The 57,671-nt window shown below is 39.3% G+C and carries 48 protein-coding genes, 1 pseudogene and 1 riboswitch (2 of these 50 only partly in view); of the genes and pseudogenes, 48 read left to right on the top strand and 1 reads right to left on the bottom strand.

What is annotated here, in order from left to right; all coding sequences use genetic code 11:
* From H9659_RS01480 to H9659_RS01375, 22 genes and pseudogenes are all read left to right on the top strand, one after another.
* On the top strand, window positions 1–4,312 hold the 3' portion of the coding sequence (locus tag H9659_RS01480; protein WP_191688136.1) for a DNRLRE domain-containing protein. It extends 602 nt beyond the left edge of the window; the window shows 4,312 of its 4,914 coding nt (coding positions 603–4,914); its start codon lies beyond the left edge, outside the window; the stop codon is at window positions 4,310–4,312.
* Between the two features lie 1,819 nt (window positions 4,313–6,131).
* Entirely contained in the window at window positions 6,132–6,518 is a 387-nt protein-coding gene (locus H9659_RS01475; RefSeq protein WP_156137870.1) for a hypothetical protein, read from the top strand.
* A 1,188-nt stretch (window positions 6,519–7,706) separates the two neighbouring features.
* The gene (locus H9659_RS01470) at window positions 7,707–8,015 is read left to right on the top strand and encodes a hypothetical protein (protein ID WP_039041561.1); all 309 of its coding nucleotides are present in this window, start codon (window positions 7,707–7,709) and stop codon (window positions 8,013–8,015) included.
* 642 nt (window positions 8,016–8,657) lie between these two features.
* Window positions 8,658–13,556: a DNRLRE domain-containing protein gene (locus H9659_RS01465; RefSeq protein WP_039041560.1), complete on the top strand. Its 4,899-nt coding sequence runs from the start codon at window positions 8,658–8,660 to the stop codon at window positions 13,554–13,556.
* Between the two features lie 234 nt (window positions 13,557–13,790).
* Window positions 13,791–14,183 (top strand): hypothetical protein, encoded by a 393-nt coding sequence (locus H9659_RS01460; RefSeq protein ID WP_039041559.1) that lies wholly within the window; start codon window positions 13,791–13,793, stop codon window positions 14,181–14,183.
* Between the two features lie 125 nt (window positions 14,184–14,308).
* Window positions 14,309–14,446: pseudogene (locus H9659_RS15710) on the top strand (JAB domain-containing protein); the annotation flags it as partial.
* Entirely contained in the window at window positions 14,446–14,691 is a 246-nt protein-coding gene (locus H9659_RS01450; RefSeq protein WP_039041558.1) for a hypothetical protein, read from the top strand. The pseudogene H9659_RS15710 and the gene H9659_RS01450, both read left to right, overlap by 1 nt.
* Before the next feature lie 896 nt (window positions 14,692–15,587).
* Complete coding sequence (locus tag H9659_RS01445; RefSeq protein ID WP_191688135.1) at window positions 15,588–17,816, top strand: hypothetical protein; 2,229 nt, start codon at window positions 15,588–15,590, stop codon at window positions 17,814–17,816.
* A gap of 1,050 nt (window positions 17,817–18,866) precedes the next feature.
* Window positions 18,867–19,817, top strand: a complete 951-nt coding sequence (locus tag H9659_RS01440; RefSeq protein WP_191688134.1) for a hypothetical protein — start codon at window positions 18,867–18,869, stop codon at window positions 19,815–19,817.
* Window positions 19,818–20,437: 620 nt separating this feature from the next.
* Window positions 20,438–21,331, top strand: a complete 894-nt coding sequence (locus H9659_RS01435; RefSeq protein ID WP_191688133.1) for a tyrosine-type recombinase/integrase — start codon at window positions 20,438–20,440, stop codon at window positions 21,329–21,331.
* A gap of 4 nt (window positions 21,332–21,335) precedes the next feature.
* Window positions 21,336–22,166 (top strand): tyrosine-type recombinase/integrase, encoded by an 831-nt coding sequence (locus tag H9659_RS01430; RefSeq protein ID WP_191688132.1) that lies wholly within the window; start codon window positions 21,336–21,338, stop codon window positions 22,164–22,166.
* A gap of 15 nt (window positions 22,167–22,181) precedes the next feature.
* Window positions 22,182–23,060 carry a tyrosine-type recombinase/integrase gene (locus tag H9659_RS01425; RefSeq protein WP_191688131.1) on the top strand — a complete coding sequence of 293 codons (879 nt, stop codon included), beginning with the start codon at window positions 22,182–22,184 and terminating at the stop codon, window positions 23,058–23,060.
* A gap of 19 nt (window positions 23,061–23,079) precedes the next feature.
* Window positions 23,080–23,910: a tyrosine-type recombinase/integrase gene (locus H9659_RS01420; protein WP_191688130.1), complete on the top strand. Its 831-nt coding sequence runs from the start codon at window positions 23,080–23,082 to the stop codon at window positions 23,908–23,910.
* A 534-nt stretch (window positions 23,911–24,444) separates the two neighbouring features.
* Entirely contained in the window at window positions 24,445–25,797 is a 1,353-nt protein-coding gene (locus tag H9659_RS01415; protein ID WP_191688129.1) for an IS1182 family transposase, read from the top strand.
* 138 nt (window positions 25,798–25,935) lie between these two features.
* A complete protein-coding gene (locus H9659_RS01410) occupies window positions 25,936–26,364 on the top strand; it encodes a hypothetical protein (RefSeq protein ID WP_191688128.1) in 429 nt (142 codons plus the stop codon).
* Between the two features lie 120 nt (window positions 26,365–26,484).
* A complete protein-coding gene (locus H9659_RS01405) occupies window positions 26,485–26,970 on the top strand; it encodes a hypothetical protein (RefSeq protein WP_191688127.1) in 486 nt (161 codons plus the stop codon).
* A gap of 388 nt (window positions 26,971–27,358) precedes the next feature.
* Window positions 27,359–28,510, top strand: coding sequence for a competence protein CoiA family protein (locus H9659_RS01400; protein WP_191688126.1), 1,152 nt, complete (start codon window positions 27,359–27,361; stop codon window positions 28,508–28,510).
* 542 nt (window positions 28,511–29,052) lie between these two features.
* A complete protein-coding gene (locus tag H9659_RS01395) occupies window positions 29,053–29,772 on the top strand; it encodes a response regulator transcription factor (protein ID WP_191688125.1) in 720 nt (239 codons plus the stop codon).
* Window positions 29,769–31,532: an ATP-binding protein gene (locus H9659_RS01390; protein WP_191688124.1), complete on the top strand. Its 1,764-nt coding sequence runs from the start codon at window positions 29,769–29,771 to the stop codon at window positions 31,530–31,532. The genes H9659_RS01395 and H9659_RS01390 overlap by 4 nt, the downstream gene beginning before the upstream one ends.
* Before the next feature lie 59 nt (window positions 31,533–31,591).
* The gene (locus tag H9659_RS01385; RefSeq protein ID WP_191688123.1) at window positions 31,592–32,143 is read left to right on the top strand and encodes a sigma-70 family RNA polymerase sigma factor; all 552 of its coding nucleotides are present in this window, start codon (window positions 31,592–31,594) and stop codon (window positions 32,141–32,143) included.
* On the top strand, window positions 32,121–33,326 hold the full coding sequence (locus tag H9659_RS01380) for a hypothetical protein (RefSeq protein WP_191688122.1): 1,206 nt from the start codon (window positions 32,121–32,123) through the stop codon (window positions 33,324–33,326). The genes H9659_RS01385 and H9659_RS01380 overlap by 23 nt, the downstream gene beginning before the upstream one ends.
* Window positions 33,327–33,398: 72 nt before the next feature.
* Window positions 33,399–33,531, top strand: a riboswitch (FMN riboswitch).
* Between the two features lie 196 nt (window positions 33,532–33,727).
* Window positions 33,728–34,309 (top strand): ECF transporter S component, encoded by a 582-nt coding sequence (locus tag H9659_RS01375; RefSeq protein WP_191688121.1) that lies wholly within the window; start codon window positions 33,728–33,730, stop codon window positions 34,307–34,309.
* A gap of 46 nt (window positions 34,310–34,355) precedes the next feature.
* Here the strand turns inward: H9659_RS01375 and H9659_RS01370 are convergent, their stop codons facing one another.
* Window positions 34,356–34,613 (bottom strand): ferredoxin, encoded by a 258-nt coding sequence (locus H9659_RS01370; protein WP_191688120.1) that lies wholly within the window; start codon window positions 34,611–34,613, stop codon window positions 34,356–34,358.
* Between the two features lie 107 nt (window positions 34,614–34,720).
* On the opposite strand from H9659_RS01370, the gene H9659_RS01365 reads away from it, so the two are divergent.
* The 26 genes from H9659_RS01365 to aroC all read left to right on the top strand — a co-directional run.
* On the top strand, window positions 34,721–35,767 hold the full coding sequence (locus tag H9659_RS01365; protein ID WP_191688119.1) for a helix-turn-helix domain-containing protein: 1,047 nt from the start codon (window positions 34,721–34,723) through the stop codon (window positions 35,765–35,767).
* The gene (locus tag H9659_RS01360; protein ID WP_191688118.1) at window positions 35,767–37,203 is read left to right on the top strand and encodes a RecQ family ATP-dependent DNA helicase; all 1,437 of its coding nucleotides are present in this window, start codon (window positions 35,767–35,769) and stop codon (window positions 37,201–37,203) included. The genes H9659_RS01365 and H9659_RS01360 overlap by 1 nt, the downstream gene beginning before the upstream one ends.
* A 79-nt stretch (window positions 37,204–37,282) precedes the next feature.
* The gene (locus H9659_RS01355) at window positions 37,283–38,002 is read left to right on the top strand and encodes a LysM peptidoglycan-binding domain-containing protein (RefSeq protein WP_191688117.1); all 720 of its coding nucleotides are present in this window, start codon (window positions 37,283–37,285) and stop codon (window positions 38,000–38,002) included.
* 61 nt (window positions 38,003–38,063) lie between these two features.
* Entirely contained in the window at window positions 38,064–38,870 is an 807-nt protein-coding gene (locus tag H9659_RS01350) for a metallophosphoesterase (RefSeq protein ID WP_191688116.1), read from the top strand.
* Window positions 38,863–39,849, top strand: coding sequence for a YpdA family putative bacillithiol disulfide reductase (locus H9659_RS01345; protein WP_191688115.1), 987 nt, complete (start codon window positions 38,863–38,865; stop codon window positions 39,847–39,849). Before H9659_RS01350 ends, H9659_RS01345 begins: the two co-directional genes overlap by 8 nt.
* Window positions 39,850–39,896: 47 nt before the next feature.
* Window positions 39,897–40,568 (top strand): glutamic-type intramembrane protease PrsW, encoded by a 672-nt coding sequence (prsW, locus tag H9659_RS01340; RefSeq protein ID WP_191688114.1) that lies wholly within the window; start codon window positions 39,897–39,899, stop codon window positions 40,566–40,568.
* Between the two features lie 116 nt (window positions 40,569–40,684).
* Window positions 40,685–41,473 (top strand): spore cortex-lytic enzyme, encoded by a 789-nt coding sequence (gene sleB, locus H9659_RS01335; RefSeq protein WP_191688113.1) that lies wholly within the window; start codon window positions 40,685–40,687, stop codon window positions 41,471–41,473.
* A 63-nt stretch (window positions 41,474–41,536) separates the two neighbouring features.
* Window positions 41,537–42,823 carry a PepSY1/2 domain-containing protein gene (locus tag H9659_RS01330; RefSeq protein ID WP_191688112.1) on the top strand — a complete coding sequence of 429 codons (1,287 nt, stop codon included), beginning with the start codon at window positions 41,537–41,539 and terminating at the stop codon, window positions 42,821–42,823.
* Window positions 42,824–42,892: 69 nt separating this feature from the next.
* The gene (locus H9659_RS01325) at window positions 42,893–43,528 is read left to right on the top strand and encodes a flagellar brake protein (RefSeq protein ID WP_191688111.1); all 636 of its coding nucleotides are present in this window, start codon (window positions 42,893–42,895) and stop codon (window positions 43,526–43,528) included.
* A 78-nt stretch (window positions 43,529–43,606) separates the two neighbouring features.
* On the top strand, window positions 43,607–44,284 hold the full coding sequence (cmk, locus tag H9659_RS01320; protein WP_191688110.1) for a (d)CMP kinase: 678 nt from the start codon (window positions 43,607–43,609) through the stop codon (window positions 44,282–44,284).
* Window positions 44,281–44,862, top strand: coding sequence for a lysophospholipid acyltransferase family protein (locus H9659_RS01315; RefSeq protein ID WP_191688109.1), 582 nt, complete (start codon window positions 44,281–44,283; stop codon window positions 44,860–44,862). The genes cmk and H9659_RS01315 overlap by 4 nt, the downstream gene beginning before the upstream one ends.
* 78 nt (window positions 44,863–44,940) lie before the next feature.
* Entirely contained in the window at window positions 44,941–46,080 is a 1,140-nt protein-coding gene (rpsA, locus tag H9659_RS01310) for a 30S ribosomal protein S1 (protein ID WP_191688108.1), read from the top strand.
* Window positions 46,081–46,192: 112 nt separating this feature from the next.
* A complete protein-coding gene (der, locus tag H9659_RS01305) occupies window positions 46,193–47,503 on the top strand; it encodes a ribosome biogenesis GTPase Der (protein WP_191688107.1) in 1,311 nt (436 codons plus the stop codon).
* Between the two features lie 27 nt (window positions 47,504–47,530).
* Complete coding sequence (locus tag H9659_RS01300; RefSeq protein ID WP_191688106.1) at window positions 47,531–48,547, top strand: NAD(P)H-dependent glycerol-3-phosphate dehydrogenase; 1,017 nt, start codon at window positions 47,531–47,533, stop codon at window positions 48,545–48,547.
* A gap of 72 nt (window positions 48,548–48,619) precedes the next feature.
* Entirely contained in the window at window positions 48,620–48,805 is a 186-nt protein-coding gene (locus H9659_RS01295; protein ID WP_225217614.1) for a DUF2768 domain-containing protein, read from the top strand.
* A 4-nt stretch (window positions 48,806–48,809) separates the two neighbouring features.
* Entirely contained in the window at window positions 48,810–49,529 is a 720-nt protein-coding gene (locus H9659_RS01290) for a hypothetical protein (protein WP_191688104.1), read from the top strand.
* A gap of 81 nt (window positions 49,530–49,610) precedes the next feature.
* Window positions 49,611–51,089 (top strand): stage IV sporulation protein A, encoded by a 1,479-nt coding sequence (gene spoIVA / locus H9659_RS01285; RefSeq protein ID WP_191688103.1) that lies wholly within the window; start codon window positions 49,611–49,613, stop codon window positions 51,087–51,089.
* Between the two features lie 154 nt (window positions 51,090–51,243).
* Window positions 51,244–51,516: an HU family DNA-binding protein gene (locus tag H9659_RS01280; RefSeq protein ID WP_191688102.1), complete on the top strand. Its 273-nt coding sequence runs from the start codon at window positions 51,244–51,246 to the stop codon at window positions 51,514–51,516.
* A gap of 158 nt (window positions 51,517–51,674) precedes the next feature.
* Window positions 51,675–52,238, top strand: a complete 564-nt coding sequence (gene folE / locus H9659_RS01275; RefSeq protein ID WP_191688101.1) for a GTP cyclohydrolase I FolE — start codon at window positions 51,675–51,677, stop codon at window positions 52,236–52,238.
* A gap of 73 nt (window positions 52,239–52,311) precedes the next feature.
* Entirely contained in the window at window positions 52,312–52,533 is a 222-nt protein-coding gene (mtrB, locus tag H9659_RS01270) for a trp RNA-binding attenuation protein MtrB (RefSeq protein ID WP_025784889.1), read from the top strand.
* A 51-nt stretch (window positions 52,534–52,584) separates the two neighbouring features.
* Window positions 52,585–53,301: a heptaprenyl diphosphate synthase component 1 gene (locus H9659_RS01265; protein ID WP_191688100.1), complete on the top strand. Its 717-nt coding sequence runs from the start codon at window positions 52,585–52,587 to the stop codon at window positions 53,299–53,301.
* Between the two features lie 22 nt (window positions 53,302–53,323).
* On the top strand, window positions 53,324–54,019 hold the full coding sequence (locus tag H9659_RS01260) for a demethylmenaquinone methyltransferase (RefSeq protein ID WP_191688099.1): 696 nt from the start codon (window positions 53,324–53,326) through the stop codon (window positions 54,017–54,019).
* 26 nt (window positions 54,020–54,045) lie between these two features.
* Window positions 54,046–55,020 carry a polyprenyl synthetase family protein gene (locus H9659_RS01255; protein WP_191688098.1) on the top strand — a complete coding sequence of 325 codons (975 nt, stop codon included), beginning with the start codon at window positions 54,046–54,048 and terminating at the stop codon, window positions 55,018–55,020.
* Window positions 55,021–55,119: 99 nt separating this feature from the next.
* Complete coding sequence (ndk, locus tag H9659_RS01250) at window positions 55,120–55,566, top strand: nucleoside-diphosphate kinase (protein WP_025784884.1); 447 nt, start codon at window positions 55,120–55,122, stop codon at window positions 55,564–55,566.
* A 74-nt stretch (window positions 55,567–55,640) separates the two neighbouring features.
* A complete protein-coding gene (locus tag H9659_RS01245) occupies window positions 55,641–56,411 on the top strand; it encodes a CheR family methyltransferase (protein WP_191688097.1) in 771 nt (256 codons plus the stop codon).
* 114 nt (window positions 56,412–56,525) lie between these two features.
* Window positions 56,526–57,671 carry the 5' portion of a chorismate synthase gene (aroC, locus tag H9659_RS01240; protein WP_191688096.1) on the top strand. The gene runs 36 nt beyond the window's last position, so only the first 1,146 of its 1,182 coding nucleotides appear in the window; the start codon lies at window positions 56,526–56,528; its stop codon lies beyond the right edge, outside the window.

The following is a 57,671-nucleotide window of genomic DNA, read 5'->3' as shown; positions in this document are numbered from 1 at the left end:
TACAGGTGGATTCCCTGACAAATTCATATACAAAATGAATTTAGAAGGCCTGGATGCAGTAAAAGAAAATGATATGATCTTTTTAATCGACCCACAGACCAAAGAAAAATTATATTATGTTGATGCTCCATATATGTACGATTCATATGTTCCCGAAGGATTTACGGTCACTGAAGGGTTTACCTCTACACCAGAGGAAGCAGTGTCATACGATATCAAACTAGATATTGAAAAAGAAAACGGTGAAATATATTTACAAATAATACCTAATAAAGAATGGTTAGAAAATGAAGATCGAATTTATCCCATCACAATAGACCCTACTATTGTAAGACTTCAATCGAAACCATATGCAATTGATACTAATATACGTAGTGCTTTGCCGACCACAACTGGCGGAAATGATTTAGAATTGGGTACTGGGAAATCCTCTAATAATGTTATTCGTAGTTTAATGAAGTTTGATGTTTCATCAATTCCAACAGCATCTATTATTCTTTCTTCAAGTCTAAACCTTTGGTATACATCAACTAATAATAACGCACCGATTGATGTTGGCATGTACAAAGTAAAAAAAGAATGGGCTGAAGATGAAGCATCATGGACGTATGCAAAACGTATTCCTTCTACACCGTGGGCTTCTAGTGGAGGTGACTATGTTACAAGTAACAAATTATCTACTGTAACAGGGATTGGTGCTCCTAATACAATCGATAGTGATATGAAAAAGTGGGATATTCCAATTCATGTTGTGCAAGAATGGTTAACTTATCCTTCTCTTAATTATGGTGTGCTTTTAAAAAGCGAGAATGAAACATTGGGGTATTATAAGAAGTATGCAAGTAGTGAGCAAGTAATCGCCGCTAAATATAAACCAATGCTGACTGTAACATATAAAACGAATGCTCGTTTAGGTTTAGAGGATTATTGGTTGTATGATTCTCACCCATTAGTGGGCGGTACTAGTTATACAAATTTAACGACGAGTAATAACGTTATTCAATATGAAGATTTTACTGTTCTGGGTCGAGCAGATTCTGGCTTAACTTTTAGAAGAACATATAATAGTAAAAGCTTGGAAAAATCAGCTTTAGGATATGGGTGGAGTTTTACTGGGAATGAAAAAATTCATTTAAACATCAAAAATACGGCTAACATTTTAAATTATCAAGATGAAGATGGTACAAATCATGAGTTTATTTATAATGGATCCACTGCCACTTATAACCCACCAGCAGGCAGGTATGAGACAATAAAAAAATCCGGTTCTGATATATATACAATGTATGATACTAATGGAAATCAAACCATATTTAAAGTACTTGAGACCTCTAGTGATACTGATGTAAAAGTTGCTTATATTCAGACACAGATTGATAGAAATAATAATAAAGTCCATTATGAATATAATGGAAAAAATCAGTTGCGATATATTAAAACTGATTTAGGAAAAGAACTCAACAAATTTATTGAACTAAAGTACGACAGCAAGGATCTTCTATACGAAGTTAATTACGATAATGACAAAGTAATAACTTTCACTTATACGGCAAATGACTTGTTAGAATATGTAGATGTATTAAAAAATAGAATTGGTGAAACAACAAGGACTACTTTTAAGTACAAAGATCAATTACTTGCAACAATAATTGATCCAAACACTAGAAAAACAGATTACACATATAAAAATGGCGATATAGTTAAAGTTCAGGAACCTCAAACGGACAACGAAATCCATTCAGCAGATCGTCCAGGAACGAGCTATACATTAAATAGAGCTGAAAAAAAAGCAACTGTAACGGATGCTGAAGAAAACACAACTACTTACTATTCAAATGATAATTATGTCGTAGAGAAATCGATTAATTCTTCAGGTGAAAAAGAAGAAGTTACATTAGATGCAAATTACAATTTATTATTTAGATATGGGTATGATAAGAATAACAATAAAGTCGTCAAAGAATCGAATAAATATGATTCTTTGGGGAACTTACTAGAAACTGTAGATGCTGAAGGTAACAAAAATAGCTATATCTATACAACATTCAATAATATAAGTAGAGAAACAGATTCCAATGGAAAGGTCACTAATTATAAGTATGATGCAAAAGGAAATGTAATAAAGGCTGAAATTGATGACAATAATGCTGCAAATCAAAAACTAACTACCATCTATGAATATGATGCTAATGGAGATTTGTCAAAAGTTGTGAATCCGGATAATACCGCAGAAAAGTTTGAAAACTATTATGCTGATGGTATAAAAACTGAACAGCTAATTGATGCTCATAACAATATCAGCACTTCAAAAAGAGATTTCAACGGAAATCTACTTGAATTTTCAGATGGGAATAGACAAAAAACAAAATTCACCTATAACTTAGGAGATGAATTAGAGTTAGTAACGGATGCTAATGAAAATGATACAAAGTATCAATATGATAAAAATGGTAACCTACAATCTGTTAGGAATGTGAAAAATTACACTACTGAATATGGTTATAATGGAAAAAATCTCTTAGAGTTTGAAAAAAATGCAATAAATCAAAGAAGAGAATATAAGTATGATGGTAATGGTAATTTGGTTAATACTTTATTGCCAAATGGTTCTAATGTTACAAATCAATATGATGAGTCACAAAGATTGCAGGCTCTATTAATTAATGATCAAGTGAAATGGCGATATGATTATAAAGATAATCACACAGATATATATGAAGGAGATGCTATATTAAAATCTATCGATTATTACGATAACGGTTTGGTACAATCAATTAGAGAAGGAATTGATTATACCAATTATAAGTATCTTGGAGATAATTATATTTCGGAGATACAATATAATGTTTCTGGAAAATGGAATACATTAAATTACATCCCAGATGATGTGTATAGAACAAAAGAGATTAAAAAAAACGGCACATCATTTGTTAATTTTGGTTATACTCCGGATGGTTTTTTAGAATCCACTAATTTTAATAACGATCCAATTGACAATAGCCATAATAGCTCTATAACTAGAGAATATAATAAGACTCGTTTAGATAAAGAAATCCTTAAATCTAATTATTCAACTGTTCTTGAAAACTTCACCTATCAATATGATGCTAATAATCAAATAAAGAGAATTGTAACTAATTCGGGTGAAACTCTTTATAATTATGATCCATTGAATCAATTAAAAAGTGAACAATTAGAAGATGGAACCCTGATATCATATGAATATGATTCTGTAGGTAATCGGGTAGCGAAGACAATTGTTTCCTTAGGCGTAAACGAAATGACTGAATACAAATATAATTCTGCTAATCAATTAACAAAAGTAGGAAATCAAGATTATACGCATGATCTAAATGGGAATTTAATAGCAGATGGAAAGTACACATATACATTTGATGATTTAAACCAACTTAAAGAAATTAAAGAAGGTTCAACAATCATTGCAACGTATGGCTATGATGAACAAGGAAGACGGAATTATACGAATGATCGTAATGGAAAAACTCATTATTATTACGAAGGAAACAACGTTGTTTATGAGAGAGATGCTCAATTTAATATCCTAAAAGAATATACCTATGATGATAACGATGTTCCGTTAACCATGACTTATCAGGGCAAAGATTATTATTATTTGACTAACTATAGAGGTGATGTTCTTGGTTTAGTTGATGATAATGGTAGTGTAGTGGCCGAGTACAGTTATGATGCATGGGGGAATATACTTTCACAAAGTGGGGCAATGGCAACGATAAATCCTTACCGATACGCAGGATACCAATATGATGATGGTACAAAACTTTATTATTTAATGGCAAGATACTATAATCCTGATAATGGTGTATTTTTATCGCGTGATCCAGTGAGAGGGGATTTGAGCGAACCTATTACTTTAAATGGTTATAATTATTCTAATAATAATCCAGTAATGAATGTTGACCCAGATGGAACATGGGCAATTAGAACAGATATATTGGCAAATATTATTGACTCATTAATAATACTAATCCCTGCTGGATTCGCAGTAAGAGGATATATGAAAGCCTTAAAGTTAGCTCCAAGATCATACAGGGTTCAAGGAGTGAAAATGGTTGGAACGGCTGTGGTGCAAACTGAAAAGAGATTAAGTAGAATGGGCATAAAGTTTAAAATAGGAACTGTTGTAGTATTAGGTGTTCAGGCAGTATTAATGACCTGGATGGATACTTCATTTGGAAAATTATTAGTTAAGGGATTATCGAGATTTTTCGTCACATATAAAAAGAAAATAAATGGGAAAACTTACACATATATACAGAATAAAAGAAAATAATAAATGAGGATGCATATGAACAATATGACTTTCGGATTCGATTTTTTGTTGTTAATCTCTAGCGTTTGGTTAGCGCTGTTTTACTTTATACATTTTAATCCAATAATATATTTTGTAATACAAATAATTATAATGACAGGTTTTATAAGATTCGCCAAGACTACGGGCTACAAAATATTGACAGTATTATTACAAATACTTCAAGTTATATTCGTTATAACTATAATTAAAGAGATAATTATTCTCTTCATATAGAAAACAATATGTCTATATGTCTCGAATAACCTGGAAATAAGAAGTCAGAGTGCAAATTATTTTTGCTCTCTGGCTTTTTACATTAAAACCTTGACTAATAGGAAATCAAAGTTATGAAACAATACCCTTTCAAAAAGCTGAAAGATATAGATAACTAAAAAAATTATATAATAGTGTGTAAGCAAAAATTCTCATATCAATATCCAAATGAAGAAAATTTAAATTTATTTATAGAAAAGATGATAGACGTATCTAAATAAACTTGTTTATAAAGTGAAAATTTTGATTTTAATTAAGAATCTTTTTTTACAAGAAAAAGAAGAGGGGGCGGTTGCCTCCTCTTTTAATGTACAGTACTCAAGTTTGATATTGGTAGTTTGACTTCGATTAAATAAGTTTAAATTTATTAAATAGGTGTACATTTGGTATACAAACAAGCACTATCTACTGATGCATAACGTTTCGCATATGTCATCCGACGCAAATAGGTTCCGTTATAACAAGTTTAAATCAAACGATAAACACGTAAAAACCTTTTAAAATAGTGGTTTACTAATTTTTTGTTTATTTAGAAATTTGATAAAAAAGACAAAAATAAAATAATTAAACACATACACTAAACAAATACTACGTATTCACTTTGTTGGTCCAGAAGAGAATTTATTATTCCTTTTCAAAATTACCGCTACCTGTGCATCAAATTAATGCGGATGTTTTATTAATAACAATCGTGAGTGGCACAGCAACAGGCAAGATATAAAAGGGAAATGCTATTTGTACTTTCCAAAATAAACAAGCATTTAATCATTTTCAATCGTTAGAGAAGACTGATAGCGGCACTTGTTTTTGACGATCCAAGACATATTAGATTGCAAGGTAGCAGCTAATTTTAAATAACCTAACCGGAAGCATAACGACTGGTGTAAAAAAGTCACGATGCATTTGGCGGATGAAGCGTCGCATATTAAAGTCGGTGAACGTGGGTATTGGAACACCAAAGTAACAACTGAAGATGTTCGTCTAGGCATTGAACAGACCACGTACAGCGTAACTAAGTGTTTGCCTCCGTAATAACAAACAGACTTCTAAGTTATATAGATATACAAAAAATATATACGATTTGCAGAAGTAAAATGCTGAAAGTATTAGGAGTTGTCTTATCAGTTATTGTTATTGCATTAGCGGGTTATGCCCTATATGTTTTTCGTCTTAGGCATTTTAATATTAAGTGCGGTGGTTAGGGAACTAAAAGCAAAACGTACAACATTTGCAGTAGCTTCTATACTTGGGTCAGCTTTTATATGATTTGTCGCCATCTACACTTTTCAAACTATCGAGGGCTTTAGTTGAAGATCATCGAGTTGCTATTGCAGCTCATTTTTCTTATTGAAATAACGGTCAGGTTAGTTAAATGAAAGAAAATCTAAACAGTAGAAAATATACTATCTAGATTCTCTAAGATGGAACCATTTTAATGAAAATACGTAAATATAATTAAAAAGACAATATGGGGATGTGAAAAATGTTTTATATTATGCTGATAATAGGAGCTTTGTCAATTCTAATGGCAGTATTTATATTTGGTTTTATGTATGTTGAAAAGGACTTTACATTACCAAATGTAGTCAAGGCCACTGGCGCCCTTCTATTTGGTGTTTTCCTTTTAGTAATTACTCTGCCAAGTCTAAAATACATACTACTAAAGGAATATGATGTTGTTAGAGGGGAATGCACCATCGAATTAACTTCCTCAGGACGTTTTAAAGAATCAAACTTCGAAATGCTTGATTCAGGTGATTTATTTACTTTTAACCATATTCCTGCACTTGACGCTTATGGAGATTCAATCCCGTATTATTGTGAGGTGACAGTTACAAAAGACCATCAGTTTGAAATTGATTATAAAATTTATGATGTCAATTCGCGAGAGCTTATATTAACAAGTGAATAGCCTATGTTTGCAGCTGATAATAATAAAATAATGAAATTTGAATAAACTACTTTAAGAGAATATATCGTTTGCTACCTTTGTGAACCAATAACTGAATTAGAGTCAGAAAACGAACAAAACTTCTAATTTTATTCCGTTAAGTCTTTATTCAGCTAAACGATTTTTCACTAACTTGGGATATGGTGGGATTCAAGGTTTTTTAGAGGCAAAGCCAATGCCAATGCGCTTAGAATTGATGTTACAGTAGCTTTCTAATAAATTTGAACATGATAATATACCCCAAAGCATCGTCTGCCAATCCAGACAATGCTTTGGGGTATAATTTTGTTGGTTATGGACACCATACATGTATATCTTCTAGAAGGGGATAGGAGTAATTCACTATTTCTAAGGATTTCTAATCATTATTTCGCTCCTGTTAGGCTAAGAATGATACCCCGAATATTCTTCATTTTAATTTGAAATCTCTTCTGTCAACATGCAGGCACTAACGGATATGGGTACCGGCATCAATACCCAATGCTCGTGTTCACCCCTTGTGATTACACAATTCATCCTAATTCATCGACGTTACGAGACATTCCTAGAGGTATCATTTTTCTATCCCATTTTTTGGATTCGCCTACTAATGTTAGTGGGTTTTTAATACTATTCACTTTCATTTCTCTCTTCAGGTTCTTTATCCATTTTCTTCAATACCTCTCGTTGTTCATCCTGCGAAAGGTTGGTATAGAGCACTGTGGTTTCTATCGTACTATGCCCGAGCTGATCACGAAGACCTACTTTAACGTGATTTTTAAGAAATCGAAAAACGCTCCAATCCCTTGATACTTAAGGGATTGGAGCGTTTTTTGTGGTTAGCATAACGAACGGAAAAGGCGACTAACGCTACTACTATACTATACTGGGAAGTGAAAGGACGGTTTTCTGTTGAGGAGAACAAGGACGTAATCAATAATTTTTTATTGTATCTGAAGAATTAGGAAGCGAACGAAAAAAACGATTGAAGAATATGGAATTTTCCTACACCGTTATTTTGAGGCGAATCCTGTCAATTTTACACAAGTAGATCGAAAGCAGATTGACGAATGCTTTTCCCTGCAAGATCCCTATAGGAGCATTCGAACCATCAACAACTACAAGCAGGTGTTACGTTCATTTTCTTTCTTTTGTGTCCGGAAGGAGTATATGGCGAAACCGCCCATCGACTTATTCTGGGTTGAGAAAAATGCGTCAAAAAAGTACTGGGTGATGGATAAGACTTTTAGTAAACCAACCAACAAGGAAGTCGTGAATGAGTACTTCCAGTCTATGGAAATTTCGGATATGAGTGAACTGACGATCCTTCATTATAAACACACGCTAGAAACGTATTTTGTACGAAAAGAGGAAGACTTTTCAACGATTTCGTTTGATGAAATCTTGCAATGGTTCATTCAACAACAAAAAGGTGGCGTTGACAAGGCAAATGATATTTATAGAGAATCGGATTATTAAGAGTGGCTAAGGCTACTCTTTTTTTATTTGGCCAGAGGGGAAAATAACATACATCACACCCATATTTTGAACTTCACTGAAGACATAATGAATGCTATATCACATCCTAGAAAAAAACATAATCTAAGACTAGCAAGCTTGTGTATTTTAAATGGACTTATGTACTTTTAACTTACCAGCTAACACTGTATAGCAAAAAAATAGGCTTACTAGCAACAGTAATTGCTGAGGATCTCTTGATGAAATAGACAAAAACGATTATATTTACCCATTCTTATAGTATGTAAAACATTTTATACTATCAAAGTTAGATAAAGGGAGGAGAACTTTTAGGAATTGTAGCAATGTTTTTATCTATGCCAATCTGTAGCCCCAAAACGGAAATTAGAATATACCGTTATTTTTGTATTAATTTGGACATCTGAAAAGGTGGAAACAATATTTTATCTATTTAAAAAATTGTCTTACTAAATATCAATAATGTGACATAGTACGATTCTACTGAAAAAATAGTGATCTTATAAGTAATAAATCATCACTAGAATGCATTTGAAGTTTAGGGAAGCTCGAAAAATAGAGGAGTTGGTACAATTAAATTTGATTAATAAAATACTAAGTATAAATTAGGAAGGAAAAAATATTATGAGAAAAAAATTAAAAAAACGAGGTCATAAGTGGCTTTCTAGTCTTATAGTTTTGGCTATGCTTATGTCTTATGCTCCTTTTTCAGAGTTTGCTTTTGCTTATGGAGAAACAAATTCAGAAGACAATTATCAAACAAAATTAAAAGATAAACAAAGCAAGAAGGAAGTAATAGAAAAAAGGACAGAAAACTCTAAAACATTCTTGAATGCTGATGGCACTTATACTGCACAAATCTCTCAAATTCCACTTCACTTCAAAAACGGAAAAAATGAATGGGAAGAAATCAATAACGAGTTAGTAACTGATTCCTCAAAAAATGTTTATCAAAATAAAGCCAATGCGTTTACAGTTGAATTTGATCAAAAACAAACCCCCGATACTCCTTATATTCAAATTAAGGAAGAGCAACATTTAGCAGAACTCCAACTTGAGCCATTGGAACATACAAAAGAAGAACCTGCTTCTGTTAAAGGAATAGTTGCGGAAGATTCTATTACTTATCCAGACGTGTATAAAAATATTGATATTAAATACACAGTAGGGGCAGACCGTATCAAGGAAGATATTATCTATAATGAGAAGCCACAAAAAGGTTTCCCCGAAAGATTCACTTATAAAATGAACTTAGAAGGAATGGTTGTCAAAGAAGTCGGTGACACTTTATATCTCTATTCTAAGGATACCAATGAGCAACTTTATTATTTTGAAGCACCATACATGTATGATTCTTATATTCCTAAAGAATTTAAAGAAGCTACAGAGATTGAATCCATTCCAGAAGAATCTATTTCCTATAATGTAGAATTAAAACATGAAATAATTAATAATGAATTGTTTCTCTACTTAATACCTAACAAGGAGTGGCTAGAGGAACCTAATCGGTCATACCCTATTACTATTGATCCGACTATTGTAAGACTTCAATCCACACCTTATGTAGAAGATACTAATTTACGAAGTGGATTCTCGACACAAACAGGAGGAAATGATCTAGAACTGGGTGGAGGGACATCCAGTAATAATACCTTACGTTCGCTTTTAAAATTTGACTTATCAAGCATTCCAAAATCTACCACCATTTTGTCGTCGAGCTTGAATCTTTGGTTTTCATCCACAAATAACAGCGCTCCTATCGATATAAGCCTTTTTAAGTTAACGACAGATTGGGAAGAGAATCAAGCATCATGGACGTATTCTAAAACTATTCCCTCTACTGCTTGGACAAACAAAGGCGGGGACTATGTAACAAGCAACAAGTTATCTACTGTTAGAAACTTGACGTCCCCAAGCAGCCTAGATAACGAAATGAAAAAGTGGGATTTTCCAATTCATATTATTCAAGAGTGGAAGAATAAACCTGAAACAAACTTTGGTTTCCTGTTGAAAAGTGATAATGAAGCCACAAATATCTACAAGAAATTCGTGGCCAGTGAAAATACTGTTAATCAAAAGTATAAACCATTATTAGTGATTACTTATCGTACAAACGCACGTTTAGGGCTAGAAGAATATTGGCCTTATACCTCCTATCCTCTCATCGGAGGGACGAGCTATTCAAATTTAACCACTGGAAATAATATCATTCAATATAATGATTTTTCTATCATGGGACGTGGAGAATTCAATTTTTCTTTTGCGAGAACGTATAACAGCAAATCATCTGAACAATCTGTAATGGGTCGAGGTTGGACTTTTACCGGTAATGAAAAATTGTTCTTAAACATTAAAGGAACTGCAAATATTATTAATTACCAAGATGAAGATGGAACAGACCACGAATTTAATTATGATGGACCTACAGCAACCTATTATTCAGGACCTGGAAGATATGAGTCCATTAAAAAGACAGGAACAGACTTCTATACATTAAAAGACACAGATGGAATAGAAACTTTTTTTAAAATTCGCGAATCAAATCAGGATACAGTTGTAAAAATAGCTTATATTGAAAATCAAATAGATCGGCATGGAAATAAAATTAATTATGGATATGATTCCAGTAATCGCTTGATAACTATTAGTACAGATTTAGGAAATAATTTGAATAAGCTCTTACGATTCACATATAATTCTGACGGATATATAGAAACTGCTACCTATGAAGGAATCAAATTTACGTATATGTATAATTCCGATGGAACCGTTAAGAACGTAGATGAGTTAAAAGACATTACTACAGGTACATCAATTAAAAGCAGTTTCGAGTATGAAGACGGGATGATATCCGCAGTTATTGACCCAAATGGACGGAGAACTGATTATAACTACGAAAATGGTTTCTTAGTGAAAGTCCAGGAGCCACAAGAGATTAACGGTGTAAAAGACCCTCTTGACAGACCAGGAACAGAGTATTCATTAGATACAAAAAATAAGATAGCTAAAGTAAAAGACCCAAACGGTTATCAGACTACTTATTATACCAATGACAACTATGTGGTAGAACGTAAAGTAGACGATGCTGGATTAGAAACTATATATACATTAAATGCCAATTACGATGTTCTCACAGAAAAAAAAGCTGGGTTATTGACTAAAAACACATACGATACTAACGGAAACTTGTTATCTACAACAGATCCAGAAGGAAATATTCAAAGATTCAAGTATACAACATACAATAATATTGAAGTTGAAATTGACTCAAACAATAAGACTATCACTCGCACATATTACAAAAACGGAGATTTGAAAACCCTTGAAATCACAGATGCTATCGCTGATAATGGCAGACTCATAACTACATATAACTATAATGTATACGGTGATTTAGAATCAGTGATTTATCCGAACGGAACAAAGGATACAATATTAATTGACTACGTTAGTTCGATAAAAACAACGAAAAGTACGGATGATTTTGGAAGTACTTCAATTCTTAAAACAGATTTAAAAGGAAACTTACTGCAGACAAAAAACGGACCAAAAGAACCTTTTTCTTATTCCTATAATTTAAGAGGCGAAATAGAAAAAGTCATTGATCCAATGTTTGGGGAAACGGGTTATCAATATGATAGTAATGGAAATATCAGAAATATAATTAATGCAAAGAATTTTGTAACTAAGTATGAGTATAACGGCCAGAATTTGCTTACAAAAGAAACTAATTCCATTAATAAAATAACAAATTACAAATATGATGCAAACAGCAACCTAATAGAAGTAATTCTGCCAAATAACCAAATAATCAGAAGTTCATACGATAACCTAAATCGAATAACTAATATATATTCTAATGGGATTCCAAGTTGGAAATACTCATATGAGGGAGATCGACTTTCTTCTATTTATCGAGGAACTACAATATCAAAACAATTTTTATATTACGATAATGATTCGATTAAATCTATTCAAGAAGGAAATAACTTGTTAGAATACAGTTATCTTGGGGATGAATACAACTCTCAGTTAAAGTATACTGTTGGGTCAAATCCTTCAACGACACTTGAATTTATTCCAGATGATGTTTATAGAACGAAGGAATTGAAAAGAAATAATTCTACAGCGGCTTCTTTTCAATATAACCAGGACGGATCCCCTAAAATGATTTCGTACCCTAACGGTAGCTCTATTTCTATGGGTTATGACCGTAATCGTTTAATAAATTACACTATTAAAAATAACGATGGAAATACCGTAGATACTTATATATACGAGTATGATGAAATTCATTCAATAAAAAAAATTCACTCCAATGCAGGTACCACTATTTATGATTACGATGAGCAAAATCAACTTATATCGGAGCAACTAACCAATGGAACAGTAATATCTTATAAGTATGATAAAGCAGGAAATAGAGAGACAAAACAAACAACGAAAAATGGTACTACCACAACAGTTGTTTATAATTACAATGCTGATAATCAGATTATAAAAGCAGAAGACCAAGAGTATCAATATGACGAGATTGGTAATCTGAAATGGGATGGTAAAAGATCTTATCGGTTTAACAATTTTAATGAATTAGAAGAGATTAAAGATTTAAGTGGAAAAACAATTGCAACTTACACATATGACGAAGAAGGAAAAAGAATTAGCAGTAATACTGCAGATGGCCAAATTTATTATATTTATGATGGTGATAAGGTCCTTTATGAAACAGATGGAAATAATCAATTATTAAGAGAATATATGTATGATGATAATGGAAACCCTCTAACAATGAGTTACAAAGGTCAAACCTATTATTATCTTTTCAATCAACATGGTGATGTTATAGCCTTGACTGATAAAAGTGGAGCTGTCGTCGCGTCTTATACGTATGATGCTTGGGGGAATATTCTATCACAAAACGGGATTATGGCTACCATAAATCCTTATCGTTATTCAGGATATCGTTTTGATGAAGGTACAAATCTCTATTATTTGGTGGCCAGATACTATAATTCGGATACAGGTTCGTTTTTGTCTCGAGACCCTGTACAGGGAGATCTCCAAAACCCGGTTACATTAAATGGATACAACTATGCAGATAATAACCCAGTGATGTTGTCGGATTCTGACGGTGAAAATCCTCTCATTATCGTTCTTATTTATGTAGGTGGTAGACAAGTAGTAAAGAAGGTTGCAAAGTCACTGCTAAAAAAATCTATGAAAGATGCAACGAAAGCTTTAAAAAACCAAATGAAAAAGAAATCATTAGGTAGAGGTTCAACTGGAAGGACCACTCCTAACAACCTAGAAGAACAGTTAGCAATGAAAGAAATACTCTCAAATCCTTTAAAAGGCGCAAAAGAAGTCGTTGGTAAGAAAAAGATGAATGATAAGAGATGGCCAGGTTCTGAGGGATGGGTCAAAATGCAAAGGACTATAAAAACAGGGAAAAAAGGAACTATAAATATTCACTTTAATTACAATATAAAAACAGGGAAATTTGATGACTTTAAGTTTAAGTAGAATTCATCTGGAAAAGAAAAAAGCTCTCTTGGTATCGAGCCGAGTGTCAAATCGCTAAACATAATAGGAGTGACTTCTTCAGAAGCTTCCCATTCACCCACCATTTAGGCGTGGTGGGTGTGTTTCGCGATATCTATTCCAATGACGAGTGTTTGCGCAGCAAATTGATTAATCTTGACTAAGATTTGAATCCTTTTACGGATACATCGACACTTATAGAAAGAGGTATTGTATATGAAAGTTAAATGCATATCTATTGAAGGGTATATGTTTAGCCCTGAAAAAGTAGAAGAGGGTGTTAGATTAAAAACAACTTATAATGAGATAGAAGTTGGCAAAATATATAATGTTTGTGGGATAGTACTTTATGAAAATGGACTGAGATATTTACTATATGATGATTATGATATGGCTTATTGGTATCCCTCAGAACTATTTGAAGTTATTGATAAAAATGTACCTAAACAGTGGTACTTTGATTTTTATGGAGATAATGAGGAGGCTATATCTGCCATTTGGGGTTACAATGAGTTGATATTCTCTAAAACACATTTTGATGGATTAAGTGAACAAAACTCGGAGGATATTCAAATTCTTTTAACAAGAAAAAGTGAAATGTATGGCTAATTTTTAAGATAAATTAACTTGCAACAAACCTACTCTTAATTAGGAGTAGGTTTGTTTTTGTCGAAAATTGGTCACATTAATTTTGGTGTTGAGTCAGAAATACTGACAAGTATCCTTTCAGCAATCCTACCCCAAGTCCGGAAAACATAGACGTCCCGAAACGGTTGAAAGAAGCAGGAGACAGCATTGGAATTGATGTGCTAGACCACCTCGTCGGAGGAGAAGACGAGGTGGTCTCTTTGAAAGACAAGGAGTGCATATGATGACTAATCAGATTTCAAGAGAAATGGAATGGTTTCTACGATCCTCAGAGATGAATTTTAATGTTGCGACCAATTGGAAGACGTTGCAGTGGAATTATTTTCGTATTTCGTTTGGTATAACTCAGGTGTATCACAAGGACAATTGTAGTGTAAAGCGTCAACAAACACTGGGTGAATATTATTTAAAAACATACACGCATTTGATTCCGGAAGATGTGGAAATTTTAAAGTATGACGAATTATAATTGACCATGCACATAATCAAAGGCTTTAATGATTGATAAAAGAAAGGATTGCTGAGGTGGTCCTTTTTATGTGGATAATTGTTAGGTTTCTTCTCCAACTATCGGGTGCTGCAGAGGTCACAGTACCTTTCTATTAAATTCGAACATGCATATACCCCATATCATCTTCTGCCAATACGGGCAATGCTATGGGGTATAGTTGTGTTTATTATGGATACCATAAATGGATAACTCCTAGAAGAGGATAGGAGTAGATCTCTGTTTCGCTTTAAGGATTTCTAATCATCTTTCGCTCATGTTAGTCTAAGAATGATTCCCGCCCGCGAGTATTTTTTATTTTCAATTGAAATCTCTTCTGTCAACATGCAGTCATTTACGAATGATGATACCATCATCTTCCACAACTACTTCCTTAGGAGTACCGGTATCAATATTCAGTCCACGTCTTCACTCCTATGGATCAGAATTCATCCTAATCATCGACGTTACGAGACATTCCTAGATCTTTCAATTTTCATCCCGTTTTTCGGATTCACCTACTAATAGAAGTGGGATTTAAAACCTATTTACTTTTAGTTCTCTCTTCGGGTTCTTTATCCATTTTCCTTAACACCTCTCGTTGTTCATCCTGCGAAAGGTTGGTATAGAGTACTGTGGTTTCTATCGTACTATGCCCGAGCTGATCGCGAAGACTCACCTTAACGTGATTTTTAAAAAAACGTCAAAAGCTCCAATCCCTTGTCGCACAAGGGATTGGAGCTTTTTTGTAATTAACAGATCGACCGGAAAAGGCGATTAACGCTAAAGGTCTTGAAGTAACATTTGACCAAGCAATCGACACTACTAAAGCATCAATCGTTGTTAAAAAAGGTAATGTTGTTGTAAACGTTGATTCTATGAAGTTTTCAGATGACAAAAAATCTGTAGCTATCAATACAACATCTAAGCTTACAAAAGGTGAGTACACTGTAACTGTTACAGGTCTTTCTGATAAGGCTTTGACAAGTTCAGTAACAGTAGCAGACGAAAAAGTTGCTAAAATCAACGTTCTTTCTGAAACAGCTCCTTTAAACCCGACTGCTAAAGCAATCGGCGGAGTTTCGTATCAAGCAAACGAAACAGCTTTCGTTAATTATGAAGTGTTGAACCAGTATGGGGAAAAAATGACTAACCAAACAATTAACTGGACGCAATCAACTGGCGGTAAAGTTGATGTTGCTACTCCAGGACAATTGATTATTGGTAATACTGCATCAGCAGGCGTTAAATTTATTCCAGGTAATAAGGTCTTCTTGACAGGTGTTCATGCGAACTCTGCAACAGTAGTAAACGCAGAAGTTACAATTGGTTTAGAAGCAAAAGCAGCAACAACTGAAATTAAAGGTGTTTATAACACTTCAACTAATAAGTTAGAAGCTCTTCCAGCAGGATTTGCAGCGAATAAATATGTATTGTTATTCGAAGTAAAAGATCAGTATGGAAATAAGCTAGCTGCACCAACTTTATCTGAATTGACGTATCTGTCAAATAATCCTTTATTTGTAGCTCAACCTACTACAGCTAATGCAACAACAGTTACCATTGATGACGTTGTTTATCAAGCTATCGAGTTGGCTCCAGGATCACAAGCTGCTAAAGGTGGTACAACGGATCTTCAATTGATTTCAAACAACACAGGTAAAGTTTCGAAGTATACTATTACTGCAGACGCATTGCCAGCAGTATCTAGCTTCAAATTATCTACTCCAGAGAAGTTGATTGCTGGATCTGAAAAAGTGGAAGTTCCATTTGCTGCAGTAGACCAATATGGTAACGCGGTAACTAAGCACTCTGCTTTAACAGGTGTTACTTTAAGTTCAGGCTTAACACTTGAAAAACAACAAGATGGTTCTGCAAAATTATTCTACACAGCACCTTCAAACGCAACTACAAATGACGTTATTACTACTCTAACATCATTAGTTCCGACAAATGGTGATTACTCTAACGTTCAAATTACAGTTAAGCCAAACGCAAAAGGTGAAGCTGTTATTGGATTGAATAGTGAAGTTTCTACTAACGTCGCAGCAGGTAACGAAGTTAAGTTTAAAGGTGAAGACCTTCTAGTTCAAGACCAATACGGTCGTACTTTAACTAAAAAGCAAGTTAACGACTGGTTAGATGCTTCAACAGTTGAAAACTCAATTGTTCTTCAATCAGATATTGCTAATACGACAATTCAAGTAACATCATCTGATGTTGTAGCTGATAACGCGTTTGTTTATGCTAATGATTCTACAGACGTATTCACAGTAAAAGCTACAGTAGCTGGGACAGTTAATACTGAAAAATTAGTATTCTCATTAGCACCAAGCACTGCAGCGGCTACACCAGTTGCATCTGAAATTGTTTCAGCAAGCTCTAAATCAGTAACATTCACACGTGTAACTCAATCAGAGTATGCAAGTTATGAAGTTGCAGACCTTGGAGTAATGTATAATGATGGCGTAGCAACAGGATCTGCAGCAGCAGGATATGATGTAACACCTAAAGTATATGGTGTAACTGCAGCTGGAGCGAAAGTATTATTGCCTTCATCTAAGTATACTATTACTACAAACGGTAAATTGGATACTGCAACAGCTGGTAAAATCAAAGATCTTGCAACGCTTGGTTATGTAGCAGGAGATTTCAAAGATATTAACGGTGTTGCTAAAGACATCCCTGTTAAAGTAACTATCATGGTAGAAGATGGTAATGGTGCGGCAGCAGCAACAATCGAAAAAGATTTAGTAGTGTCTAACAAAGCTGTAGAAGTAAATACAATCACATTTACTGATAAAGTTGTTAACGGTGGAGCATTTGTTGATGCAAATGGTACTAAAGCTATCGCAACATCAAGATTAAATGCAGTTATTGATGAACTTGAAGATCAGTATGGCGTTGCAAAAGTTGAAGCAGCTACTATTACAATTTCTAATGTATCTAAAGTTGATGGTTCTGCTCTAACAGTAGTTTCTAATGCTACTACAGCAACTAACATCACTGGCGCTGAAGCTGGCGATAAGTTTACTGCTACATTCAAGTATGCTGGTGGAAAAACTGCATCAGTTAACTTCGTAGTTAGCAGCACAGTTACTCCTTAATAAAAATAAACGAAACGTTACTATATAAGCTAGTTCGCTAGTGAAATTAGTGGAATATGCCTCATGGTTGGTGCTTTAACTAGTAGTCTTCCATGAGGTTTTATTCTAACTGTTACATTCCAATTATTCGGTGTAATTCCGAATCTTGCTAAACAGTCTTGATGCAAGTGCCTAATCCTCCTGGGTCCAATGATGCGCTGAGCAACTACGCAAAAGGGATTAAGTCAGGTAAAGTCGTACTCGGTAGTGCCGAGGCGGGGCTCTTTAAAAGACAACTAGGGTCAGGTAGACGAATCCATGTAGGCAGGGTGAGGTAGTGAGTGTCGCGAAATTAAGCTAGGGGTTCGGCACTCATCCTTCCATATGAAATGATGGAATGGAGATCAGTGAAATTGACTGTTAACCTGTTCTTTCTCACTCCTGGATAGTGGAGATCTAAGGTTGTCAAAACAAGGGATGGACGTAACGGAACGTTTGAAGTCTTAGTAGGCTAGGTGATTCAGCACCAGTGATCCTATTAAGATGGCAGCAGGTTCATAGTAGTGTGGATAGTTGGCCGTTTGTACTTGTAGGGTAACCTATGAGGAGGATAAAACCAGCAGGAGCGAAGGAACCTAGTCAGTGGTACGTATTCGAAAAGCTTATTTCCCTAAAAATGGCTTTCCAATAAAATAGTAGGATCAATCACTTGTGTGTGATTGATCCATCTATTTGCCAAATGTATAGGTATATTTTACGGATTCGAAAGAATCATTAAAATCCAAGGGAATTGGCAGGGAATGAATACTACTGTTGATGGCACGCCGTATGCGATGAAAGTCGCTTGTCCGGTGTAGGCCCTAATCGAAAGCTACAGTGATTGTAGTATAAGAAGGGAATAGCGCTGAAGATTTAATTAATGCTACATCAGGAACACATACTGGTGACTTAACGCTAAACGCAACAGGTGTAAGTACAACTAATTATGGTCCAGCAACTGGAACTAGAACGATTAATGGTAATGTTACGATAAATGGTAACTCAACTGGTACAGTTAATCTTAGAAATCTAGTGATTACTGGCGATTTAACAATTAATACACCAGGTGCTCACGTTACTGGAGCTATTTCTACATCAGTAGGTGGTTCTACAAACGTAACAGCAGTTAGTAACACTTCATTTGTAAGTCAAGCAACACATACAGGTGGAATTGTTGTAACTGATTCAGATGGTGCAACAATCGACTTAAGTGGTAATGCAGCAGGAGCAAACGTAACACTTAATACAGCTGGTCCTGTAACTTTAAAAGGATCATATACTGGTACTGTAACTATTTCTGATGCTGCAACAGTAGAAATTGCTTCTGGTGCATCAGTTTCTAATCTAGTAGTTGATGCTGTAGGTGTAAAAGTAAATAACACAGGTATTGTTTCTAAAGTTACTGCTAACCAAGACGTTTCTGTTGTAGGTACAAAACCTGTAGCAACAGAAGGAACGGGTACAGTTACAGAAGCTGCTAACGATGAGCAACTTACAGAAATCCAGAGCGGTAAAAGATTAGTAGGAGTAGCTGCTGGTATTGAAAACGGTACTACTCAAGATACTTTAGGTTATTTAACTAACCGTGCAGTTAGAGCAGGTAATACTGACCAAGTGGAAGTGACTTATGAAAACTTAATTAAACTATTCACTTTGGATGTATCTGCTATAAATACTGCGGGTATTAAAGGTCATAGATTTGACAAGTCTGAAGTAGCGATTAAAGATTTAGAAGTAGAAGTTCCAACTGAGTTAGGCGGTCTTGTTTTAGGTTTAGTTGTTGAGGGTGATGATTTAGTATTAAATAGTAATACTGAAATGTCTAAAACATTGTTTAACGCTATAAAAGAACAGGCAGATGCTAAAGAAGGAGTGCCTTACAAAATCACTATAACAAAAGGAACGAAAGACAAGACAGTTATTGCTAAAATTGCTTTTGAAATAGTAGATGGTAAGATAATAGCAAAACTAGAATCAAAATAATAGTGCCTATGCAACTTAGGATTCCGAAAATTTTGACTGGATATATTTCATCCCAAAAGATGAGAAATACTAATTTAACTTGGTACAAAGAGAAAATGTCCTTCTAATCGAGCAATCGGTTAGAGGGCTTTTCTTTTGTAAGCCCCTAATATAAAAAAAGCACTACCTTTCGGCGTGCTCTACAAATAGCCCTTCTCTTCAATAAATTGAAGACAAAAAACGCACCTGTGCACCAAACAATTCAAACACTAGTCTGACAATTAATTTTGTTAGGTTTAGGTTAAAAGGGAGAAGCCATTCAATCGGGAAATCAGTTGAATGGCTTTTTCTGTCCATTCTGTATTTATCCAACGTTAATCTATATAGAGTAATCCTGCATATAAAATCAGCAGACCTTATCACCACCATTGGATAAGGTCTATTTTAAATTGAAGGTATTGTAGATCAAGAAGTATGAACAAATGGCGAGCAGATGCAAAGTAAATGGTGAAGGAAAAAAGAAGTGCATTCCTGTATAACGAAAACTCTATTAAATGTAAGAGATGTATAAAAGATAAATAGACTGTCCATAATGAGATTAAGAGGCTACGAGACAAATAAAGAAAGGAGGCTCGTTACTAATGGTGAAGTCTGAAAACTACTGGATAAGCGAGCACGACGGAATTCAAAAAGAGATGTTACTCATTTTTAATGAATATCTGTTGAGCCTTAAACTTGAAAATAAGGCGAAAGCAACTATCACTAAATATCGAAGTATACTTGAAAGATTTCTAAGTGAGTGTGCAGTCCCTCTAGAAGAAATGACATCAGAGAACATCCTTCAATGGCTGACTGCTTACTCTATTGATAAAAAGCCGCGGACGATAGACCTTGTTCTTTCATCTCTTTCTTCATTCTTTACATTTTGCTTAGAGGAAGACTATATGGACGATGTAGTGATGAAGAAGAGATGGCGCCCGACGATTCCTCATTCACTTCCACAATTCCTTGATGAGTATGATTATGCACGAGTTAGACTAGCAATAGAAAAACTATCGATAAGGGATCGAGCGCTTGTACTTTTCCTGTTTTCATCGGGATGTCGTCGCTCCGAAGTTTCAAATTTAAATATAACGGATGTTGATTTGAAGAAAAGAACCGCTGAGGTCATAGGAAAGGGAAATAAAAAAAGAACAGTTCATTTTTCTGAAGAATGCTCATTCATCTTAAAAGCCTATCTTGAAACACGCACGGATCAGGAAAGTGACTACTTGTTTATCAATAAATTTGGAAACCGGTTAGGCACACAAGGCATTTATAAGGTGACTACTAGAGTTGGGACGCAAGCAGGGTTACGTCGTGCTCTCAATCCACATAGTTGCCGTCATACGTTTGCAACACGAATGCTTGCAAAAGGTGCGACGCTAGAATTTATCGCAGATGAACTAGGACATTCTGATTTAAACACAACACGTGGGTATGCGCGTATACCTACTGAAGACATGATTACGGCCTACCAAAATATGATGGGGTGAGAGCATGAACGAAGATGTTCAAATATTGTTTTTCAAGGATAACCATATGAAATTTAGTTCAGAAACCAAACGGAGTTATACAATTGCTTTGCGACAATTTTTCACCTTTGTTGAAAAACCCTATGACACAATTAAAGCAGGAGATATACGAGGATGGATGGTTTCAATGGAAGCAAACGGACTCAAGCCAAAGTCGATTCAATTGAAGTTAATTGCAGTCAAGACATTCTATCGTTACTGTATGGAAGAGAATTTGCTGAAGAAAAGTCCGACAGCAACAGTTAAGGCACCGAAAAAAGAAGATTCATTACCTTATTATCTCGATAAACGTGAACTCACCCTACTTCAAGAACACACAAAAGTGAATAAGCAAGAGCGTGCGATTGTGGAAGCTCTTTATGCAACAGGTGCACGTATTAGTGAATTACTAAACATCAAGCTATCTGATATCAAATGGGAGACCCGACAGATCTGGATTCAAAAAGGAAAAGGGAATAAGGAACGCTTTGTTCTGTTTACGCATGACTGTGAGGTTCGCTTAAAGGTCTACCTTGATGAGCGAGAGATTGAGAGTGAGTATTTATTTTGCAACACTCGTGGCAATCCTTTAAATCGAGAGTTTGTACAGGGGAAGTTTCGAGATTATAAGGATGCTTTAGGATTTAGAGTATCACCACATACGATGCGACATACGTTTGCTGCACACTTAGCGGAGAAAGACATGCCGCAAAGTTACATTCAAGAACTACTAGGGCATGTCAATATCAACAGCACTCGTATCTACACACGTCTTATGGAACATGCACGTAAGAGAAAATATGACCAATATCAATAGGAAGGAGTGGGGAAGATGAATTATTGGGAATTGAAAAAACCAATTACAAATCAAGAGAATCGCGATACCGGAAATGAATTTTTATTGAATTTAAAGCTGATGAATAAAAGTCAGGGAACGATTAGTCAATATAGGGATTATCTTGATCGCTTCTTTATGTATATAGAAGAAACCTATAGTGACTTAACCTCTGACACACTTCATGAGTGGTTTGTAAAACAGGAAGGTCATTTAACAGAAAAGTCATTGAGTCAGCGTATTGCTATCCTTTCCTCATTTTTTAACTTTTGTGTGCAGGAAGAGTATATTGAGCGTTCGCCAATTAAAAGTCGTTGGTATCCTCGACTTCCGAAACCAGTCCCCAAATACTTAGGGAAGTCGGATCTTGCAAAAACTAGGTATCAGTCTGAAAAGATGTCGATTCGAAATCAAGCAATGGTGGAGTTTATGATTAGTTCAGGTTGTCGAGTAGGGGAACTTCATAGACTCGATTGCTCAGATATCAATATGGAGAACCGAAGTGCTCACGTCCTAGGAAAAGGTGGGAAGATTCGGCAGGTTCACTTTTCAGAGAAGTGTAAAGTGCTTTTAGAACGCTACCTAGATGATAGAAGAATAGATGCAGCTGCGCTTTTTACAACAACAACAGGGAAGCGCCTTGGCATTCAAGCCATACGCAAGGCCGTTATTAAATTAGGGGAAGATGCTGGAATGGATACACGCTTACATCCTCACCGTTTTCGGCATACTTTTGCTACGGAATTACTTGCAAAAGGCGCAGATTTAGAATTTATTGGAGCAGAACTGGGACATACAGAGCTCTCTACAACGCAGATTTACGCACGATTACCTAAACGAAAGATTGTTTCTCTTTACAGGAAATACATGGGGTAAAAAAAGGAGAAGATAACGGATGAATGCACAGTTAATTGACAAATTTTCAAGTGAGTACAGCGTACGTTTAAATCCAGTGACGAATTCACTCTATAAGCGATTCGTCACCGAGTTTTTTATTTATAGTAATAAGTCGTATCAAGAAGTAACTGCCCGTGATATTAGGAACTATATACAAGCATTGACTGACAAAGGATCAGCAGTTTCTACCTGTAACACACGTCTATGTGGTTTGAAGCTCTTTTATCGTTTTTTGACAGAAGAAGGTCTAGTGGAAAAAGATCCTGCCAATCGTATTCCGCAGTCCAAAGTGCCGGATAGCCTACCGTACTACCTGGTGCCGGCAGAATTGATGCAACTACGAGAAATAGTAAGTAAGTTAGATGAGAGAGCAATTATTGAAACTTTATACAGTACAGGAGTTCGGATTAGTGAGTTAGTTGCAATGAAAAAAGAACATGTAGATTGGTCGGAAAGAATGATTCACATTCCATTAGGAAAACGTAAAAAAGGAAGGATTGTGCTATTCACAAAAGAATGTGAGGTTCACTTAAGAGCATACCTTGATAGCAGGAAAGACGTGCTGCCTAATTTGTTTGTTAATCCTTATGGGTACAAGCCATCCAGTCGATATACAATCCAAGCCCAATTTAGAAAATACGCGAATCAACTTGAAATAAAACTAAGTCCACACACACTGCGTCATACCTTTGCTGCACACCTTGCGAATAAAGGAATGCCGCTTGAATGCATTCAAACACTTATGGGTCATGAAAATCTGGAACAGACCAAATACTATGCTAGATTGTACGAACAAGCGCGTAAGGACATTTATGATGAATGGATGTGAATTTAATAATGAAGTGTGATTATAAAAGTATACCAACGGTGTGAGGAAAGGAAGTAAATAAACCATATTTCAAGCTATAATAATTCCTTATACAATATGGATAATTATACGATTTGCACTTTGAACAATCATACAACGGCAATACTACTATTTTATCCTATGATAGCTAAAATAGTTATTTCTTTATTTAAATTCATGAGAAACCATATCTCTGGGTATCTCACCGAACTTATGCAATATGGACCATTAAGCAAGTTGTATTTTGAACAGCCTAAGATCGTCAATGACGATCTTTTTTTGCATTGCATGTAAATTATAAAATGTAGAAAATACATTCCATAAGAAAATTTCTTAATGCTTTCAAATGGACAACTCTGGTATAATTTAAATAAGAAAGATTAATCATAGTGAATGAATTTCATAATCCTCAGCCCTTATATACCAAGGGTTTGAAGACGTCAAAAAAGAAGTACCTCCCCAAGTCTAGTATAATGGTAGTCGACTAAACATCCCAAAAGACTGGAGGTACTCCCTTTGACCATTATACGACAACAAAGCCTATTTGGCATTCAAGAATTATATGAGATGGAACCTACCCAACAATACCAAGAAATTATGGACGCAATTGATCTGGATGCAATCTTCTTTGAAGTCAATAAGAAAACCAGTGTTGGTGCACCTGTAGAGCTAAATTACGGTGCCATGATCGTCAGTTTTTTCATACGGTACGTGGAAAGAATTCCTACAATTAAAGGGTTGATCAAACGACTCGATCATGATCTGACATTTAAATTAAACTGTGGATTCAAGGTGTCAGATTCGACTCCTTCAGAATCATCATACAGCCGTCTTCTAACGAAGTTGAGTGAATCCGATATTGTGGAGCGTGTTCAGGAAAGGGTTATTCACACAGCGATTACAGAAGGATTTATTAGTGATGATACGGTCGCGATTGATGCAACTCACTTTGAAGCGCGTGATCAAGCGTCTCCTAAAGAGAAGGAACAAAAGAAAGAGCCCAAAAAACGCGGAAGAAAAACAAAAGAAGAGCGACCAAAATGGTTGGAAGAACAAGCGAAAGAACTGGCAAGTTTATCTCTTTATGAAAAGAAAATTGAAGCTCAGCTTGACGAGCCTCTCCACAACTTGCGAACAGAAGTCCCACAAGCCCCTAAATGGGGCATCAAAAAGAATAGTGAAGGGAAAAATGTCTTTTGGTTCGGTTATAAAGGCCATTTAGCAGTGGGTGCTTCCAGTCAATACATCCTGCAATCCTTACTATCTTCCGGGAATTTGAATGATGGAAAAGCCGCGATTCCGTTATTGAAAGGTCTGGAACAGTTCCACCTTCCATCCATACACCTTCATACGATGGATGCAGGATATGACTTCGAGCCGATTTATGAACAAATCCATCGGATGGGCCATCAATCAAACATTGCCTATAATAAGCGGAACGAAAGCGAAATGATCGGCTATGATGAACACTTTGCGCCGACCTGTTTCAGAGAACATTCCTATCGGTATGACAGCTATGATCCGAAGTACGAAACCCTAAAATACACGCAGCCTCTTGAGTGTAAAGAATGCCCGCTTGCCAACCAAGGACAATGCCAAAAAGTATATAAAGTCAGAATCACAACGGATCTTCGTAAATATACGGTGCCAGCCCGAGGATCAAAAGTTTGGAAGAAAGTTTTTAAGCGTCGAACCGCTGTCGAGCGTGTGAATGCTTATCTCAAAGAATTTTATCAGCTCAATAACGTACGATACAGAACCGGAAAAAGAGCAAAAGTCCATTTCAATATGATTGTATTGATTTATAACGCTTCAAAACTAGCAGCAGATCGAATTAATCTGTCACTAAAAGTTCAACAAGCTGCATGATTCCTGTTTTTTGAAATACAAATTTAGCATCGGGTAGGTCTTTGTATTTTTAAAAAGAGTAATTATGAAATTGATTCATAGTATTTTAAATTTATCTAATCTAAAAACGTATAAAGCATTCAAGATAGGAGTGTAGCCATGAATGGAAAAATAGATATTAATGAAAACTTAATAAAACTAAAAGGGAAAAATTATGACGTAACTCAATTAAGCCCAGAAGAATATGAATCCTTACTAAAATATACACCTGGGATTATTAATGCAATTAAGGGCATAGGAGAGTTAGGTTTGAAATCTCAAGAAAAAGCGTATAGCACAATTGAAAAGGCAATAGATATATTTTCTGATCAACTAAAGAACCCAAATTTAAGTGATGAAGCTAGAGATAAACTTAATGATCGGATTGAGCGTATGGTTGAAAAGTCTTACCAAAAGGACTCTGAATACAAAAAATGGACGATTGCTGTGGTTGGAACAGTAGTAGGAACAGTAGGAGGCGGGATAGCCTTAAGTAAAAGCCCAGAAATGAGAAAGACGGCATTAAAGTTACTGACCAAAATAAAATAAACCTTATGAAGCTCGATGCATTTATGTAATGTATGGTGATTTCAATAGGTGGAATTAGTGGGTAAATACTGAATGGCAACTATCCAATATTATAATTATGCTTAGGAGGTTAGAGAGTTAATGCCTGTTAGTAACAGCAAGCTAAGAAAACCAGATCCGTTTTTAATGAATGAAGATACCGTGAATATAGCTATTGCAGGATTTTTAAAAAGTAAAGGTTTTGATTGCGAAAGCCCTTTGACCGGTAGGCAGCGTGGGGTTGACGTAAAAGCGAGTAAGGGTAAAATCCAAGTCTTTGTTGAATCTAAGGGATCCCAGAAGAATGGGCTGAATAATGATGAAGTATTTGATCATGGTCAAATAGTTAATCATCTTGCCAGACAAGTACATACGTTGATGAAGTATGCAACACAGTATGATGGTGCGGATACTATTTATGTTCTTGCAAACCCGGATATTCAAAGAATTCGGGATGAGTATCATCGGATAGGTAAGATGGTTGAAAAAATGCAGTTTATTTGTATGTGGGTTCAACAAGATAGCAATGTAGTAGTTGAAAGTCCTGAAGACTTGAACGAAATGCTTCGAGATTTGAACTTATTATGAATAGATGAAACTTGATTTTCTTTACTAATAATCGACTTATCTTTCGCGTCTATATGATGATAACTTTGATGTTCCTAAATGATAACCCGGAAAGGGAGGCAATTCCTGTATAGTTGCCTTCATTCTAAATTACGCTAAATTCATGTTTAGTGAACATTTGATTTTCTTTTGATAAAAAAGCTGTATTTGCGCAATGGAATTGGAATTTGGTAGATCATTCCTCAAATGTGTTCGTGTCTGATGAAGTAAAGTCGATAAATCACAGGTTATTTGAGATTTACCGAAAAACGTATGAATCGCTTGCTAGTGCAAAGCCTATGGGAGAAAATAGATGATGATATAAGTTAGCGTTTCAGTACGAATTTAAATAACCTGTGGAGGCGTCTCGATGGCTGTTAATATTACATATGCCTTTTGCGATAACGAGCTTGTTCATATCGATGGGCGGATTTCAAAGAATAAGAATTACTATTGCCCCTCCTGTGGAGAGACCTTAACTCCAAAAAAAGGTCCGATTAACGCACATCACTTTTCACATCAGTCAGGTAGCTCTTGTACTGCCAGTGAAGAGACAATGCTCCACCTGATTTCAAAATATGCATTAGTTTCTAGGGAAAAGATCACATTGAACTTCCCCATTAGCTTATTGCAAACCAATCACTCCCTTTTGCGTAAAATGGTTACCCAGATAAATTTAGATTATTTCCCAATCGATTTATATGAAATACTAGACTTTTATTCATTTTATCATCCCATAGGCAACGTAGAACAAACAATTGAAAGCTTTATTGCAGATGTATTATTTTTAGAACTTGAGGACGGAAAAGAGCTTGTGATTGAAGTGTTTGTCACTCACGCAATGGAAGAAGATAAGAAAAACCGGTTCAACCAGTTGGGAATACCGTTTATTGAAGTGAAACCAGTGATGAACAATGGGGATATTGCTTTTTTTGTCACGGAAACCAATGTAACCAAGTTTTTTGATAAAAGAGAAATGGACCTCGAAAACGAAATGTTTTCTTATGTATACCATGAACACCGAGCTGAGTTGTTACAGAAGTTTACTGAAGACCTAGTGGCTGCCGATAAAATAGTACTTGCGAAAAATGAAGCTTTAAGACAACTGAATAATGACTTAGATAGTATTAACTTGCGAAAGTACATTAACGGTAAGCTTCAAACGAAAATGAGTACAATTCCGGCTACTACAACAGGTAATCCTAAAAGAGTAGAATCTGTGAGCTCTGCAAATCCTTTATCCTATAGAGGAAAATCTCTGACTTGCAACTATAAATATGTTAACTCAGAAAAGGGTATTCTGTATTCACTTATTACACGGTTCATGGCTGAAAATATCGGTATTGAGGCGTTTATAAACACTGATGAAAACAATAAAGAATATATCTCAGGATTTAATTTCAGAATTCCAAGAACGACAATAACTGGGGATGTCATGAAAGACATTCTAAAGAAAATGATTCAGGAAATGGAGTCAATCCCAACTCCGGAAACCGAAGTGCATAATAAATTATTCTATTAAGTAACAGTACTGAAACACCAAACTGAGGCGTTATATAGTGCAACTATGGATCATACAAAACATTTTAAAGCACAGACTTCGCTCGATTGTCGAATCGTAAACTGTTTCTCTTCATCGGAAGTATATGTGATAATGAAATGAGGAATACTACGAAAGACGCTGTCAGGATGGACAGTTCGTGTTATCTGAAATAGGATGTAAACGGCCAGATATGTTCTAGCTGCAAGATGCAATGGACCTTCCGTGTGCATTCCTTTTCCTTAATTGTTAATTCCCCTTCTGAAGCCTTTAAGTGTAGCAATTGATTCAACTTCTCAGAATGTATGAAAACCTGTTATAGCAAGCCCAGTATCACGCGATGCTGTTTCGAACGGCTCTTAACGTGATCTATAATTAGTGGATGTAAATTTTATAAAGCGAGGGAAGTACACTAAAATTATATTTCAATGTACACAGTAATAGTGCTGAGTAGGTATACTAGTTTCTTTTTTCACGCTGGACAAGTACAATGAAAGAAGTAGTTGTGAAAGGGGCAATCGTCAATGGATGAAAACGTAAAATTGCTCGTCGTGGACGACGAAGACCGAATTAGGCGACTTCTCACCATGTATCTCTCTCGTGAGGGTTATGAAATGGACGAAGCGTGTGACGGCGCAGAAGCGCTTGAGAAAATTGAAGAAAATCATTATGACTGTATTTTACTTGACGTCATGATGCCTGAAAAAGATGGAATGGAAGTCTTGGAAGAACTGAGAATAGCTGAAAACCAAACACCGATTATCTTACTGACTGCAAAAGGGGAAGAATCGGATAGAGTTTCCGGCTTTGAAACTGGAGCCGACGACTACATCGTTAAACCATTCAGTCCTCGTGAAGTAGTATTGCGTGTGAAAGCACTTTTGCGACGTACAGGCTCATTTAACGGAGCCCCAAGCACAGCGGCGTCCAAAGATTTAGTCGTATTCCCGCAGCTTACAATCGATCATGATGCACATCGGGTCACAGCTGAAGGGAAAGAAGTCAGCTTGACTCCGAAAGAGTACGAATTGTTGTATTTCCTTGCAAAAGCACCGGACAAAGTATTTGATCGTGAGCAATTGTTGAAAGAAGTGTGGCACTACGAATTTTTTGGGGATCTTAGAACGGTCGACACGCATGTAAAGCGTTTAAGAGAAAAATTGAACAGAGTTTCTGAGCGTGCCGCTAAAATGATTGTAACTGTATGGGGAGTCGGCTATAAATTCGAGGTGCCGTCTGAATGAATAGAATATGGAATTCAATCGTCGGGAAGCTATGGGCAACCATATTGCTTCTCGTTTCATTTGTCCTGTTTATTGTCACGGCACTTTTGTTGGAGTTCTTCGATAACTTCCATACGCGTCAAGCGGAGGAGACCATTGCTCGTGAAGCAAAGACTGTAGGAAGTGTTATCATCGACCACGAAAACGAATCAGCTATGAAACTTGTCGTCAACGATATTCTGAACAACGGAACTCAAGCGATGGTTGTCGGGGAAGACGGACAAGTCGATTACTCATTCCATGACGGTGTGACAAATGTTCAATCGATTGAAGAGAAGATTTTAAGTGATAAGTTATTCAGTGAACGGCAAGATGGGAATTCCTCAAAACAAATGATTCTTCCTTCCCTGTCTCAAAAAGATGTGTCCGAACGCTATATAGTCTCTTCCACACCGTTACCGGATGAGGGGGATGGTTATGTGGTTTTATACCAAAGTTTTGAAGCGATCCACGACACGACAAAATGGACTACACATATCGTGCTCCTTTCTGCTTTTATCGCCTTCATATTAACAACTTTTTTTGCCTTCTTCCTGTCAACACGCATAACCCGGCCATTACGTCAGATGAAAGAAGCTGCTTTTGAGTTATCGAAGGGTAATTTCGATACCAGGATTCCTGTGAAGCAAAATGATGAAATTGGTCAACTCTCTACTGCATTTAACCAAATGGGCCGGCAGTTGAAGTACAACGTGGAGCTCATTAAACAGGACAAAGAGCAATTATCGAGCATTTTAACTTCCATGACAGATGCAGTCATTACGTTCAATCGGGATAACACCATTCTGCTCAGCAATCCTCAAGCAGAAAAAGTGTTGCAAAAGTGGTCATTTATTAACCAGGAGTCAAAAGAACTGCTACCTCCGGAAATTATTCACATGTTGGAGCATGCAGTCATGTTTGCTGAGGAAGTGGATGCTGAACTAGAACTTGGTAAGCGGTTTTTCGTCGTGAAAATCAGTCCCTTGTACAGTAAGAATAGTATCCGTGGTGCTGTAGCTGTTCTTCGGGATATGACTGAACAGCATCAGCTTGACAAATTGCGTTCGGACTTTATCGCAAATGTATCCCATGAATTACGAACACCGATATCCATGCTTCAAGGCTATAGTGAAGCCATACTGGACGGTGTCCCAGAGACGGCTGAAGAAAATCATGAAATGGTCAGAATCATTCATGATGAATCCCAGCGGATGGGGAGATTGGTGACAGACTTGCTAGATCTTGCACGTATGGAATCGGGGCATATGCGTTTGTACAGATCAGAAATGGCAGTTGTTCCGTTTTTAGAGCGGATGCGCAACAAATTCATGCAAGTAGCAAAGGATGCCAACGTCCATCTTGAAGTCGAACCGAATGGGTCTGAAATGCTTCACCTACAAGCGGATGAGGATCGGATTGAACAAGTATTCACTAACTTGATCGACAATGCGATTCGTCATACCCCTGACGGCGGGCGTGTGAAACTTTCTGTTGAGAAATATCCAAAATCGGTTGCCATCTCTGTCATAGATACAGGAAGCGGAATACCTGAAGCGGATCTACCTTTTGTTTTCGAACGGTTTTATAAAGCTGATAAGGCTCGGACACGCGGAAAAAGCGGGACAGGCCTCGGACTTGCAATTGCTAAAAATATTGCAGAGTCCCATGGTGGCAGTATAAGCGCCCGAAGAGGTGACAAAGAGGGCACGATCTTCACTTGTGTGTTGCCACTTGAGTGATTAGCTGTGTAACTTAACGGAGTTTTAGCCGTCAACTTATGCGAACGAGGAGGATGATTGTGGACGACTCCGTATTCCATCATTTATATGATACGTATCATCATGATGTGTTCAACTTCTTGACATACTTGACGAAAGATCGTCAACTGGCAGAAGACTTGTCCCATGAAGTATACGTGAAAGCGATTCGTGCTTATTCCTCGTTCGAGGGACGGAGCAGTGAAAAAACATGGTTGTTTGCAATCGCTAAAAATGTATCGATTGATTATTTCCGGAAAATGAAAGTGCGTAGTAAACACGACGCAACATTTTTCGACTGGGACACAGATGACTTGAAATCGAGCGATAAGACGCCTGAGCAGCAGTCGCTTGAGAATGAAGATATGCGTTCAGTTCTAAAAAAACTGGATGCGTGCACACTAGATCAGCGCCTTGTCATTATTATGCGCTATTTTAATGACTTGTCGATCGCAGATACAGCAGAAGTGCTTGGATGGTCGCACGGAAAAGTGAAAACCACTCAACATCGTGCACTGAAAAGTTTAAGAGCAAAATTGACTTTGGCAGAATTAGAGAGGGGGGAGCCGCGTGGATCAGAAACGAAAAGATGATGACGATTTGGAAAAGCTCCTGCACTCTATGCCGAAAAGAAGGGATACCCGATCTAAGGAAGAAGTATTGAAACGTTTGGAGAACGATGAGCGGCTATCTCCTACACCGGTCACATCGCTGCGCAAGAAAAAACGGATCGTCCCTTTGATAGTGGCAGCAGCTGTCTTACTAGTTGCGATGCTGATTCCTTCTTTTATGAACTCATTGGACCTTGGTGAACAAATTGCGGATGAGGCGTCGATGCAGGAGAAGTCGAAGGGGATGCCTGAAGCTGCTAGCGAAGAAGCAGAGATGGAAGGTTTATCGAAGGATGCTTCTACGGAATTTGCTGCTGAGAAGCGAGGAGTGGTTCGAGATGCGATTTACCCGGCTGACCTGGACGGCGGGCGTATATTGCATCTAGGGTTACAAGACGTCCAATCAGTATCCATTCCGGTTTCGGTCCTTTTGACAAAAGAACAAATAGAGGCTGAAGGGTTAACAGATTCTTCGACTGATCTTGAACTTTACGAGGCGTTTGCTGGATTACTGGATGCCCAGGCGCTAGGCTTTAAACCGATGCAACCAATAGATGCGGATTTTACAGAAGAGGGAGATCGGCTTAACGTTTTACTGAATGACGCGCATGAGTATGCCCTGTCAACCTCTGAACAGGAAGTATTCCTTCACTCCCTTATGCAGACGTTCCCATCTTATCTCGAAATTCATATACTAGATAGTACCGGAAATCCTGCAGAGTTTGACCAAGTCGGTCAACTTGAGCCGATACGTAGGCAAGGAGCGCAGTCGCATACGCCATATTACGTCTATCGACAAGAAAATGGTCAAGAGCTGCTATCACCGAACTTTATGCAACAAGCTGATTCCTTTGAAGAAGCGCTGCGTCTTATGCAAATAGCACCAAACGATCTATTTGATCCTGTGATTCCAAAAGAGTTGGAATTCACTGTTGTAGTTAAGGATGGAATAGCGGATGTTGAATTCAATGACACTGTTCAACTCGATTCCATGGAGATGAATGAAGCAAGTCGATTGATTGATGCACTTACGTTAACGGCAGCTAGTTTTGATGTCCAGTTGAAACTGTCCAATGTTGAACCGTTGGATTGGAATGGAATGAATTTCAGGGAAGCCTTGCCAAATGTGCTTGGTCCAAATCCTGTATCATTCATCCAGAAATAACTGTCAGTCTGTAAACATACAAGTTTACAGACTGTTTGTTTTTCTGTATACTTGAGGTGTAACAAAATATTGATTCATCTTCGGGGCAGGGTGTAATTCCCGACCGGCGGAAATAGGAGCGAAAGCTTTTTAGCCCGCGAGCTTAACAGCTGATTCCAGTGGGATTCTGGAGCCGACAGTATAGTCTGGATGGGAGAAGGTGAAGGCGAAGCCGTCTTTTTGTCTGTAAGGCAACGGCTTATTTAAGTGCGAGTATTCAGTTGAATGCTGGTGTCTTATTTAAACACGTCTACACACTCCCTTTAGCATGTCATTGCTAGAGGGCGTTTTTGTGAAGACAGACGAAAGATTAGGCAGATCCTTTCCTCTTTGTGAAGTGAATCGCAAAAGGAGAGAGTAGTATGAACAGCAAGAAATTACGGGTGATGATTTTAGTCGCCATCCTTGGTAGCATTTCCACAGTCCTTATGCAGTTTAACTTCCCGCTACCAGCACTACCAGGATTTCTGAAAATCGATTTCAGTGAAATTCCCGCAGTTTTAGCGGTGATGACATTAGGACCGGTCGCAGGGATTCTCGTGGAGTTAGTGAAGAATGTTCTTCATTGGTTCTTATCAGGAAGTCCGACAGGTGTACCGGTTGGGGAAATAGCGAACTTTGTAACGGGCATATTATTCATCATGCCTATCTACTTCATTTTCAACAAATTCCGTAACTCGCGCGGCTTGACTGTAGGTCTTCTATCAGGCACAGTTTCGATGGCAGTTGGCATGAGCCTCTTGAATTATTTAGTATTCTTGCCAGCGTACACGTATTTCTTAAATGCACCACCCGTAACAGGAGATGGGCTGTACAAAATGATAGTCTTGGGGATCTTACCTTTTAACCTCATTAAGGGTGCTATCCTAATGGCGATTTCCCTACTGCTATTTAAAAGTATGCAAAATTGGATTTCTCAGCAGCATCGTAAATTATCAGTGTAAGATTGAAAAAACAGGCTGTCCACGAAAGTTGTGGGCAGCCTGTTTTTTAGTCTTCGTATTTGAGTGGATCGCCTTCGAATGGATCATCTGCAATTTTAATGGAGTCTGTTGGACAGCCGTCAAATGCATCTTCAAGGTCCTCCAGCAGTTCTTCTGGAACTTCAGTATTCCCCGTGTTATCATCGAGGATAACAAACGCAATTCCTTCATCATCATAATCATAGATATCAGGCGCTGCAGCTCCGCAAGCTCCACAAGCGATACATGTGTCCTGATCTACAATCGTATACTTTCGAGTAGACATGTTCGTTCTCTCCTCTTTTCTTCGCACTAGCAACTAGGTACTTCATCCATTCTAAAACGGTTTTCTGCAGTTTTCAACCTTTAACCACTAGAAAGTAGGGATTCTTCGTGAAGTTGAGTTCAATCATTTTAAAGATTGCTGAAAAAATGGATGGGCAAAGGTCTTTGAATGCGAGTTTACATGTCTTGCGTGGAAAACGTTCAGGACAAACACTCCAAGATATCGACTATTTTTCTGTGAAACCTTATTTCTCACTTATTCCTAAACTGGCAGATTCCACTTTCGCAGAAGCTGTCATCTCCCTTCAACATACCGGAATGATCAAGGAGAGTGAAGGGATTGTGACCGTCACGGAAAAAGGAAAGAGAGCGGCAAAAGAATTAGGTGATTTTCAGTTCGATGGGTGGCATTACAGAGGACGTGAAGAGATTTTCTTTCTGCGTTTGGTCTTATTAGTTCAAACACTCTCTCAGTTACGAAGTTCCCGAAATTCTTTTCACCCGATAACGAACGATCGTAAAATTCAACAGTTTGTGAAAGATGTATTACACACTCAACAAGTTACACGCACGAATAGCGCGCGTTCCCTCGCTGAAGAGTTGTTGCTCGCGCTTAAAATGACCGGGATTTCTGACCTGCAGGCAATTTTGCTGAGTCATCGTTTAACAGGGGCGGATGCGTCTGGATGGACATGGGAGCAACTTGAAGAATCGACTGGGGAGTCGGTCGCCAGTTTACAACTAGAGTATCTTGAGGCGCTTCATCGATTGATTGCTGTTTCAGAACGTGTGGACGCTGCAGAAAAACTTCCGATATTACATAAGCTCGCAACAGGTATTCGAATTGAAACTCCGCTCACTGACTCTACCGCCATTACAAAAAAGTTATTTGACCAGGAGTTATCTATCGATGAGATTGCAATTGTCCGTCAATTGAAAGTGAACACCATCGAAGATCATATTACTGAAATTGCAACAAATGATGCGGACTTCCCTATTGATCGATTTGTGGACTTGGCTGATCAGCTAGCGGTTCAACAAGAAGTGAGGAGGCATCGTGTAAAACGGCTGCGTCTTTTGAAAGATAAGTTTCCACATTTGTCCTATTTTCAATTGCGACTCATTTTAAGTACAACGAAGGGAGAACCCGTATAATGGAGCTTCATCAGGAACTTAAAAACCGATTCGGATTTGACCAATTCCGATCAGGACAAGAAGAAGTCATTCGCTCTATATTAGGAAGCAATGACACGATTGCCATACTGCCTACAGGAATGGGTAAGTCGTTGTGCTATCAGTTACCCGGTGAAATGATGGACGGACTGGTCCTCATCGTATCGCCCCTTGTTTCTTTAATGGAAGACCAAGTGGCGAGTATTCGGAAACGCGGTGAAAAACGCGTGGCGGCACTGAATTCATTTCTATCATCTGAACAGCGTAAATCCATATTAGATGAAATCCATAAGATAAAATTTCTCTTCATCTCTCCTGAAATGATCAGTCGTCCCGATATGACCAAATTCTTGATCAAATTACCGATTTCCATTCTTGTGGTGGATGAAGCGCATTGTATTTCCCAGTGGGGATTCGACTTCCGCCCAGATTACTTGCGGTTAGGAGAGTTCATCCGCTCAGCTGGAAACCCTCCAGTTCTCGCGTTGACAGCGACTGCAGATGCGCGGGTGGAAGCTGATATCATCCACTACTTATATATGACTGATCCGAATGTCATCCGCCAGTCATTGGATCGCCCCAACTTAACGTATACGGTTCAACAGCTGGAATCGGAAACTGATAAAACAGCATGGCTGAAAGAACGGCTGAAAACAACTAAGGGACCTGGCATCATATATGTTGCCTCTAGGAAACGTGCAGAAGAACTGACACATATCCTTCAACAAGAAGGGATTGCGATTGCGTCCTATCATGCCGGAAAAGAAGCAGGAGATCGGAATATTATTCAGCAGCAATTTCTTTCTGGGGAAATAGCCTGGATTTGTGCGACTAATGCATTCGGGATGGGTATACATAAAGACGATATCCGGCAAGTCATCCATGACCAAATAACGGCATCAGCAGCTGCCTATGTTCAAGAAGCGGGGCGCGCGGGCAGAGATGGAGAGCGTTCCGCTGCAGTATTGCTATATGTCATAGGCGATGAGCAGAAAGTTCGTTTCATAGTACAACATGACTTGCCTGATGAACCGCAAGTACGTCATTTTGTGGCGATGCGGGCATCCGGTCAATCGTTGGAATCATCAGCGGAACTGTCTGGAATCTCTGAAACAGGTTTCAGAATACTTCAGTATTATTTGGAAACACATTCTGTAGAGGATGTACTCAAAGTATTCACAAAGCTGAAGTACGATAAAGAAGAGAAGTTAAGGCAAATGATCACCTATGCACATGCGAAATCCTGTTTACGAGAACAATTACTCTCTTATTTTGATGAAACCTCTCAGATCAAACATGATAGATGCTGTTCCGTATGCGGCACGGCTATAGAGGATTGGCTCTTGAGCAACGAGAGTCCACGGAATTTGAGATCACTCCTGCCATGGGAAGAGAGAATTCGACTATTGCTTTGTTAGCAGACCTCATTGACGTTTACTTTTACGACAAAATTCGTCATAATAAAGATATAGTAATAGGGGATAGGAGAATGCCACTATGACAAAAAGTGACTATAACTCAGAGTTCGAAGAAAATAGAAAAGAGATCGACTTAGGCGAGAACCCCGGTGACGATCTCCCATCTCGCGTTAAATTACGTCAAAATAAGAATGGGACACCTAAGCGGAATAAGAAAGAATCACGCAAAGGACTTACGCTCATAAATATTGTACTCGTTCTTTTTACATTGATTCCGATTGGGATATTTGTGTATGTTCTTTCAGATTTGTATAATCCTAAAGAGGATACTACCGTCAATATTGACAATTCAGGCGTGACATTTGAACTCGGTTCAAGTCAGTCACCGAATTCTTCGAGCGATGCTCCTGCGGATGAAGATAAGAAAGATGATGATGCTAAGACGGAAGAAGACACAAAAAAAGATGAAAAAACGGATTCATCAGAAACTGAAAAAAAACCTGAGGTTACAGAAAAGACGGAAACGAAGACGGAGCAAAAACCTACACCTGAGCCAAAGCCAGAACCCAAACCTGAACCAAAACCTGAGCCGAAACCGGATCCGAAACCTGAACCAAAGCCGGATCCAAAACCTGAAGTGAAACCAGCTGCAAAATCACATACCGTTCAACCGAGCGAAACGCTATATCGGATTTCGGTCAATTATTATGGATCAGGCAGCGGAGTTGAAAAAATTAAAGCAGCAAATGGCTTATCATCAAATTCAATCAGCGTTGGACAGACGCTGGTCATTCCTTAATTACAAATTTCGAAAAGGCAAAGTACGCTGACTTTGCCTTTTTCATATGGTAGGTGGATGTATGAAAATTTTTTGGATTGGAATTCGTGTGCTATTCGCATGTTTAAGCTTATTGCTTGGAGGTATGCTTTATAGTGCACATCGGACTTCTTTAAAGACCCACCGTATGAAAGTGAAACCTTCGTCTACTGCTGACGAAGCGCTTACCGTATTTTTCATTAGTGATGTGCATAGGAGGAAGATCCCTGAAAAATTACTGGACAAAGTCCGATCGCAAAAAAAATCGGTTGACCTCGTCATTATAGGGGGCGATGTAGCTGAAAAAGGTGTTCCTTTGGAGCGAGTGAAGACCAATGTTGAAAAATTAGCTACCTTGGGACCTGTCTATTACGTATGGGGCAATAACGATAGGGAAATAGGGGAAGCCAACGTTCGGGAAATTATTGCAAGTGTCGGTGGAACAATACTGGATAATATAAGTGTGCGCATACCGGAACACCCGGATTGGATAATTAGCGGTGCGGATGATCCTTCGAGCGGAAAAACAAACTTACAAAATGCAGTTTCTTTTGAAGAAGACTATATGTACCAACTGATCGCGGTCCATAATCCATCGCTTTTCGATAAAATCAAGCAAATTTCCAAACCTGACCTCCTAGTAGGTGGGCATACACATGGAGGTCAAATTCGCTTTGGTCCTTTCGGTATGCAGCCAAGAGGGAACTTCAAGCATGATCCGTCCTGCGCTCGACTGATCAGTAATGGGTTCGGAACCACGATGGTGCCGTTACGTTTCGGGGCTCCACCAGAAACGCATTTAATTACAATTCAGTATGAAAAAAGGAGTGGAACAAGCCGCTATGCTTAAAACTGACGCCATTATCATAGGAGCAGGTCCATGTGGATTATCTGCTGCCATTCATTTAAAACGGATAGGTCTGGAGGTGTTGCTTATTGAAAAGGGGAGTATTGTCAACTCTATCCACCGTTATCCTACACATCAGACATTTTTCAGCTCCAGCATGAAATTATCAATCGGTAATATTCCATTTATCACCGCGAAAGATAAACCTCAACGGAATGATGCGCTTGTCTACTATCGAACAGTTGCGGAACTCGAACAATTGAAGATACACAGTGATGAAACAGTCTTGTCTGTTGAAAAAACAGGGGAAGTTTTTCATCTGACTACAGAAAAAGCTTTGTATGAAACTTCGCACGTTATAGTAGCTACAGGTTATTATGACCAACCGAACCGCCTTGAAGCTGTGGGAGCAGATTTACCTCACGTCCATCATTATTTTAAAGAAGCACACCCGTACTTCCAAAAGAATGTGGTAGTCATCGGAGGTAAAAATTCCGCTGTAGATGCTGCACTCGAGCTACAACGGGCAGGTGCAAACGTAACAGTAGTTTACCGCGGTGCCACTTATTCACCTAGTGTGAAGCCGTGGATTTTACCAGGGTTTGAAAGTCTTGTGAAAAACGGGGAAATCAGAATGATCTTTCAAGCTGATGTTGAAGAAATCACTGAAGATACGGTACGGGTCCAAACGGATTCAGGGATTGAAGAAATCCAGGCGGATGCTGTATTTGCTATGATCGGTTACCATCCTGACTACGACTTCCTAGGAAGTATGGGAATCCAGTTGGACGAGGAAAGTGGCTGTCCGATTTATAACGAAGAAACGATGGAAACATCTGTAAAAGGTCTTTATATTGCTGGTGTAATTGCTGCGGGTAATAATGCAAATTCTATCTTTATTGAGAACGGCAGGCACCATGGAGAAGCGATTGCGTTGTCGATATCCGATAAATTGAAAGCGGATTGGAAATATAATAGGTAATTGTTGCTGTTTTTGTGATATAATCTCCCTGACCGGGGGTGCGAAGCTTGATAATTTTGTTTACGGTTGCAATTGCGCCGTCGTTGGCACTATTCAGTTATTTATACTTGAGAAAAGAAATTTCAAATGAACCTTCGCGCACTCTTTTCCAAGCATTTGTCTATGGAGCAGTCATGACGTTTCCAATCCTGTTCATTCAACATGTTTTTGAGCAAGAACAGGTTTTCGATAATGAATTTTTGCAGAACACTCTATTTACAGGTGTTTTGGAAGAATTTTTCAAATGGTTGATTTTATTAGTCTTTGTTTATAAAAACTTTGAGTTTGACGATGCCTACGATGGAATTCTTTTTGGAGCCAGTGTTTCCTTAGGATTCGCGACTGTTGAAAATATTTTATTTTTGTTCACATTCGGCCTGGACACAGCATTCATTCGTGCCTTGTTACCGGTTTCGAGTCATGCGTTGTTTGGTGTCGTAATGGGTTACTACTTTGGAAGAGCAAAATTTGCAACGACCGATAGGAAGAGATTAAATTTGATAGTTGCTTTCGTATTTCCGTTTGTATTGCATGTTACGTACAACGCTATTTTAGAAATCCATGATTTGTGGGTATATTTAATGATTCCATTCATGCTTTTTTTATGGTGGTTCGGACTTACGAGAGTGAAATACGCCCATGTTTTTGCAATGAGGCAACTTCAAAAAAGAGCACGATAAAGCCATCCTTGATACTCATGGATGGCTTTTTTTGTGCGTAATTGGAACAGTGTGTCATAAATCCAGTAATTTAGGACAGTCTAAGTTTATTAAGGAGAACGACTGGAGGAGACGACATGAACAAAACATTGCGCACGATGCTGATTGGCTTTTTCTTTATTGTAGGTATTCAATTCTCACTTTCAACTGACACACATGCATTTACAGATCGGCAACTTGCTAAAGGAACGAAAGGAGACGATGTTATTGAACTTCAAGCGAGGCTTCAATATATCGGGTTCTTCAAAGGGAAAATAGATGGGAACTTTGGGTATCAAACGTATTGGGCATTGAGGGAGTTCCAGGAAAAGTATGGAATTCCTGTAGATGGAATAGCAGGCGCTAAAACAAAGAAAAAATTGACTTCGATTTCTTCGTACGACAAGAAATTCGTCATGGACAATATTAAGAACGGAAAGGAATTCACTCACTATGGTGGGATACCATTATCTTCCCAAGTCAAAGGGGGAAACACTGCTAATAAGCCAACTACACAAGTCCCTTCAAAATATAGCGAAGACGATTTGAAGCTGTTAGCGAATGCCGTGTATGGTGAATCCCGTGGAGAGCCTTATGAAGGACAAGTTGCAGTAGCAGCTGTCATCTTGAACCGGATCGAGCATCCTGATTTTCCGAATACAGTGGGCGGAGTGATTTTTCAGCCAGGTGCGTTTACTGCAGTGTCAGATGGGCAAATCTGGCTAACGCCGAATGAGCGGGCAAAAGAGGCAGTAATAGACGCGATGAATGGATGGGATCCATCTGAAAACGCGATTTATTATTTCAATCCTGTGACAGCTACGAGTAAATGGATCTGGTCACGACCACAAATCAAAAAAATAGGAATGCATATATTTTGTAACTAACGAGAGTCTTTCTTCTCTATACGCAATTACAACTTTTACAGAAAGCAGGTGCAATACGTCCTTATGAAAAAATTAGTGTTTCTCGCTGTATTCGCGATAGTTTCGTTATCTGTATACTCCTATTCGATAGCTGCACAGAACAAAGACTTGCAAAATGCATTGTCTGTCCAGTATGCGAAAAATATTTCTGACGCCTCGTCTAAATTGCAAGAGCTTGACGAAGCTGTGAAGAAGACATTGCTGTTCAATCAAGGACAAGGAGATCTTGAGGCGCGTGAGGATATTTGGCGTTTGTCGTCTGATATTCAACAATCCGTCGCATCACTTCCTCTTGACCAACGGTTTTCAACGACGTGGATGAACTATTTAGGCAGGTTAGGAAAGTTCTCGAAAGAAGGAAATGAACGAACTGATCCTGCAGAATTCCACAAAGTCATGGATCGGGCATCGCAAAACATTGAAAGTCTTTCCGATCAATGGTCGATTGCAACTGCAGATATGGCAAGTGGTAATCTTTCGATGACGGAATGGCAAGACCGATTGGATAGTGAAAAAGCCTCTTTTGACTGGAAAGGGTTAAGTGCATCCATCCAACAATATACGGAAAGTGATTTCCCGCTAACTGCGAGTGAATCCGATGCGTTGAAGAAAAAAGAACTGAAGCATATCAAAGATCCTAAAATATCAAAAGAGGAAGCACTTGCCAAGTTCAAGAAATTATTTCCGGATGTGTCCAACCAAGTGATTGACACGACAGATAGTAAGCCGGGAGCTCCCTATCCTTTCTACCATATCCGATTTGCTGATGAAGATTCTATCGGTTATATCGATATCACCCAAAAAGGAGGACATATCCTATCCTTCTTGACAGAGCGGCCGGCAGGTGTAGGAACTATGGAACTGGAAAGTGTACGTAATCGAGTGGAAACATTTTTAAAAGATTCAGGATACACGGACGTAGTCTTTGAAGAGGTGCGGGAAAACGACACCGCTTTCCATTTTGTCTATACACGAGTAGAAAAAGCGCATCAAGCGAAAGTATTATCGGATACGATTCAAATCAAGGCCGCAAAAGAAGATGGACGGATCCTTGGACTCAATGCGGCAGAGTATATCCGAAAAGAACAACTTAAAGATCAACCGATGATGAAAGTGGATTGGGCAACGTTTTTCCATCAAAATGTAAAATTAAACAATCAAGATCTGGTTTATATAGAAAACGAACATGGCATTCAACGGCTCGCTTACTCATTAACAGTGACGTTAGAAGAAAATGGAGAAATTGGAACGTATGTTGTTCTTGTGGATACCGAAACAAAAGATGTCATCCGTACGGAGAAGCAAGCTTAAAATAACGTTTGGAAAATCCCGGCTATCATGTCATACTATTAGTATGAAATCATGACAGGTGGCGGTTTTGTGAAGCTTGCATTAGGGACCTCAATCACAATAGACAAAGACTATACCGAAGAGGGGGAAAAATTTAAAAGCCGTGTCGTGGATATCGAGAAAGATTGTGTAATGATCGATTATCCCACTCATCTTGAGACAGGAAGAACTGCTTTTTTCATGGATGGCACACAACTCTTGGTCTCTTTCGTTGATGAGTTGAAAATGGCGTACGTCTTTAAGACAGAAGTGATGGGAAGATTGAATCGGGGAATCCCGATGCTTCAGCTCAGCTATCCAGGAGATGCTCAACTGATTAAAATTCAGCGCAGGGAATTTGTGCGCGTAGATTCCCCTTTGGACGTAGCTGTAGATAAAGACGGAATTGTCCATCAGCTTGTCGCTGAAGATATAAGTGCAGGCGGAATGGCGGTCAATTTGGCAAGAACAGATTTGGAAGAAGATGACATTGTTAAATTGACAATCGTTCTTCCCTACGCAAACAATTCCATTAAATATGTGCGGGTGAATGCAAGAATCGTCCGTATTTGGGAGAAAGATGGCCGTCGAATTGCATCCATGCAATTCGACCAAATCGAATCCGAATCTCGTCAGCAGGTGATCCGGCTATGCTTTGAACGGCAATTGAAAAAAAGGAACGAATAGGAAAAGGTCTTTATGGATAAGACTTTTTCCTTTTCGCTATGGTACAATGTTTTCGAATTGAGTACGGGGGTAATGGATATGGAAATTGGAATACAGATCGCTATAGACGGACCTGCAGCTGCAGGTAAAAGTACAATCGCAAAAATAACCGCAAACAAGTTAGGATATACGTACATCGATACGGGTGCTATGTACCGAGCTCTGACATATAAAGCGTTAAAGGAGCATATTGATGTATATGACGACGAAGCACTCTCTCAATTGCTGAGTCGGATCGTCATTGAATTATCACCTGCAGAAGAAGGACAAATTGTCCGGGTTGAAGGTGAAGATGTAACGGAGGCAATTCGTTCACAAGAAGTGACGTCGAATGTATCTGCTGTTGCTGCCCAGCCGCAGGTCAGAGAGATGATGGTGGAAAAACAGCGACTTCTAGCGAATTCCAAAGGCGTTGTCATGGATGGAAGGGATATCGGAACAGCAGTACTGCCAAATGCGGAACTGAAGATTTACATGACTGCCTCTGTTGAAGAGCGTGCTGCAAGACGTTTTGTGGAGAACACGAAAAGAGGCATCGATCGATCTATGGAGCAACTATGCCAAGATATCGCGAATCGGGACAAGGCGGATATGGAACGCATCGCATCTCCTTTGAAACAAGCGGATGATGCGATTTTTATCGATACTACGTCAATGAGTATTGAACAAGTTGCCGATACGATCATTCAACATGCAGAAAAGAGGAAAGGCCGATGAATCTATATCCTCTTGGAAAAGCACTATGTACTGCTGTGTTAAAACCTTTCTATCGAATCAAAGTGATAGGTCAAGAGAATTTTCCGAAAGACCAAGGCGTCTTATTATGCACGAATCACATCGATAACCTGGATCCGCCCGTAGTCGGGTTGACAGCACCTCGTCCCGTGCACTTCATGGCTAAAGAGGAACTCTTTCAATTGCCTATTTTGAAGTCTGTTTTGCCGAATGTGAACGCATTCCCGGTAAAACGGGGATTAAGTGATCGTCAGGCGATCCGTAAAGCGCTGGAATTACTGCGCTCTGGACAAGTAGTCGGAATGTTTCCTGAAGGAACGAGGAGTAAAACCGGCGAATTAGGGAAAGGATTGACAGGGGCTGGTTTTTTTGCACTAAAAGGGGATGCATTAGTCATGCCGTGTGCAATAATCGGTTCATATCGTCCATTCAAACAGCTGAAAGTGGTCTACGGCGAGCCGATCGATATGACTCCATTGCGTGAACGTAAAGCTTCTGCTGAAGAGGCTACAGAAGTGATAATGGGAGCGATCCAACAGCTCATAGAAAAAAATCGCTGACAAACAAGTTCAATTTTTTGTTTTTATGGGTATATTCCAATAGTATAGAACTATGATCAATATGGAGGAGGACTACATATGACTGAAGAGATGAATGTAGAAGCAATGGACGGATATAACGAAGGAGATCGCGTGACAGGCAAAGTGACAAAGATTGAAGATAAATCTGTCACAGTAGAAATTTCTGGAGCACCATTTGACGGCGTGATTCCAATCAGTGAATTATCTAGTCTTCACATTGAAACAGCATCGGATGCAGTAAAGGAAGGCGACGAACTGGAACTTTCCATCATTAAAGTTGAAGATGATGCTTTCGTATTATCGAAACGAAAAGTGGATGCTGAGGATGCTTGGGATACATTGGAAGAACAATACAATAATGCTGTCACGATTACAACAGAAGTGAAGGACGTTGTAAAAGGCGGTCTTGTAGTCGATCTCGGAGTGCGTGGGTTCATCCCTGCTTCACTAGTCGAAGATCACTTTGTTGAATCATTTGAAGAATACAAAGGACGCACAATGGACTTTAAGATTGTGGAAATGGATAAAGAGAAAAACCGATTGATCCTATCACATCGTGCTGTTATTCAAGAAGAGAAATCTTCTAAAAAAGAGGAGATCCTAGCAGGTCTCCATGAAGGTCAAGTCCTTGAAGGTACAGTTCAGCGGATCGCTTCATTTGGTGCGTTTGTAGATTTAGGCGGTGTGGATGGTTTAGTCCACATTTCACAAATTGCCCATGGCCACGTTGAAAAAGTTTCTGATGTATTGAAGGAAGGCGACAAAGTCGAAGTGAAGATTTTGGCGGTGGATCGTGATGCTGAACGAATTAGTTTATCGATCAAAGATACGCTAGCTGGACCTTGGGAAGGGATTGAAGACAAAGCCCCTAAAGGTGCGGTGCTCGAAGGAACAGTGAAGCGTCTTGTTTCTTATGGTGCTTTTGTGGAAGTGTTCCCGGGAGTGGAAGGTCTTGTTCACATCTCACGCATTTCCCATGATCACATCGGTACTCCAAACGAAGTACTATCTGAAGGGCAGACCGTGGAAGTGAAAGTATTGGATGTCAATCCGGACGACAAACGTCTGTCTCTCAGCATTAAAGATTTGACTGAAAAAGAAGATGACACATACGATGGCTATGAAATGCCTGAAGAACCGTCCGGATTCTCTATTAGTGATGTCATCGGAGACCAGTTGAAAAAGTTCTCAAACTAATAAGGTTCGCGAACCTGTAACAACTGTATTGAAAGAGATGGCTCTTTTTTGAGCGCCATCTCTTTTTTTTGTGTATAATATGCAGAAGATAGCTTGGAAGGATGAATGACTAATGAGTAAACCAACAGTAGCCATCGTAGGACGTCCGAATGTCGGTAAGTCCACGATTTTTAACAGAATTGTCGGAGAGCGTATTTCGATTGTAGAAGATGTTTCCGGAGTGACGCGGGATCGAATTTATAGTGCAGCAGATTGGCTGTCCCACGAATTTAATTTAATTGACACAGGTGGAATTGATATTGGAGATGAACCGTTTCTAGTCCAAATTCGTTTGCAAGCTGAAATTGCAATTGAGGAAGCGGATGTGATCATCTTCCTTACAAACGGTCGGGAAGGTGTGACCGATGCTGACGAGCAAGTTGCAAAAATCTTATACAAAACAAAAAAACCAGTCGTGCTTGCCGTCAATAAGGTGGACAACCCTGAGATGAAGGATATGATATATGATTTCTATTCACTCGGTTTTGGTGACCCACATCCTATTTCAGGAGCACATGGTCTAGGACTGGGAGATCTCTTGGATACGGTTGCGGAGAATTTCCCTGATCCGACGGCAGAAGAAATCGAAGAAGATGTCATTCGTTTTTCTTTGATTGGTCGGCCGAATGTTGGGAAATCGTCTTTGGTCAATGCGCTGCTCGGTGAAGAACGCGTTATCGTTAGTGACGTTGCAGGTACTACAACTGACGCGATTGACTCTTCATACGAATACGAAGGACAGAAGTTTAAAATTATCGATACAGCAGGAATGCGTAAAAAAGGGAAAGTTTATGAAAACACGGAGAAATATAGCGTACTCCGTGCCTTGAAAGCGATCGATCGTTCTGATGTAGTACTGATCGTCATAAATGGCGAAGAAGGGATTCGTGAGCAGGATAAACGAATTGCCGGTTATGCAGAAGAAGCGGGGAAAGGGATTCTCTTCGTTGTAAACAAGTGGGATGCCCTTGAAAAAGATGAAAAAACGATGAATCGTTTTAACGAAGATATCCGTAAAAACTTTTTATTCCTTGATTATGCACCGATTGCTTACGTGTCTGCAAAAACCAAGCAGCGAGTTCGTTCCTTGTTTGACATGATCATCACTATCAGTGAAAGCCATTCGATGCGTATTCAATCAAGCGTACTGAACGAAGTGATTGAGGATGCAATTGCAAGAAATCCGGCACCTACAGACAAAGGGAAACGTCTCCGTATTTATTATTCAACACAAGTTGCCGTCAGACCGCCGGCATTTGTTGTGTTTGTAAATGATACGGAATTGATGCACTTTTCGTATGAGCGATTCCTTCGTAACCGTTTGCGTGAATCATTCGGATTTGAAGGGACGCCGATTCGGATTATTACCCGGGCTAGAAGTTAACGAAACTGTATGAAAGGATGAGGTAACGTGAAAAAAGTCTCTGTAATTGGTGCGGGAAGCTGGGGAACAGCCCTTGCATTTGTTCTTGCTGAAAATGGACATGACTGTCTGATCTGGGGCAGAAGACAAGAGCAGACCACTGAGATAAACGAGCAGCACACCAACAAAGCCTACTTGAAAAATTGTCGGCTGCCTGAATCATTGAAAGCCAGCTCTGACCTTGGACAGGCTGTGGAACATGGGGACATTCTCGTAATTGCTGTTCCTACAAAAGGGATGCGTGAAATCGGTTCTCAGCTGAATGACTTGATCCGACAACCGAAACTCATTGTACACGTTTCAAAAGGGATTGAACCGGACTCGCTCAAGCGCATTACGGAAATGCTGGCGGAGGAAATACGTCCAGAAGCGCGTGAAGGTCTTGTTGTGCTCTCTGGACCATCTCACGCTGAAGAAGTCGTGTTGCGTCATCCAACGACTGTAACCGTAGCGTCTGAGGATGAGGAAGCAGCGAAAACTATTCAGACGCTTTTCATGAATTCTTACTTCCGTGTCTATACCAATGAGGACGTTCTGGGCGTTGAACTAGGGGGCGCCCTTAAGAATGTGATAGCATTGGCTGCCGGGATCACGGATGGCTTGAACTATGGAGACAATGCCAAAGCGGCTTTAATCACCCGGGGGCTAGCTGAAATTACCCGTCTTGGTGTCAAAATGGGTGCAAATCCTTCCACGTTTTCGGGACTCGCTGGCATGGGGGACCTGATTGTCACATCAAACAGCGTCCATTCACGTAACTGGAAAGCAGGAAATATGCTTGGAAAAGGCCACTCTCTTGCAGAAGTGACAGAAGGCATGGGGATGGTGATTGAAGGCGTCCGCACCACCAAAGCCGCTCACCAGCTGGCGAAGCAATATGACGTCTCTATGCCGTTGACAGAAGCCTTATTCTCTGTTTTGTTTGAAGGTCATGAACCTAAGGAAGCAGTGGACTGGCTAATGAATCGCGGGAAAAAGAACGAAACTGATGACTTCTCTAACTGAACCAGAGTCTGCTTTTTTTATGCATAAATTTACGATTGGAAGGAATGACGTACTTTGTCCTCGCTGGATAAAATGTGGCTGTCTTTTTACGCCATGGGTTTCATGATGATCTCAATGGGACTCATTCATGTTAGCCGCACCAAATTAACAAATAAGCTTTTAAAGATAGTATTTGCAGTCATCGCCTATGGCTTGTTGATCTTTTCATTCTTTGCAATGATCTATCTTGTCTTTAACGGACCTACAGGAGGCGCATGAATCTATGAAAAGAGCGCTACTTCTTCCTATAATAGTGATAATTTCTGTTTTTTTATCAGGATGTATGTACCCCCAAGATGAAGTGGAGAGCCAGCAGACGCCTTATGAGGATCAGCTGGAGACTGTGCAAAAAGCGGTCGATACGTTCCAAGGACAGTCGGGTGGTCTATTGCCGATCAAAACAAAGGATATGGCTACGGATCAATATATTAAGTATCCAATCGATTTCGCCAAAATCGTTCCGTCATTGACAGAGAAAATCCCGTCAAATGCTTACGAACAAGGCGGTATTTATCAATATGTATTAATGGATGTAGAAGAAAATCCAACAGTTAAACTCGTGGATTTGCGTGTAGCTGAGCGGATTAGGGAACTGATTTTGCGGAAAACGGTGAATGGAGTACTTCCTTTCAAAGACGCTATACAAGAAGGTGCGAATGTCTACGAAGTGGACTTTAAAAAAATGGGGCTTAAGGAACCATTGACTGTAGAAAGTCCTTATTCGGATGCTCAGCTACCTATCGTTGTAGGTGGAGACGGGAAATTCTATATCGATTATTCCATCGACTTGACCCGGGTTTTGGAGAAGGAAAAGCCATCTGTAAAGCCGGGAGACGATATCCGTTACTTGCTTTCGGACAATCATCCGATACTGCCTGCCTATTCGTTACCATACACTGTGGACGAAAACAATGAACCGATTTTCATGAAATCTTCTAAATGAACAAAAACGTTTCATGCATTTATGCATGAAACGTTTTTTGTTTTCATAAACTACTATGCGTAGAAAAGGAGGACGATGGAAATGAAAGAAGAACTATATGAAAACTTAGCGAGACGAACAGATGGCGATATTTATATCGGAGTGGTAGGTCCTGTTCGTGTCGGAAAATCCACTTTTGTTAAACGTGTCATGGAAGAAGTAGTTATCCCCAATATGAGTGAGCAGGCAGATCGGACCCGGGCGCAGGATGAGCTTCCTCAAAGCTCTCCAGGACCAGTCATTATGACGGCTGAACCGAAATTTGTCCCTGCGCAAGGCACTGCAGTTTCGATAGGAGAAGGGGAGCTCTCTTTTCAAATTCGGCTGGCTGACTGTGTCGGGTATGTCATTGACGGTGTAAAAGGCTATGAAGATGAGGATGGTCCTAAATATGTCCATACTCCATGGCACAATGAACCGATTCCATTTGAAGAGGCTGCACGTATAGGCACAGATAAGGTCATCAGGGATCATTCAACAATCGGGATCTTGCTCACAACCGACGGTACCGTTAATAATATTCCTAGAGCCTCTGCAGAAGCTGCAGAAACGGAAATCGTGTCAAAACTGAAAGAAATCGGTAAGCCGTTTGTCATTGTTTTGAACTCGAAAATGCCAGCTCATGAGAAAACGGTTCAGCTGAAACAACAATTACAAGAAGAGCATGGTGTCCCTGTCATTGCAATTAGTGCGGATCAGTTGAATGCGCAGGAAATCCAATTGATATTAAAGGAAGCTCTTTATGAGTTTCCGATTACTCATATCGATCTTCAAAAGCCTGACTGGATGGATGTATTAGGATCGGAGCATTATTTGAATGCAAATATTGATAAAATAATCAATGAAGGATTTCTGGAAGCATCCAAGATCCGTAAAGTCCAACAGCTTGCAGAACGGTTGAATGAAGAGGATTACATTAAACACGCCGAAGTTATCGAGGTAGATGCTGGAAAAGGAAGGGCCATCCTGGACTTGAAAATAGATGAACAAACATATTTAGGTGTTTGTGAGTCCTATATGGATACCGAGATGAAAACAAAGAAAGATTGGCTGGTGTTCATACAAGAAGCGGTCAAGGCGAAAAAATCCTATGATATGTTTGCTGAGGCGATCGAAACTGCTAAAAAGGATGGGTATGGTGTGGCCCTTCCGACCATAGCGGATTTCCAGCCGACACAGCCAGAACTGATCAAGCAAGATTCGTTTTATGGGGTTCGCATGAAAGCGACAGCTCCAGCATTGCATGTCATCAGGATTGACATGGAAGCGGAATTTGCGCCGCTCATCGGCTCCGAATTCCACAGTCATCACTTGTTGAAGGAGCTGAAAAACGCTTATCTGCACGACCGTGATGCGCTGTGGGAAACACAATTATTCGGAACACCTCTGCATGAAGTCATGAAAGAGAGTATTCGATTCAAGACGTCCGCCGTCCCTTCAAGCGCTCGTAGAAGACTGCGTGAAACCATTGAAAAAATGGTGAATGAAGGAAATAAAGGTATGGTGACGTTCATCGTCTAAGGAGTGAAGATCCGTTAATTGCGGGTCTTTTTTCTGTTTTTGGAATATCCAAGCAAGACTTGGATTACAATATTGTTGCACCGCAGAAATGGTTATGTTACTCTTTTTACAGTGTTAAAGAGGTTTTACAAACGTTTGAGAGGAGGTGAACGAGATGAACAAAACTGAATTGATCAACTCCGTAGCAGAATCAGCAGGTCTTTCTAAGAAGGATGCAACAAAAGCTGTTGAAACTGTTTTCGAAACAATCCAAGACGCTCTTTCAAAGGGTGAGAAGGTACAATTGATTGGCTTCGGTAACTTCGAAGTACGCGAGCGTGCTGCTCGTAAAGGCCGTAATCCTCAATCTGGAGAAGAAATTGAAATCGCAGCTAGCAAAGTTCCTGCATTCAAAGCAGGTAAAGCATTGAAAGATGCTGTAAAGTGAGTTCAATTACATAGGAGCCCGTCAGAAGCCCTTATGGGATAAGCTGACGGGCTTCTTTTCCGTTTCTCGGGTGAAATTCCGAGCCCTCAACTGTACTGAATGTAAGGAGTATGCTACTATTTTGAAAGACTAGATGTGCATCAGAGGAGGTTCCATCGATGGAAGAAGTGAAATTGGAGAAAATAGAACAAGCGGTCACGATGATCCTCGAAGCGATTGGTGAAGATCCAGAACGTGAAGGATTATTGGAAACACCGAAGCGCGTCGCAAAAATGTATGCTGAAGTGTTCGCAGGAATGGCGGACGACCCTCGTATGTATTTTGAAACAGTTTTCCATGAACAACATGAAGAAGTCGTGTTAGTGAAAGATATCCCTTTTTACTCGATGTGTGAACACCATCTCGTTCCATTCTTTGGTGTCGCCCATATTGCATACATACCCCGTGACGGCGTGGTGGCAGGTCTCAGTAAATTGGCGAGAGCTGTTGAATCCACAGCTAAGCGTCCTCAATTGCAGGAGCGAATTACAACTACTGTAGCAGATGCCATGATGGAAATGCTGAAACCGCTCGGTGTTTACGTCATCATCGAAGCAGAACATATGTGTATGACGATGAGAGGTATAAAAAAACCAGGAGCGAAAACCATAACAACCGCGGCCAGAGGGATTTACGAACATGATGATGTGAAAAGATCGGAAATTCTTTCCCTTGTAAAGTAAGGTCGCGGTCCTTTGCGAATCGCCGTTTAACTATGATATGATAGGTGAGATATGAAAGACAGGAGAGAGAATTATGACTGCACCGGATTACATCGTCATTAAAGCAAAAGAAGATGGTGTCAGTGTTATCGGGTTAACACGTGGTAACGACACGAAATTTCATCATACGGAAAAACTGGACTGTGGAGAAGTGATGATTGCCCAGTTTACGGAACACACATCCGCTATGAAAATCCGTGGGAGTGCAGAGATAACGACTGCACACGGGGTTGTCTCCAGTGAAGAGAGAGCATAACAGCAACCTGCATCGTTCACTTGTCAGATGCCTTGGAATGGAGAAACGGTGATGAACAGACACGAACTGAATTCAATTGTAGAAAACTATATTAGCGACTTGCAGTACGCACTTCGTGAATCCATTCTCAAACGGGAAATCGGTCTTTTTCCAGTAGACGCCGTGAAAGCATTTTTTCTTTTGCTGCCCATTGTGAACGAAGGGATCGAGGATGACAAACTTAAAAAGATTACATTATCCCTTGGAGCGATTCACGCTGCACTTGATGTCCACGATCGCATTGAAAGCGCCCAAGCGACCTCTGCTGAACAACAGCTGACTGTACTTGCGGGGGATCATTTCAGCGGAATCCACTATCGGATTTTAGCGGAAATTGGTGAGTTCGCATTTATTCGCGAATTGTCTCAAACGATTGCCCATATTAACGAACAAAAAACTGCATTGCACCACGAACGGCACAAAACCGGTCCGATTTTACTGGAAAGGTTAAAAGTCATCGAATCAGGGTGTATTGCTGCATTTTACAAATCATATGGATTTGAGAGTTATCTGGAGCTTGCGGAGACTGTGTTAACTATAGGACGACTGGATAAAATGGGGAAATCCAACGAACAGCAAGCATTCGTTATCGACGGACCCATTATCCAACAAGCATCGGATTTGCTCTTGCCTAAGCTTCAGCAAGAGCTGGAACAGATGGATTCGCTGCACCCGATACTTCGAGAGCTGATTCAAGAGCTCGTGAACTCGATGAAATCGCTTAGCTGACATTGAAAAGAGGAGATACCACTTGAGTCAATCTAAAGAACAGAAAGTCCATTCTGTATTCGAATCGATATCGACAGACTATGACAAGATGAATTCTGTCATCAGTTTTAACTTGCACAAAAAATGGCGTGCTGACATTATGGAGCGCATGAACGTAAAAGCGGGATCCAAGGCTCTGGATGTCTGTTGTGGAACCGCTGACTGGACCATCTCTATGGCGCAATCAGTTGGCAGTAAAGGAGATGTGACAGGGCTGGATTTCAGCAATGCCATGTTGTCTTCGGCAGCTCCTAAAACGGATAAGTATCCTAACATTACCTTAGTTCAAGGGAATGCGATGCAGCTGCCATTTGAAGACAATACATTTGACTATGTAACAATCGGTTTCGGCTTACGGAATGTGCCCGATTATGAAACAGCATTGAAAGAGATGTTCCGTGTCGTAAAACCCGGTGGCATTGTTGCGTGCTTGGAAACTTCTCAATCAGAGATTCCTGGTTACCGTCAATTATTCAGACTTTACTTTAATTACATTATGCCTGTATTCGGAAAACTGTTCGCGAAAAGCTACAATGAGTATTCTTGGCTTCAAGAATCTGCTGATGAGTTCCCAGGCCGTGAGGAATTAGCTCAGCTATTTAAGTCTGCTGGATTTACTCGGGTCGATTATCGTCCTTATAGTGGCGGGGTAGCTGCGGGACATATCGCGATCAAATAATAAGCAGGCGGGAGAAGGGAATCATTTTGGAAAAGTTGAAGGCAATGGCATTATATACCGATTTCCGAAAGGAACTCATCTATATCGAGAAAGAGCTTGAGAATGCCGTTCAATCGGATTCTCCGCTTATTCAGCAGGCATCCATGCATTTGCTGAGAGCTGGAGGAAAGAGGATCCGTCCAATTTTCGTATTTCTTTCTTCCAAGTTCGGAAATTATTCGATGGAAACAACTGCGAAAGTTGCCGTTTCCTTGGAATTGGTTCATATGGCTTCCCTCGTTCATGACGATGTCATTGACAATTCGAATATGAGAAGAGGACGCAAAACCGTAAAAGCGAAGTGGGATAATCGGGTTGCTATGTATACTGGTGATTTCATTTTTTCACGCGCGTTGACATCGATAGGTGAAATCGAAATGGCTTCCGTGCATCGATTATTAGCAGATACGATGCTCGAAATCTGTAAAGGTGAAATCATCCAATTTGATTACCAAAGAAGAACGGACCAATCGTTCCGGGATTATTTGCGTCGGATTAAACGGAAAACGGCTCTGCTCCTTTCCTCCAGCTGTGAGTTAGGTGCCTTGATTTCCAATGCTGATGATGAAGTGGTCCGCAGACTTAGAAACTTTGGATATTATGCGGGGATGGCCTTCCAAATTGTCGACGATATACTAGATTTGACTTCATCGGACAAACAGTTAGGAAAACCAGCTGGTTCTGATCTGCTGAATGGGCATCTGACGTTACCTATTCTGTACATACGAAACGAAACAGCATTCCAACCATACTTGGCTAAAGCGTTCGATGGAACGTTATCGGAAAAGGAACGCGCTGAGATGCTGCGCTATATTCGAGAGAGCGGAGCGATTGAAAAAGCCCATGAAGTAAGTGATTTGTATTTGGAAAAAGCAACAGCTGAGATTCGGTCGTTACCAGATGGTGATGCGAAAAAAGCGTTCGAACAAGTTGCTGACTTTCTTGCAAAACGAACTTTTTAAATTCTCGCGGAAAAAGAAAAAATTGAAAGATCGCTTGAGCTTTGGTACGATCAGTAGGGGTAATCCCGATTTGTCACTATGAAGGAGTGTATTTGAATTATGGAAAAAACATTTTTAATGGTAAAACCTGACGGCGTACAACGTGGTCTAATTGGTGAAATCGTAAACCGTTTTGAAAGCAAAGGATATCAGCTCGTTGGAGGGAAATTGATGACAATTTCTCAAGAGCTTGCAGAGCAACATTATGGGGAGCACAAAGAGCGTCCATTCTTCGGCGAGCTTGTTGACTTCATTACATCTGGTCCTGTATTCGCTATGGTATGGGAAGGCGAAAACGTCATCTCTACAGCACGCCTTATGATGGGTGCTACAAACCCTAAAGAATCAGCTCCAGGAACAATCCGCGGTGATTTCGCAGTCACTGTCGCAAAAAACATCATCCACGGTTCAGATTCACCAGAATCTGCAGAGCGTGAAATCGGTTTGTTCTTTAAAGAAGAAGAACTTTCTTCATACGAAAAAGTAGTAAACAGCTGGATCAACTAATACAAAGCAAAAACAGCCTAGCGGGTTCCGCCGGCTGTTTTTGTTATACATAATTGCTGGATGGAGGTAGACAATTGTCCGATTATACGAAATTTATCGCCAGTGTCAAACAAAAAACAGGAATCGATCTATCTCTTTATAAAGAAGCGCAAATGAAAAGACGTCTCACTTCGCTTTATGAAAAACGAGGATGTAACAACTTCACAGAGTACTTTGAGCTGATCCGCAATGATCGATCCATGATGGATGAATTCCTGGACCGAATGACGATAAATGTATCTGAATTTTACAGGAACTCTCAACGATGGGATGTCTTAAACAAAAAGATTCTCCCTCAGCTTTTGCAGAAAACTAAAAAGTTGAAGTGTTGGAGCGCTGCTTGTTCTACGGGGGAAGAACCGTACTCTATGGCGATGGTGTTGTCCAATCACCTGCCATTGAGAGAGATATCGATTTCTGCGACCGACTTGGATAATGGGGTGCTCGAAAAAGCCAAAGTCGGCCTTTATCCGGAGCGATCTTTAAAAGAAGTGCCCCTAGATGTGAAGCAAAAGTATTTTAAGCAAGAAGGACAGTTTTTCCAAGTGACAGACGAAGTGAAGAAAACCGTCGTCTTCAAACAGCATAACTTGCTCGATGATGCCTATGGAAATGATTTCGACTTAATTGTCTGCAGGAACGTAATGATTTACTTTACAGAAGAGGCGAAAGATCAAATATACACGAACTTTGCTAAAGCGTTGAAACCCGGTGGAATTCTTTTCGTAGGAAGTACTGAGCAGATTTTCAGCCCCGAGCGTTATGGGCTGGAATCGGAAGACACCTTCTTTTATAAGAAAATATGAAAAATCCGGACTTTTCCGGATTTTTTTGTTTAAACAAGTAGTCAACTTTGCTGTAGTTTGGTAAAGTGCTAACAATGGTTGCATTTCAGCAAGTATTAAAAGGGGGATTTCAAGATGAGAGTATTAACTGCTGGGGAATCGCACGGTCCGGAATTGACCGCAATTATTGAAGGATTACCGGCGCAGTTGCCGTTGACAGCTGAAATGATTACTAGGGAATTGTCGCGTCGCCAAGGCGGGCACGGCAGAGGACGCAGAATGCAGATCGAAAAAGATCAGGTAGTTATTTCATCTGGTGTCCGCCACGGGAAAACACTCGGATCACCTGTGACGTTGACAGTTGTCAATGATGATTGGAAACATTGGACATCCATTATGGGGGTTGAACCTCTTCCCGAGGACGTCCGGCCCGAAGATATTAAACGTCAGATCTCGCGTCCGCGGCCTGGTCATGCAGACTTAGTCGGAGGCATTAAATACGGGCATCGAGATCTTAGAAATGTACTGGAACGTTCTTCAGCACGTGAAACAACGATGCGCGTTGCTGCCGGTGCTGTAGCGAAACAATTCCTGCGTGAACTCGGTATCCATACGATGGCGCATGTTGTCGAAATCGGAGGGATTGTCGCTGATTCTGCTTCATCTGCTGAGCTTTCAATGGAGGAGATCCGTGCACGTGTGGAAGCCGATCCTGTGTACTGCGTAGATCCTTCAGTATCACAAGCCATGGTGGACGCAATTGATGATGCAAAGGGCCGTGGTGACACCCTGGGTGGCGTTGTGGAAGTAGTGATTGAAGGATGCCCGCCAGGTATGGGAAGCTATGCGCAATTTGACCGCAAGTTAGACGGACGTCTTGCAGCTGCAATGATGTCTATCAATGCGTTCAAAGGCGTTGAGTTTGGTATCGGCTTTGAAATGGCAAAACGCTTCGGAAGTGAAGTGCATGACGAAATCATGTGGTCCGAAGAGAAAGGCTATTACAGAAAAACAAATCGTCTTGGCGGTTTGGAAGGCGGGATGTCAACGGGTATGCCGATTGTCATCCGGGGCGTGATGAAACCGATCCCTACGTTGTATAAGCCGCTGGAAAGTGTGGATATTGAAACAAAAGAGCCATTTACTGCGACTATCGAGCGGTCAGATCCATGTGCGGTACCAGCAGCGTCAGTAGTTGCGGAGCATGTGATTGCGACTGAGTTAGCAAAAGTGATCATCGAAGAATTCCGCTCTTTTGAAATGGATGGACTGAAAGCTGAC

This window comes from Sporosarcina gallistercoris, assembly GCF_014836415.1.
Lineage (GTDB): Bacteria > Bacillota > Bacilli > Bacillales_A > Planococcaceae > Sporosarcina > Sporosarcina gallistercoris.
Note: the sequence above shows the minus strand (reverse complement) of the source record. Positions and strands in the feature narration are given on the sequence as shown.

Bases quoted from the DNA above. Each gene is read 5' to 3' on its own strand.
- H9659_RS01265 (WP_191688100.1), top strand. From the start codon at position 52,585: ATGAACAGACACGAACTGAATTCAATTGTAGAAAACTATATTAGCGAC.
- H9659_RS01395 (WP_191688125.1), top strand. From the start codon at position 29,053: ATGGATGAAAACGTAAAATTGCTCGTCGTGGACGACGAAGACCGAATT.
- H9659_RS01370 (WP_191688120.1), bottom strand. From the start codon at position 34,613: ATGTCTACTCGAAAGTATACGATTGTAGATCAGGACACATGTATCGCT.
- mtrB (WP_025784889.1), top strand. From the start codon at position 52,312: ATGACTGCACCGGATTACATCGTCATTAAAGCAAAAGAAGATGGTGTC.
- der (WP_191688107.1), top strand. From the start codon at position 46,193: ATGAGTAAACCAACAGTAGCCATCGTAGGACGTCCGAATGTCGGTAAG.
- H9659_RS01290 (WP_191688104.1), top strand. From the start codon at position 48,810: ATGAAAAGAGCGCTACTTCTTCCTATAATAGTGATAATTTCTGTTTTT.
- sleB (WP_191688113.1), top strand. From the start codon at position 40,685: ATGAACAAAACATTGCGCACGATGCTGATTGGCTTTTTCTTTATTGTA.
- folE (WP_191688101.1), top strand. From the start codon at position 51,675: ATGGAAGAAGTGAAATTGGAGAAAATAGAACAAGCGGTCACGATGATC.
- H9659_RS01450 (WP_039041558.1), top strand. From the start codon at position 14,446: ATGACTAATCAGATTTCAAGAGAAATGGAATGGTTTCTACGATCCTCA.
- H9659_RS01410 (WP_191688128.1), top strand. From the start codon at position 25,936: ATGAATGGAAAAATAGATATTAATGAAAACTTAATAAAACTAAAAGGG.
- H9659_RS01350 (WP_191688116.1), top strand. From the start codon at position 38,064: ATGAAAATTTTTTGGATTGGAATTCGTGTGCTATTCGCATGTTTAAGC.
- H9659_RS01465 (WP_039041560.1), top strand. From the start codon at position 8,658: ATGAGAAAAAAATTAAAAAAACGAGGTCATAAGTGGCTTTCTAGTCTT.
- H9659_RS01470 (WP_039041561.1), top strand. From the start codon at position 7,707: ATGGCGAAACCGCCCATCGACTTATTCTGGGTTGAGAAAAATGCGTCA.
- H9659_RS01435 (WP_191688133.1), top strand. From the start codon at position 20,438: ATGGTGAAGTCTGAAAACTACTGGATAAGCGAGCACGACGGAATTCAA.
- H9659_RS01405 (WP_191688127.1), top strand. From the start codon at position 26,485: ATGCCTGTTAGTAACAGCAAGCTAAGAAAACCAGATCCGTTTTTAATG.
- H9659_RS01315 (WP_191688109.1), top strand. From the start codon at position 44,281: ATGAATCTATATCCTCTTGGAAAAGCACTATGTACTGCTGTGTTAAAA.
- H9659_RS01360 (WP_191688118.1), top strand. From the start codon at position 35,767: ATGGAGCTTCATCAGGAACTTAAAAACCGATTCGGATTTGACCAATTC.
- H9659_RS01430 (WP_191688132.1), top strand. From the start codon at position 21,336: ATGAACGAAGATGTTCAAATATTGTTTTTCAAGGATAACCATATGAAA.
- H9659_RS01330 (WP_191688112.1), top strand. From the start codon at position 41,537: ATGAAAAAATTAGTGTTTCTCGCTGTATTCGCGATAGTTTCGTTATCT.
- H9659_RS01420 (WP_191688130.1), top strand. From the start codon at position 23,080: ATGAATGCACAGTTAATTGACAAATTTTCAAGTGAGTACAGCGTACGT.
- H9659_RS01345 (WP_191688115.1), top strand. From the start codon at position 38,863: ATGCTTAAAACTGACGCCATTATCATAGGAGCAGGTCCATGTGGATTA.
- H9659_RS01475 (WP_156137870.1), top strand. From the start codon at position 6,132: ATGGCAGTATTTATATTTGGTTTTATGTATGTTGAAAAGGACTTTACA.
- H9659_RS01425 (WP_191688131.1), top strand. From the start codon at position 22,182: ATGAATTATTGGGAATTGAAAAAACCAATTACAAATCAAGAGAATCGC.
- H9659_RS01375 (WP_191688121.1), top strand. From the start codon at position 33,728: ATGAACAGCAAGAAATTACGGGTGATGATTTTAGTCGCCATCCTTGGT.
- H9659_RS01295 (WP_225217614.1), top strand. From the start codon at position 48,620: ATGTGGCTGTCTTTTTACGCCATGGGTTTCATGATGATCTCAATGGGA.
- rpsA (WP_191688108.1), top strand. From the start codon at position 44,941: ATGACTGAAGAGATGAATGTAGAAGCAATGGACGGATATAACGAAGGA.
- H9659_RS01280 (WP_191688102.1), top strand. From the start codon at position 51,244: ATGAACAAAACTGAATTGATCAACTCCGTAGCAGAATCAGCAGGTCTT.
- H9659_RS01460 (WP_039041559.1), top strand. From the start codon at position 13,791: ATGAAAGTTAAATGCATATCTATTGAAGGGTATATGTTTAGCCCTGAA.
- cmk (WP_191688110.1), top strand. From the start codon at position 43,607: ATGGAAATTGGAATACAGATCGCTATAGACGGACCTGCAGCTGCAGGT.
- H9659_RS01355 (WP_191688117.1), top strand. From the start codon at position 37,283: ATGACAAAAAGTGACTATAACTCAGAGTTCGAAGAAAATAGAAAAGAG.
- H9659_RS01400 (WP_191688126.1), top strand. From the start codon at position 27,359: ATGGCTGTTAATATTACATATGCCTTTTGCGATAACGAGCTTGTTCAT.
- H9659_RS01445 (WP_191688135.1), top strand. From the start codon at position 15,588: ATGAAGTTTTCAGATGACAAAAAATCTGTAGCTATCAATACAACATCT.
- H9659_RS01390 (WP_191688124.1), top strand. From the start codon at position 29,769: ATGAATAGAATATGGAATTCAATCGTCGGGAAGCTATGGGCAACCATA.
- spoIVA (WP_191688103.1), top strand. From the start codon at position 49,611: ATGAAAGAAGAACTATATGAAAACTTAGCGAGACGAACAGATGGCGAT.
- ndk (WP_025784884.1), top strand. From the start codon at position 55,120: ATGGAAAAAACATTTTTAATGGTAAAACCTGACGGCGTACAACGTGGT.